Here is a 55,917-nt window from a genome sequence, read left to right on the forward strand (position 1 = left end):
CGTGACCATCAGCCGAACCGTGCGGCCAAACAAGTCGCCCTCACCGTCCTCACGGAACGCGACCACAGCCTCGTCGGAGAGCGTGGGCGGCTGGGTGCCCATGATGGCGTCTTCCTTCGTGGCGAAGTAATTGAAGAAGGTGCGCTTGGAGATGCCGGCTGCTTCGGCGATGGCCTCGACAGTGGTCTTGGTCAGGCCGTCTTCAAGGGCCATTCCGGACGCCTTGTCATGGATCAGCGCCCAAGTTTCCAGGCGGTTCCGCTCACGCAGCGGCACTGGGATGGTTTTTTGCATGACTACAGTTTATGCGCCACTGCAAAGATTGCACAAGTGCAAAGTTTGCAGTGGCGCATGTTTTGGCTCACACCCCTGCTCGGTCGGCGCGACTGGTGAAACTCGCAGGGGTGAATGTCAGGCCTCCCGGCGCCTGAGTGCCATCCAATGGCAACTACTTTCCCATTTCATGGGAAACTAATATGCGAATCTGTGATTGTGGACACTAACGTAGCCTTCATGCTTGATAAAGAACCCACCGCGCAAGTCGTGCCCCAGGGAACGCCGTCGGCTGCTGAACACTCACGGGTGCTTGAGATTCTGTTGCAGTTCGCCCAAGCCCAAACACTGACCGCCGCACAGGTCTCGTCCCGGACCGGGATACCGGCCAGTGCCGTGTACCGGCATCTGTCCGCGCTCGTTCACGCAGGGCTTGTTGCTCCGGCGAATCACCGAGGGCAATTTTCGGCCGGCCCGGCCTCGCTGCGCCTGGCAGCAAATTTTCGCCATGAGTCAATCATTTCCAGCCACATCAGCGCCAAGGTGCGGCAGCTTTCTGAAGAAACCCAGGAGTTGGCTGCGTATCTTGTGGTCAGCGGCGGCCAGGCCCTGTGCGTGGAAGCTGTCGAAGGCCCCCAAATGCTTCGGTGCAGCTATTCCGCCGGGCGGTCGCAACCGTTGCACCTCGGTGCAAGTGCAGTGGCCCTGCTTGCCCACTTGACAGACACCGAACAACGAGAGGCAATTTCCGCACTCGGGCTGGATGCCGCCGCCACGGCGACACTCCGCCGCGAGCTGGACATCACGGCGTCACGCGGCTTTGCCCTGAGCCAGGGCGCTGTCGACCCAGGGGTATGGGGAGTCAGCGTGCCGATCTTCGATCAAACAAAGCGATTGTCCGGAACCCTGAGCACCATGGCCCCGTCCGTGCGGGCAATCCGCAACGAAAAGCGGCTCATCTCCGCCACCCGGGCAGCAGCACTCATCCTCAACGCGACAGAAACAGGATTTTAATGACCCTGGAATTGACCCCCACACCATGGACCGGCCGTGATGACGGCCCCGGCGTCGAACACCGGCGCTGGCACCATGCTGTCAATGAATCCATGACCGCCGCCGCTGTGGATGCCGCGGATCACCCTGGCGCAGCTGGCGGCGGCATTGCCATCCTTGGTTTCCAAAGTGATGAAGGCGTCCGACGCAACAAGGGCCGGACTGGAGCCGCCGGCGCACCGTCGGCCATCCGCGCCATGTTGGCATCACTGTCAGCGCCGGCGGGACTCACCGCATGCGACCTCGGAGATGTCTGCGTGACGGACAGTGCCTTGGAGAACGGCCAGGAGCGGCTTGGCCACGCTGTTGGTGCAGCAATAGATGCCGGTCACCTCCCGATCGTTCTCGGCGGCGGGCACGAAACCGCGTTTGGCAGCTATCTGGGTTTGGCCGGGTCCGGCACACTCGCAAGTCGACGACTGGGCATCATCAATCTGGACGCCCACTTTGATTTACGGGCGGACACAGTCCCTTCCTCAGGCACCCCGTTCCGGCAGATTGCCGAACTGGAGAAGGCTGCGGGCCACGACTTCACGTACAGCGTCCTTGGCATCAGCGAAGCCAACAACACCCCGGACCTCTTCCACACGGCGTCGCACCTGGGCGTGGAGTACATGCTCGATGAGGACTGTGGCATCAGCAACTTGCCGGCCGTCACGGAGTTTGTGGAACGTTTTTTGGCCACCATCGACACTGTTTACCTCACCATTGACCTCGATGTCCTTCCCGCCCATGTTGCCCCGGGAGTCAGCGCGCCGGCCGCACTGGGCGTGCCGTTTGAGATCATTCTGGCGGTCTGCCGCAGGCTGGCCCGCTCCCCCAAGCTGTCGCACGTGGACATCGTGGAACTCAATCCACGCTTTGACATTGACAACAGGACGGCCCGCGCGGCGGCAAGACTGATCAACACCATCGCAACCGAACATACGGCGCTCCTGCGGGAGACGCCGGCCACCCCGACATCTGCAACCCAATCCGGAATCGAGCTCCCGTGAAAAGACTGTTCACCCGTTACCGTTTTTGGGCGGTCCTGCTTGCCGCCTTGATCGGATTCACCGGCATTGCCGCACAGGCTGCCACAGCCGCGCCTTCAGCCGACCCTGCCGCACCATCCGAGAATGCGACAACTTCGGCTAAACTCAGCGATCTACAGTCCGGAAAGCTGACGCTTCGTGTCGGCACCGACGCCACTTTTCCTCCGTTTGAGTTTACTGACGCCAACGGCAAGAAGATGGGCTTTGACATTGACCTGATCAATGCCCTGGCCAAGGAATCAGGCATAAAGAACGTCGAGTTCGTTCAAATGCCCTTCGGCAACATTGTTCCGGCCTTGCAGGCCAACCAAATCGACATTGGCGCTTCAGCCATCTACATCAGTGCCGAGCGGGCGAAGGTCATCGATTTCTCCGAGGTGTACTACCCCGGAGGGCTGGGCATCTTTGTTGCCGAGGACAGCACGGAGGTCAATTCCCTGGCCGATTTGGCCGGCAAAAAAATAGCAGTCCAGGTAGGGACCAAGTCTGTCGAATGGTTGGCACAGCACCAGCCCAAGGCAGAACTGGTCCAAGTCCAGACAAATGACCAGATGTTTTCCTCGGTGAAATTGGGCCAGGCCGACGCCGTCGTTACCGGCCAGCCGGGCGGCCGGTACTTCATCACCCAACAGGGCGGGCTGAAGCAGGTGGGTGAGCGGCTCACCACCGAAAACTATGGATACGCGTTCCAAAAGTCCGACGCCGCAATCAAGGATTCCTTCAATGCCTCACTGGCCGCGCTGAAGGCCAACGGTGGTTACGACAAGCTGGCGGCTGAATGGTTTGGCGACGAGTCTGCCACTGTCGCCGGCCCGGCCAAGGCACACGCCCTCATCAACATCTCGTCCATCACCAACTCGGCCGGCCCCCTGTGGGACGGTTTCGTCACCACCATGTCCATCATTGGCATGTCCTTGCTGCTGAGCCTGACCTTTGGCATGTTGGGCGGCTTTGCCAAACTCTCGAAGCTCGCACCTATCCGCTGGGCGGGCACGGTTTATGTCTCCGTCATCCGAGGCACTCCCTTCATTGTGCAGTTGTTCCTGATCTACTTTGGCCTGCCCCAGCTGGGCCTGCAATTGCAGCCCATGGTGGCCGGTGTCCTGGCGTTGGGCCTGTACAGCGGGTCCTACGTAACGGAGATTGTGCGCGGTGCGATTCAGTCTGTGGACAAGGGCCAGATGGAAGCGGCTCGTTCCTGCGGCATGAGTGCCGGGTCCGCGCTGCGACACATCATCGTTCCCCAAGCCTTCCTGCGCATGCTTCCGCCGCTGGGCAACGAGTTTGTCTCGTTGACCAAGAACTCCGCTCTCGTCTCGTTTGTCACCATCAGCGAGATGTTCCTCGTGGGGCAGACCATCATTGCGCGCACCTTTGACGCGTTGACCGTGTACCTGTTCATTGGACTGGTTTACTACATCATCACCAACATCATCGGCTTCATCGCCAACACCCTCGAGAAGAAATTGGCGGTTTACATCTAGTGGCACTTCTTTCGACACAGTCCATTACCAAAACCTTCGGCGAACTGGAGGTCCTCAAGGGCATTGACTTCTCCATAGAGCCCGGCGAAGTCGTGGCCGTTATCGGGCCCAGCGGCGGCGGAAAATCAACATTCCTGCGCTGCCTCAACCTGCTGGAGACGCCGACGTCCGGTCACGTTTTGTTCGATGGTGAGGACTTGCTGGCACCCAATGTGGATCTGGACCGCTTGCGTTCACGCATGGGGATGGTGTTCCAGCAGTTCAACCTGTTCCACAACCTGACGGCCCTGCGCAATGTCATGCTGCCGCAGATGAACGTGCTGGGAAAGTCCAAGGCCGATGCGGAGGCCCATGCCATGGAGTTGTTGGAAAAGGTGGGCATGACCTCCCGCGCCCATGCGTATCCCAGCCAGCTTTCCGGTGGGCAGAAACAACGTATTGCCATTGCCCGGGCAGTGGCGATGACCCCCAAGCTCATGCTGTTCGACGAGCCAACGAGCGCCCTGGACCCCGAAGTTGTCAATGACGTCTTGGATGTCATGACGGACCTCGCCCGGCAGGGCATGACCATGATCGTGGTAACTCACGAAATGGGCTTCGCGCGGAAGGTTGCCGACAGGGTGGTGTTCATTGATGGCGGAGTCATTTCCGCCGATCAGCCGCCAGAGGAGTTCTTCGGTGAGGACAACAACAACCCCCGTGTCAGGGATTTCCTCAACAAGGTCCTGTCATAACGGATTCCCGGTGCCCGATCCATTCGGGCATCGGGGGCAGAACCCAACCACGCCCGGGGCACCGGTGAAACGTACGGGGACGGCGGAGCGTCGAATCACACCTTGCGGGGCCGCAGCCAGGTGAACTTTGGGGTCTCCTTGGCCAGGAACGCAGCCACACCGATGGCAGCGTCCGCACTGATGGCCATCTGCCCCTGCCAGTAGGCACTCAATTCGGCCACATCGGCATCGCCGGCTCCCGCGCTCATCGCGTTGACCAGCGCCTTGTGCCCCTGCGCCGAGAACTGCGAGCGCGCGGACAGGTGCAGCGCATAGGCGTGGACAGCTTCCCAGAAACCGTCCAGGGCAAGCACCTTGGTGGCCAGCCCGAGCCGTAGCGCCTCCTGGGCGTCAACAAAGTCGCCGCCAAACAGCAGGTATTTCGCAGTTGCCGGCCCGGCCAGTTCCACCAGCTTCTTGATCCCCGACAATGGATACACGATGCCGATCTTGGCCGGGGTGATGCCGTAGATGGCCCGCTCGGAGGCCAGCCGGATGTCACAGGCCCCGGCGATCTGCCATCCGCCGCCCACGCAGTAGCCGTCGATCGCGGCGATCGTTGGTTTGCGCAGGCGTGCCAGGGCGTTCTCGGCCACCGTAATGTCGCCGCCGTCGCTGTGCCCGGTGGCGGGGTCGTGCAGGATCCTTTGCACGGACGCAATGTCGGCGCCGGCGGAGAAATGCTCCCCGGCCCCCCGAACCACCACAACCTTCACTGAATCGTCGGCGTCCAGCTGCGCCAACAAATCCTCAAATTGCTGCCACATGCCTTGGGTGATGGCGTTGCGCATGGCAGGGTTGTCCATGATGAGCACCGCCACCGGCCCCGACTGTTCAATGCGCAGCATGCCTGCCTTCTCCCCTGCACCCTCGGAACCCGCCGCACTCGTACCCACGGCAGCAACGCCAGCGGTCCCGGCACTCATGCCGGCACCACCCGTTCCCCTGCCGACGGCGCCGCCAGCACAATCCCGGCGTCAACCAGGCCGGCAATCTGCTCCGGGCTCAATGACAACCCCGTCAGCACGGCCAGGGTGTCCTCCCCCAGTTCCGGCGGCGCCTTGCGGATGCGCGGCGCTTCCCGGTTGATCGAAATGGGTCCTCGGACAAGCGGCAGCGGCGTACCGTCGGCGCGGTGCACTGTTTCCACCATGGCAAGGGCCTTGACCTGCTCGTCGGCAAACGCTTGTTCGTAGTTGTAAATGGGTCCTGCCGGGATGGCCGCTGCGCGCAGCACCGGCAACCAGTCGCCGGCGGTGCGGGCCGCCAGCAGCTCTTCCAGTTCGGCCTTGAGCGCGGATTCGTTCGCGTGCCGCAGCTTGCCGGAGCCGTACTCGGGACGTTCAGCCAGTTGCGGGGCTCCGAGCAGCGCGCACAGCTGCTGCCATTGCTTTTCATTGCCCACGGCGATGATGACGGGAATGTCGGCCGTCGCAAACACCCCGTAGGGGGTCAGTGCCGGGTGGGTGTTGCCCAGCGGCACCGGCACTTCTCCGGTGCTCAGGTATTTTTGTCCCTGGAAAGCGCTCAGCGCGAGCCCCGTTTCAAGGAGCGACGTCGAGACCTCCATCCCTGCGCCGGTGCGGGCCCTGCCGACCAGCGCCGCGGCAATCGCGAGGGCGGTGTTGATGCCGGAGACCAGGTCCACGATGGGCACGCCCACCCTGTACATGTTTCCCGCGTCCGGGCCCGTCACCGACATCAGCCCGCTCATGCCCTGCGCCACCTGGTCCAGCCCCGGCGCCTGCGAGAGCGGTCCGGAGGCACCAAATCCGCTCACGGAGGCGATGACCAGTGCCGGCTTGGCTGCGCGCAGCTGTTCCGGGTCAAGTCCCATGGTTGCCAGCACGCCGGGGCGGAAGTTTTCCACCACGACGTCGGCGCTCATGGCCAGCTGCCACAACAAGTCCCGCCCCGCCTGGGTGTAGAAGTCGATGGCAATGGACTCCTTGCCGCGGTTGGCCGAGTCAAAGTAGAGGCTGTGGTCATTTTCAAATGGCGGCCAGGACCGGCTCGAATCCCCGCCCTTGATGCTTTCGGTCTTGATGACAGTGGCCCCCAAGTCCCCCAGCAGCGCCGTCGCATACGGGCCGGCCAGGGCACGGCTGAGATCCAGGATGCGGATGCCCTCCAGCGGAAGGCCCTGCTGCTTATCCATGGGGCATCCCGCGCAGCTTCACGTTGATCTGCTTGGTCTGGGTGAATCCGGCCACCATGCCTTCCAGGGACACCTCGCGCCCCATGCCGCTTTGCTTGTAGCCGCCGTACGACTGCCCCGCCACCTGGCCGCCGCCCTGGTTGACCTGCACCCAGCCGGCTTCGATCTGGTGGGCGGTGTTCAAGGCGTTGTCCAGGTTGTGGCTCCACACGTAGGCGGCCAGCCCGTAGTTGGTGTCGTTGGCCATACGGATCACGTCGGCGGTCTCCTTCCACGGAATCGCCACCAGCACCGGACCGAAGATCTCTTCCTGAGCCAGCCGGAATTCGTTTTGGCCCCCGCTGAACACTGTGGGCAGGTGGTAGAAACCCTCCGTCAGCGCACCCTCTGTGGGGGCGGTGCCGCCAAGGACAGCCTTCATCCCCGGGGTGGCCCGTCCCTCATCCAGGTAGCCGGTGATGGCTGAGTGCTGCTTGGCATTGATGATGGCGCCCATGTCGGTTGCCTCATCCATCGGGTCCCCGACCTTCAGGGCCCCCAGCTTGGCGGTGAGCCGCTCCAGCACGTCGTCGTAAATGTCTTCGTGCAGGAACAGGCGCGAGCCGGCGGTGCAGCTTTGGCCCTGCCGGGTGAAGCGGGAGGCGAGCAGCAGGCCGTCGATGAGTTCGTCGTCGACCCCGTCGGGGAACACGATGGAGGGGTTCTTCCCGCCCAGCTCCAGGGACATGTGGGCCAGTCGTGCCGCGGCCGTCGCAGCCACGCCGCGTCCCACCTCGGTGGAGCCGGTGAAGGAAACCTTGTCCACGCCGGGGTGCTTGGCCAGTGCCTCACCAATGATGGCACCGCGCCCGGTCATGGCGTTGACGACGCCGGGCGGCAGGTGCCGGTTGCACACTTCCGCAAGCAGCAAAATGGTGAGCGGGGCGTCGTCGGCGGCCTTCATGATGACGGTGTTGCCGGCAGCCAGGGCGGCCGGGATCTTGAACGCGGCAATCATCAGCGGCGAATTCCACGGCAGGATCGCCGCAACCACGCCGAGCGGCTCGATGCGCGTGTACTGCAGCTGGTTCTCACCGGCGGGGAGGGTGGTGCCCTTGACCTCACCGGCAACGCCGGCAAAGTACCGGAACATCGAGACCATGGTGGTGGCCTCGGGGCGGGCCTGGGTGCGCAGCGCGTTGCCGGTGTCCAGTGCCGTCAGCCTGGCGAATTCCTCGGTGCGGGCCTCGAGCTCGTCGGCAATCGCCAGCAGGGCCTTTGATCGGCCGCTGAAATGCTGGGCCCGCCAGGCCGGGAACGCCGCCCGGGCTGCCGCCACGGCACGGTCGACGTCGGCCTCGTTGCCGGCCGGGACGCGGGCGATGACGGTTTCGCGGCGGGCGGGGTTCTCGACGTTGCGCCATTCCCCGCCGGCCGAGGCCACTTCTTCGCCGCCGATCCACATGGGCCAGTCGCGGACAGCTTCGGTGGTTAGTACTTCAGTCATGGCAAGTGCCTTTCTTATCCAAGGGTGGTGGTGGAGGTCTTGAGGGACCCATCCACCAGCGAAACGATCCGGCTGCAGTCCTTGCCGCCCTCGCCCTCGTCGATGAGGCGCTGGAACAGCTGCTGGACGTGCTCGCCAATCTCGAGCGGGGTGTCGGTGCTGCGGGCCGCGGCGATGGCCAGGCCGATGTCCTTGTTGGCCAGCTCCGCGGTGAAGGAGGGGGCGAAGTCGTTGTTGGACGCCGCGGTCGGCACGACGCCGGCGACCGGGTACCAGGTGCGCAGCGCCCAGCTGTCCCCTGAAGAGACGGAGGCGATGTCCCAGAAGACCTGCTTGTCCAGGCCAAGGCGCTCGGCCAGCACGGCGCCCTCGGCGGTGGAGGCCAGGTTGATGAACAGCATCAGGTTGTTGCAGATCTTGGCGGCCTGGCCGGTGGTGGCCCCGCCCGTGGGGATGATGTTTCCGGCCATGGGCTCGATGTAGGCGGAGGCGTCCGCCACGGCGCCGCTTTCACCGCCGATCATGAAGGTGAGGGTCCCGGCAGCCGCGCCGCTCATGCCGCCCGAGACCGGGGCGTCAACAAAGCGGAACCCGGCGGCAGCAGCGGCGTCGTGCACGGCCTGCGCGGACTCAATGTCAATCGTGGAGGAATCGATGAGGAGGGTTTCCTTGGCCGCGTTGGCGAGGATGCCGCCGTCCCCGAAATACACGCTGCGGACGTGGTCGCCCTTGGGGAGCATGGTAAAGACGACGTCGGCACCGGAGACGGCGTCGGCGATCGAGGCAGCGGGAGCTGCACCATGGCCGACGGCGGCGGCGAGGGCTTCCGCGCTCAGGTCAAAGCCGCGGACCGTGTGCCCTGCCTTGACCATGTTGGCTGTCATGGGTCCGCCCATGTTGCCCAAACCAATCCATGCCACAACTGCCATGATGAAAGCTCCCTTGCTTACGTTTGTCCATTATGTCCCAGGGCCCCGACATTGACCCGTTATGACCAGCATCACACCCTGCTAGAGTGCAAACAAGACCGAAATTGGCAGAGTGCATGTGCATCCATGCACATTGCCGGCCGTGGTCGCGGCACCGGCGTATATAAGGAGTGGATTCATGCTGGATTTCAAGAGGTTTCCCAGCCCTGACGATTTGCTGGTGCTGCTCACGGTGGCCAGGCTGGGCCGCTTCACAGCTGTCGCGGACGCCTTGGACACCACGCACACCACGGTGTCGCGGCGGATCCTGGCCCTGGACAAGCAGCTGGGCGGGCGCACGTTGGAGCGGACCCCGCAGGGCTGGGAACTGACGGAGCTGGGCCGGGCCGCGGTGTCCGCCGCCGAGGGCATCGAAAAGAGCCTCAGCGCACTGAGCACCGGTGTCCGGGACGGGGCGGACGCCATCTCGGGGGTGGTGCGGGTGAGCACGTCGGACGGCTTCGGCGCCCTCATCGCAACCCCTGCCCTGGTCCGGCTGCAGAGGAAGCAGCCACTGCTCCGCGTGGAACTGCTCAGCGCCACCCGCCGCCTGAGCCAGAACCGCTCGGGAGTGGACATTGAGGTGGTGCCCGGCAGCGTCGAGGCCGGCCGGGCCGAAACCATGCTGCTCGCCGACTACGCGCTGCGGCTCTATGCCGGCTCCGGTTATGCATCCGCCCACGGAATGCCGGCGACGGCAGCTGAATTGCCCAGCCACCGGTTCATCTCCTATGTGGAGTCGTCCCTGCAGGTGGCCGAGCTGGCACAGCAGCGCCGGTCGTTGACAAGTGAGCCGGCGCAGTTCCAGTCAACGAGCGTTTTCGCCCAAATCGAGGCCGTCAGGGCCAACGCCGGGATTGGCATGCTGCCGGCGTTCATGGTGGAGGGTCAGGAGGGGTTCGTCCGGGTCCTGCCCCGGGAGGTGGAGCAGAAGGTGCAGTTCTGGGCTGCTGCAAGGCCGGAGTCGCTGCGGTCCCCCGCGGTGCAGGCCGTGATGACAGCGTTCCTGCAGGAGGCCTCCCGAATGAAGGACCAGCTCCTGCCCGCCTGAACGGCTTGCCGTGACGCCCAGCCCGGACGCGGGGTCGAGGCTGATTCCCCTGGGCGGACGCTCCGAAGCAGAGCCGCCATGGTTGGCCTTCGGTGCAGGCATTCTCAGATCGTGAGGATTACCGGGCCGTCGTCCGTAATGGCTATGGTGTGCTCGCTGTGCGCCGAGCGGGCTCCCGTTGCACTTCGCAGTGTCCAGCCGTCCGGGTCAGTGACGAGGTCTGCGGTGTCCTCCATGACCCAAGGTTCGATCGCCAGCAGCAGGCCGGGGCGGAGTTTGTATCCCCGGCCTGGCCGGCCGGTGTTGGAGATGTGCGGATCCTGATGCATGGTCGACCCGATGCCATGCCCGCCAAAATCGGTGTTTATCAGGTAGCCGGCTGCCCCGAGGACGGTTCCAATTGCGTGCGAGATGTCCCCGATGCGCGCTCCGGGATTGGCGGCGGCGATTCCGGCTTCAAGTGCCCGCTGGGTCGTCTCGATCATCATGGAGTCCGCCTGGCTGGACGATGCTCCGACAGTGAAGCTGACGGCGGAGTCGGTGGCGATCCCATCGAGGGAGGCAGCCAGGTCAAGGGTGAGGAGATCACCATCCTTAAGTGCGTAGTCGTGAGGTTTTCCGTGCAGCACGGCGTCGTTGACCGAGGTGCAGATGAAGTGTCCGAACGGCCCGTCGCCGAACGAGGGGTCGTAGTCGACATAACAAGATTTCGCGCCTGCCTCGGCAAGCATTTCACGTGCCCACTGGTCGATCTCCAGGAGATTGACTCCGATCCCGGCCCGCGCTTTCATGCTCTTCAGGACCGCAGCGATGACCTTGCCGCTGAGCCTGGCTCGTTGCAGTTCGGCCGGCTTGAATATTTCAATCATCCGTCTCCTCTCTCGTGGGCAATAACTATACCGGTATTATTATACCGACACTATAGTTGTATGCATGGTCAGACTTCCACTCACAGCCGCCGAGATTGAGCGCGGGCAGCATTTGGGTGCACTTCTGCGCCGCGCAAGGAAAGATCGTCCCATGCTCGAGGTGGCGATGGCAGCAGACATCTCACCAGAGACTCTTCGGAAGATCGAAACCGGCCGTGTGGCCACTCCCGCGTTCTCCACGATTGCGGCGATTGCGACAGTACTGGGGCTCTCACTCGATGACATTTGGTCCACGATCACCCCGCCGGGGCAAGCGCCCAGCGGCGACCATGCTGCCGAGCAGCGGACTGACCGCTTGGCATCCTGAGCCACATGGGACCTGCGCCCCTGCCGGCCCGAAGGGTCCCCGTCCCAACAAAAGCTCACCCGCCCACACGGGAAGGCCAAAATCCACGGATTGCGGCCATGCCTCTCGCCGTCATGGCCGGGACCGTTGATGTGAAACGCAACAACCGGGCCCGGCGCGCGGGTTTGCGTTCGCGAGTTAGGCCGTCCAGCCGCCGTCCATGAGGTACGAGGCTCCGGTGGCCATGGCCGCCTGGTCTGACGCCAACCACACCACCAGCCCGGCAATCTCGTCCGGTTCGATCAGCCGCTTGATGGCATTTTTGGCCAGCATGATGTCGGCCAGCACCTGGTCTTCGGGGATGCCGTGGGTTGCCGCCTGGTCGGCGAGCTGCCCCTCAACGAGCGGCGTGCGGACGTATCCGGGGTTGACGCAGTTGCTGGTCACCCCGTGCGGACCGCCTTCACGGGCCGTCACTTTCGAAAGGCCCTCCAGGCCGTGCTTGGCCGCGACATACGCCGATTTAAACGCCGAGGCCCGCAGGCCGTGGATGGAGGACATGTTGATGATCCGGCCGTGCCCCTGCGCGTACATGTGCGGCAGCGCGGCACGGATCAGCAGGAACGGCGCCTCCAGCATGACAGTCATGATGTGCCGGAACGCGGGCGGGTCAAAGTCCTCGATGGGACTGATGGACTGGATGCCCGCATTGTTGACGAGGATGTCAACGTCCAGGGTCAGGGATTCCAGCGCCGATGTGTCCAACAGATCCACTTCCCAGGATTCGCCGCCCACCTCGGCAGCGACCGCCGCAGCCCCTGCCCCGTCACGGTCGGCGACGATGACATGGGCGCCCCGGGCTGCCAGCGCCCGCGCACAGGCGGCCCCCAGTCCGCCCGCACCGCCGGTGACAAGTGCACGGCGCCCGGCAAGTGAACCGGCCGGCACGTCGACCGGAGTCCCAATCCCGGCCCCAACTGAATCAGCAGCCATTCCCTAGACCGCCTTTGTTGCAGCCTTGGCCGCAGCGGAACGGCCCAGGGCCAGCGTTCCGGCGGCATCGGCGTCGTCAATGTCCTGCAGCGAGACGCCCTTGGTTTCCTTCAGGAAGTACACGGCGACGGCTGTCACCATGCAGGCGCCAAGCAGGTAGAGGGCCACGGGGACGGAGGAATTGTAGTGTTCCACGAGGCCGGTGGCGATGAAGGGGGCCATGGAGCCCGCCACGATGGAGGTCACCTGGTAGCCCAGCGAGACGCCGGAGTAGCGCATGCGGGTGGGGAACATTTCGGCCATGATGGCGGGCTGGCCGGCGTACATGAGTGCGTGGAAGATCAGTCCGATCGTGACCGAGGCCAGGATCATGAGGTCGTCCTTGGTGTCCATCATGGGGAAGGCGAAGAAACCCCAGGTGGCACCCGTCAACGCGCCAAGCATGTAGGTGGGCTTGCGGCCGATCCGGTCGGAGAGCTTGCCGACCAGCGGCACCACGATGAAGTGGATGCCGTGCGCCACCAGCAACAGCATGAGGATGCGGGAGGTGTCGATGTCGACGATGATCTTCAGATAGGTGATGGAGAACGTGACCACCAGGTAGTAGAGAATATTCTCGGCGAAGCGCAGGCCCATGGCCGTGAACACCCCGCGCGGGTAGCGGCGCAGGACCTCGAACACGCCGTAGCCGGCCTGGGGGTTCTCCGCCATTTCGGCGTGGGCTTCGAGGAAGATCGGGGCGTCGCTGACCTTGGTGCGGATGTAATAGCCGATCAGCACGATCACGGCGGAAAGCCAGAACGCAATGCGCCAGCCCCAGCCCAGGAACGCGGCCTCGCTGAGCACGGAGGCCAGGGTGAGCAGGACGCCCGTGGCGAGCAGATTGCCCAACGGCACGGCCGACTGCGGCCACGACGCCCAGAATCCGCGGGACTTGTTCGGGCTGTGTTCGGCCACGAGCAGCACGGCGCCGCCCCATTCCCCGCCCACCGCGAAGCCCTGAATGAAGCGCAGCCCCACCAGCAACGCCGGAGCCCAATAGCCAACCTGGCCAAAGCTGGGCAGGCAGCCCATCAGGAACGTGGAAACGCCAACGAGGATGATGCTCAGCTGCAGGAGCTTCTTGCGGCCGAACTTGTCACCAAAGTGGCCAAAGACGATGCCGCCGATGGGCCGGGCAACGAAGCCGACTGCGTAGGTCAGGAACCCTGCCATGATCGCGTCGAGCTCGGATCCGGAGTTCGGGAAGAACATTTTGCCAAACACCAGGGTGACGGCTGTGGCGTACAGGAAGAACTCGTACCATTCCACGACCGTTCCCGCCATGGATGCGGCAACAACCTTCCGCAGCCCCGACTCCTTCGCCGATGGTGTCGGCCCAACACTTGCACTCATTTTTGCTCCTCCGCGCCGGGGCGCGCCTGTCGACGTTGACATCTGGGGCCGGCAACGAGCAGTTTGTGAGCTGCAGCACATCCCCGGTTTCCTGAGTATCCCAGTGCCGGGGCCGAACATCAATGACCAATAGCGCAGAGTCGGTGCGCGTTAATGCACAAAAGCCGTGGTTTGGTGCGGGCGGGCTGCCGTGCTGACAATGCACGACGACGGAACCGCACCTGCCAGCCTCCCCCACCAGTGATCCGCGGCCGCATCACAGGGCCGCGCATCGGCTGAATGCTAGCTAGCTGGCCGGGACCGATTTGCCAGAGCAGGGACACAAGACAAAACACCGATCCCACTGACAGCCGCCAACGAAAAAGGCACCCATGGCACCAAGGAGACGTATCCAGCCCAATAGATACGCCCCGCCTGTCGAACAATAATTCTCTAGACAAACCCAACCCAAGACAGGTAGCCGTAAGGGGTTGAGGTCGCTCCAGTTCCCGTACCACTCTCTTGACTGGTGACGACACAATTACTGTTGTAAGTTGTCGCCGACCAATTGAATGAACGCCCCTCGGAACCAAGCTCGATATAGCCACCCTCATCGGGAATAGTTGCATTGACAGAGTACGTCGCTGTACTAGTCTCCGAAGCACTCAGCTCGATGCCGGCGGTCACTGATGCCGAGGCAAAAACCGCCCCCGCCTCAACAGTGGTTGATAAGGACATGGAACCCGAAACCGTTGAGGAAGTTCCAACATCGATCGTAAGGTTTGCCCCTGGAGAGCCGGGCAATCGATACGATCCAGGCGCATATGCTCGATTCACGTTAGTCACCGAAAGGTCGGGAACGCCACCGTCGCATAGGCCATATGGAGAAACAACATCAGATTCAGATTCAGGGGGTTCGGCTGCGCTGGCAGAAGACAGGCCAGTAGCAGTGAGAGCCAACGCCCCAAAGACAATTCCAACATACTTAACAATTTTCATCATAAAAATACCTCCGTCAATTATGTCTATTTATAAAAGATTGTAACCCAGTACTTCGTTGAATTCGGCACCGTCAATTTTACAATGGTCTCCGACGATGGGCTATCGAGCGGAAAATCGGCTGACGGTGTAATATTCAACGAACATGGGGCCCCACTATTCGCTGGCGTGTCTTGGTCGACAATCACCGACCAATCACCACCAGCGCAATTAATCAGAAGTCCAACGCGGGTTTTTCCGTCTGGAAGGGCGGGGATCCTAAGATCGCCACTACCCGTATCAGAACGACTCATCACCACAGTGGCTGACGGATTCTTTTCGGACAAGATATACGATTGTTCTGTAAATATAGATTGATCACTGGGAAAGGTCGCCGTTGCTGTTGAAGCGGTCTCTGGTGATATTATAGTTGGGGACAGCGGTGGATTTTCTTCTTCCCCTTTAGAGCAACCAGCCATGAGCCCAACAATGACAATGATCATTACCCCAAAAGCAATCTTTCTTGTCGACATCATATTTTCACGTTAGACGCTTCGGAGCCACATGTACAGGAAATACCTGCACACACGGTGCATTCGGGATAAATTTCATTCCGTCGTGTCATTTCAATCAAATAGTTTGAATCTTCGTAAAACGGAGGGCTACACTGCCCTCCAGGAGCTTCCGACGTGAATTTGGGTGCGGTCATCGCGAGTATCGGAGTTTGATCACGACAGGTCTGCAAGCCAGCATGGGCGGCTGCGGGCAGTTCGCCGTCGAAACTGGTCCGAAGATGCTCCTGCGACAACGCGAGAGTACACGAAACGTCGCAATGGCCGACCATAACGACGTTTCGTGTGCTCTCGCGGCCCGGTTGGATCATATTCGCCCGAGCCCCGCATCACAGGGCCGTACACCAAGCCCGCACAGTGGACGGCTGCGGGCAGTTCGCCGTCGATTCTGGTCCGTGGGGCTCCTGCGACAACGCGAGAGTACACGAAACGTCGCAATGGCCGACCATAACGACGTTTCCTGTACTCTCGCGGCCGGGTTGGATCGTATTCGCCCGAGCCCGCTCCCCTACGCGTACAGCCCGTTCAGCCACGCACCCCAGGCGGCCCCTGCTGCTTCCGCATCCGCTCCGGGGGCGAACAGGTGGATGGTCATGCCCACCACGGCGCCAAACGCGTTCCGTCCAAAGAAGCGGATCATGGTGTCGTCGGTGCGCAGCCCCACGAAGTTCTCATCCAGGTAGTCCACGACGGCGTCTACTGTCCCAAGCCCCGCAATGGCGACGCTGACGTGTCCGCCGGCGCCGGGGTCGTGGATCCCCAAGGCATGCTTGACCGCTTCGAACGCCTCGGGCGAGGAGGATGCCCCGGGCCCCTGCACGTCGGCAAACGCTGCCTGCCTGCCGGCGAAGAACTTCACGTACTCGCCCAGCGTGTGCTGGTAGAAGGCGGTGTGCTTGGCGGCGCCGTCGTACTGGTTGTCCCAGTCCTCGAAAAACACGCCGCTGTGCACATACCGCAGCCACGACTTGCCGTCCGGGAGCTCGGAAATGTCGTAGTCGAGTTGGTTGAAGAAGCCGCCCTCCCCGTCCATCCGGTTCGAGAAGCGGTGCGGCGGCTCCCACGCTGTCACGGTGCTGCCGAACGGGCCCGCGCCGCCCAGCTTCGCCTCGATTTCCATGGGCCACATCCAGCCCGAGGTGCCTGCCGTGGCGGCGTCGAACACCTGCGCCGGCGTGCCTTCGATTTCGGATTCGTGCACGATCTTGAATTCCTTGGCCATCATTGCTCCTTCGTGGGGCCGGATGTTCCGGCGATTTGGGTAATTTCCTGTAATTCCGGGACCGGTTTGACGCTGGGATGAAGGGCGACGACGAGCCTGTGCTTGCGTCCGCCGGTCCCGTTTTCGCTGTGGTACTTTTTCACCAGCTTCGCCGTCGTGGCTGCAAGTTCGGCAACGAACGCGGCCCTGTCGGCTGCGCTGGCAAATGTCACCTCGCCGTCCAGGGCAAAGGTGGCCAGCCGCTGCTGGGCGCGGTCGGCACCGCTGATCAGCGTCCCGACGTCCCTGACCAGGCGGGCTGCGAGCCCCAGCATCCAGCGGGCCGAGAGCCTGTTGGGTGCAAGGGACGGGTCGGGGGCCACACCGGGAAGCGCTGCCGGCGAAATGACGTAGGACCGCGCGGTGGCGCCCATGACCCGCTCAATGACATTTCCCCGCCGCCGCTCCCCGACCAGTTCCACGAGTCCGAAGCTTTCCAGCATCCGCAGGTGGTAGTTCACTTTTTGCCGCGGCAGCCCGATCCGCGCCGCCACGTTTGCGGCCGACGCGGGTGTCCGCAGCTCCGCCAGCAGCCTGGCCCGGATCGGATCAAGCGCCGCCTCGGCTGCCGAGGCATCTTCAATCACTGCAACGTCCAACATGTTCCAAGTTTCCCACCGACAAATTAATTTGTCCAGAACCACCCGGCGACCCACCCAGCGCGGAGTGGCCGAACCACCGCCGCAGCCCCGCGCACTTGCCAGCATCTATCGTTTAGCGATACATTCGGACTGCTATTCAATCGAAGGAGTTTCCGTGGGAACACTGGCTGTCACCGCCTTGCGGATCGCGCTGGCACTCGTGCTCGCCGGTTCGCTGTTCGTCCAGGTTGTCATGGTGCCGCTGCTGTCAACTGACATTGAAGGGTCCGATGCCGTCCTGTCCGCGGTCCGCATCCCGCTCATGGCGATTGTGCTGCTGGGAATCGTGGCCGGCCAGCTCGCCCTTGTCTGTGTGTGGCGGCTGCTGTCCATGGTGCGCCGCGGCACCGTCTTTTCCCGGGGCGCATTCCGGTACGTGGACATCATCATGGGCGCCGTAGCTGCCGCAGCCCTTTTGATGTTTGGTTTGGGTGCGGTGCTGGCCCCCGGCGAAGCCGTGGCTCCCGGCGTGGTGCTGCTCATTGGCGGGGCGGGGCTGATGATCGCCTGCGTCGCCTTGATCGTCCTGGTCCTGCGGCTGCTGCTGGCCCAGGCAGTGGCCCGCGACACCGAGGCCAGCAAGCTGCAGGCAGAAATCGACGAGGTCATCTGATGCCCATCATCGTCGACATCGACGTCATGCTGGCCAGGCGCAAGATGGCTGTGGGCACGCTCGCGGAACGCATTGGGATCACGCCCGCCAACCTCGCCGTGCTGAAGAACGGCCGCGCCAAGGCGGTGCGCTTCACCACCCTTGAGGCATTGTGCGAGGCGTTGGAATGCCAGCCCGGAGACCTGCTGCGCTGGGAGCCCGAGGCCGTGCCCGGACCGACAAACCCGTCCGACGGCGGTTCCGGCCGCCGCGACACCGCCGGCTGACTGCCGGTCCCCTGGCCCGAGGTGCCCACCCGTCGCGGGTAGACTCCCTGATCATGACCGCCGAGCCAAACACACCAATCAGTCCAGGCACCGCCACCGGAACCAGCCACGCCATCTTCCTCGATGTTGACGGCACCTACGCCGACTTCGGCATTGTTCCCGAGGCGCACGTTCGGGCCGTCCGCGCCGCGCGGGCGGCGGGCCACAAGGTGCTCCTGTGCACGGGGCGGCCCGTGTCCATGCTGCCGGAACACATTCTCGACGCCGGTTTTGACGGCCTCGTGGCGAGCGCGGGCGCCTATGTCGAGGTGGCGGGCGAGGTCCTCGTCGACACCCGCTTCCCCGCGGAACTCGCGGCCAGGACTGTCGCCGCCCTTGACGCCCACGACTCTGTCTACGTCCTGGAAGCGCAGGAATCACTGCATGTGGCCCCGGCGGCCGAGCAACGCTTGCGGACCATTGTCGAGGGACACTTCCAGAAGTCGGCGCCCGGCAAGCCCAGGGGCTCCTCGGCCATCCTTGACTCGCTGATCCCGTGGTCGCAGGACTCCCCGCTGTTCGCCAAGGTCACGGTGTTTGAATCGTTGATTCCCATGGACCGGATGGTGGCGGAAATTGGGGCGGAGATCGCCGTCGTCGCAAACTCCATCGCCGACGAGGGCAGCCATGCCGGAGAGCTGTTCCTGCGCGGCATCAGCAAGGCCGACGGCGTTGCTGCCGCGATCTCCCGGCTTGGCATTGACCGCGCACACTCCATCGCGTTCGGCGATGGCCAAAACGACCTGGAAATGATTGCCTATGCGGGCCTTGGTGTGGTCATTGAGGGCTCCAGTCCGGCGCTTCTGGCCATCGCGGACCGCACAGCCCCACCGCCAAGCCGCGACGGCATCGCGACCGCGTTCGCCGACCTTGGGCTGATCTGAGCTGGTGCGGGGCGGCGCTCACGGCAGGGTCAAACATGCCCGCCGGTGGATGCCCACGATCCGAGCGGCCGCTCCGCCACGTCCTGTTCGGCGTCCTCGGTCAGGCAAATGACAAACCCGCGGGCCTGGTAGTTCGCCAGGGCCGCGGGCCCGTCGAGGCTGCAGGTGTGCACCCAGACGCGGGCCACGTTTGAGACGGCCCCACCCTGCGGCAGGGAGCTGGGCTGGAGCACGGAACCACCCTGCGGCAGCGCCTGGCGGGAAGGCAGCGACCAGGCCGCCTCGACTCCGTGTTCCAACAGCAGTCCGCCGAGGCCGCGGCCGATCGCCTGCTCCGCCAAACCAAAATACCGCACCTCCACATGGGTCCCATCCGCGGCAGGGAGGGGTTGGAGCTGAACGAAGCCCCACGGCACACCCTCGCCGTACAGCACCCAGAACTCGGTGCCCGGCACGGCAAGTTCCCGGTCCCATTGTTCCCGCGTCCACTCGAGGCGGTCGGTCCAGTTCCAGGCCCCGCCCACCAGGCCGTAGAGGAATCGGGCGTATTCGGGCGCCATCCCGACGGCGCGTTCCAGCCGTGCCCAGGCAGGGACGGCACGCGGGGCAGCCTCAGCAGGATTGCGCATCTCCAGCGTTGTGGTCGTGACCTTCACGAAAATTTCAAGCCTCCCGCGGGTCAGCCGAACCGTCGACCGGACCGGTTGAGCGCCGCACCACGAGGGCAGGTGCCAGGGCGGCCCGGCTCGTGACGGGCTCACCGGCCAGATGCCCGATCAACAGTTCTGCCGCGAGTTTGCCGTAGGCGGCGACATCGTGCGACAAAGCCGTGACGCTGGCAAGCTGGCACTGCAGCGAGTCATCCCACGCCAGCACGGAAACCTGCTCCGGGACGGCGTCGTCGTAAATAATCGCGGTGGGGCGTTCGTCAGTGGGAGCAGTGGGAGAAGCGGGAGCAGCGGGAGAAGCGGGAGCAGCGGGAGCAGCGGCGAACAGCTCTGCCGTCAGGGTCCTGCCGCTGTCGTGCCCGTACCCGCCGTTGCGCTGCAGGCCTGCAACACCCGCACCGCTCCCAACACCCGCCGCGGCCAGCATCGCCGCATACACTTCGGTGCGCTGGGCCGTGTGCAGCAGCTCCGCCGGTCCCGCGATCCGGGCAATGCGCCGGTGGCCCAAACCCATCAGGTAACGCATGGCGTCCGTCATCGCCAGGGCGTCGTCGGTAAAGGCCGTGGGATGGGCGAGGCTGATTTGCGGGCCGCCGGGACTGCTGTGGCTGTTCTGGCTGTGCCGGCGCTGGCGTCATCCATTGACAGCCGCCAGCCAGATCGCAGCCAATTGTGCGTGGCCCAGGGGCGTGGGGTGGACACCGTCGCCGGCCAGTGCGGCATTGCCGCCGAGGCTGGCGGCACGGGCAGTGAGCTGATCGTGCGCGGGCACCAAGACAGCCTCAAATTCGGTGGCCAGGCGGGCCACCGCCTGCTGCTTTCCGGCCAGGTCCTCGCCCCACCCGTGCTGGTCCTCCGTGACGGGCAGCAGGAAGGGCTGGACCAGCACGATGTGCTTGAAGTGTGGTTTCGCCTGGGTCAGCAGTTCCCGGTAGCCAGCCTCGAAGGCGTCGGCGGAGGTGGGGTCATCGTTGTCGAAGCGGCGCCAGGTGTCGTTGATGCCCACGAGAATGGACAGCACGTCGGCATCGCCGCCCACCACATCGGCGCCCCAGCGCTGCAGCAAATCAACCACGCGGTCACCGCTGATACCAACGTTGGCGACGGTGGCGCCTTGTTGGGCCAGCTCGGCGGCCAGCATTCCCACATAACCGACGCCAAGCCCCCGCGGATCCTCGCGGCGCCCGCAATCCGTCACGCTGTCCCCGGCAAAAAGAATGCTTGTTCCCTGCAGCTTGTCCACTCCGGCTCCTCCACGCTAAAACTTTGTTTAGCAACCAATGTAAGTTACCTTGGGGCGCCGCAGGGGCAATCACGGCACTATTACGCCCTGGTCCGTTGCTTGCCGCCGCCGGCGTTCCGCTAGGCCTGGCGGGTCCCGACGGGAGCCACCTGGGCAACGTCGGTCCACACCTCTGTCATGTCGGAGATGAGTCCGTCGCACACGGCAATAAAGGTTGCCACCTCGAAGTGCTGCAGCAGACCCGGCAGCTCCTCCCAGCGGTGCGCATCCAAGACACCGGCCAGGGACGCCTTCATCTTTTCTGCGCTCATGCCCTCAAACTACAGCGCCCACAATTTCCCAGCCAGGCAGCCCAAACTACCGGTCAGCATGGCCACCAGTGGCGTAGGGTGGAAAATCCAGAAGGAAATCCAGGCTTGGGGGCTGTCACAACAACGCATGGCGAACAACGACACCAGCACACTTTTCCATACCCTTGGCCGCTTGGCCCCGCAGCTTCGGCCCATCAGGTGGTCCCTGATCTGGGGCCTGCTGTCCGCCGTCGCGGCCAGCGTCGTGGCCCTGGCCGTCCCGCAGGTGTACCGCACCCTGGTCAACACTGCCCTGCAACCGGGAACCGGCGCGCAGGCACTCTGGGTGGGGGCCGGCGTCGTGCTTGTGCTGGGCATCCTCGAAGCCGGGCTGATCTCCCTGCGCCGGCAGTTTGTGATTGTCCCGGTCACCACTGTGGAAACCCGCATGCGGACCTCTTTCTACCGGCACCTGCAAAATCTTGCCATCGAATTCCACGACCGTTGGGGCTCCGGGCAGCTGCTGAGCCGGGCCATGAGCGACTTGAATTTCATGCGCCGCTGGATGGCCTTTGGCGCGATCATGCTGGTGGTCACGGCGCTGACAGTCGGGATCGGCGTGGCCCTGATGTTCGCCATGAGCTGGGAACTGGGCTTGATCTTCCTGGCCGCCGCCGTCCCCATCGTCATCTTCGGTTACCGCTTTCGGCTCTCCTATGGGCGGGTCAGCCGCAAGAGCCAGGACCAGGCCGGCGACCTCGCCACCACCGTGGAGGAATCCGTCCACGGCATCCGCGTGCTCAAGGCGTTCGGCCGCGGCCAGGAGGCGCTGGATTCCTTTGCCGGCCAGGCGCAGGAACTCCAGGCCACCGAAATCCACAAGGCCAAGTCCCTCGCCGTGTTCTCGCTCGTCGTCTCCCTGCTGCCCGAACTTGCCCTGGGCGCGGGCCTGGTGGTCGGCATCCTCTTGGTCTCCGAGGGAAGGCTCGACGTCGGAGCCCTCGTTGCGTTCTTCGCCACGGCTGCTGTCGTGGCCGGCCCGGTGGAATCGATGGGCCCGCTGCTGGCCATGACGTTCGCCGCCAAAACCGCCCTGGACAGGCATTTTGAGGTCATGGACGCCGTGAACACGATCACCGATCCTGATGCCCCGGCCGTGCTGGCGGATGTGCGCGGGGAGCTTGAATTCCGCGACGTCCACTTCCGGTTCCCTGACACCCCGGACGGCACCCCGGACCTGCTCAACGGCGTCAACCTTTCGCTGCGGGCAGGCGAGACCATGGCGCTGGTGGGGGTGACGGGCAGCGGCAAAAGCGCCCTGCTGAACCTGGTCCCGCGCTTGTTTGACGTCACGGCCGGTGCCGTCCTGCTCGACGGCACGGACATCCGCCGGCTGCCCTTGGCCGTCTTGCGCCGGCACGTCGCCGTCGCGTTTGAGGACACCACCTTGTTCTCGCATTCGGTGCGCGGAAATGTGCTGCTCGGTGCTGCGCACCATCCCGGGCTGTCCCCGGACGAAGTATTGGAACGGGCCCTGGACGTGGCCCAGGCAGGTTTCGCCCACACCCTTGCCAACGGCGTGGACACGCTGATTGGGGAGGAAGGGTTGAGCCTGTCCGGCGGCCAGCGCCAACGCATCGCCCTGGCCCGTGCCATCGCCGCGCGCCCGGCCGTGCTGGTCCTCGATGACCCGCTTTCCGCCCTGGACGTCAACACCGAGGAGCGCGTGACCGGGCGGCTGCGGTCCGAATTGGCGGGCACCACCACGTTGATTGTGGCCCACCGGCCCTCCACCGTGGCCATGGCCGACCGGGTGGCGCTGCTGCAGGAGGGCCGCATCACGGCCGTTGGCACCCATGCCGAACTACTCGCCGGCAACAGCCACTACAGGTACGTGCTGGCCAGCCTCACCGAGGAACCCCGCGACCTGGACACGGGCGCGGACGAGGACCTCCCGGACGACCTCGGCGCCGAACGTTTGGACACCGTGTCGCTGAACACCGGCTCGCTGAACACTTCGAGGAAGGGGGCGGGCGCATGAGCCGCAGGGACAGGCGCAAGGAGGTTCCGGCGTCGACCATTCCGGGGAAGAACATTCCGCAGGGAACGGCCGGGCCGGCGCCGCAGGGCACCGCCAACGAGGACCGAGTGGACCTCAGCCGCGAGGCCAGCCGTGCCGTGCGGCAGCGGTCTGTCCGGCTGCTCGGGACGCTGCTGCGCCCGGTGCGGATGCGTTTTGCCATCACGGTGGCGCTCGTGGTGCTGTCGCAGGCGGCGAAGGTGGCAGGTCCGCTGCTCATTGCGTTCGGGATCGACACGGCGCTGCCCGCGCTGACGGCGCAACCCGGAGCCTCTGCCGTGCCGCTGGTCGTCACCGGCGGCGGCTACGCACTGGCCGCGGTGGTGGGCTCGTGGCTGACGGCGGCGTACCTGACCGCGACGGCGCGGCTGAGCCAGGCCATGCTGCTGGACCTGCGGCTGCAGGTGTTCCGGCACACGCAACGGCTCAGCATGGAATTCCATGAGGGCTACACGTCCGGTCGGATCATTTCACGGCAGACCTCGGACCTGGAGGCGCTGCGCGAACTGCTGGATTCGGGTATTTCCTCGCTCGCTTCCGGGCTGGTTTTCATGGTGTTGACGGCGGTGTCCATCTTCTCGCTCGACTGGATCACGGGCTTGCTGGTGATGGCGTCGGCCGTGCCGATGTTCCTGTTGTCGCGCTGGTACCAAAAGCGTTCGCAGGTGGCGTACCGCGCCTCCCGGGTGGTCTCCGCCGGGCTGATTGTGCACTTTATCGAGACCATGACGGGCATTCGTGCGGTCAAGGCGTTCAGGCGGGAGAACGAGAACGCGGCCAGGTACGAGGAGCTGGCCGAGAACTACCGCCGCGTGACCGTCCGCTCGATCAACCTCAACGGCATCTTCCAGCCCGGCCTGGTGCTCATTGGCAACGTGGCTGTGGCCGTGGTGCTGCTGGCCGGCGGTTTCCGCGTGCTCGGCGGTGCCCTGGAGGTCGGTGCCCTGCTGGCCCTGCTGCTGGCAACCAAGCGTTTCTTCCAGCCGGTGGGCCAGATGGCCATGTTCTACAACTCGTTCCAGTCGGCCCAGGCCGCGCTGGAGAAGGTGTCCGGGCTGTTGGAGGAGGTGCCCACGGTGCGGCCGCCGCGGCATCCGGTCCCGCTGTCCGCGGCCAGCGGTGACATCCGCTTCACCGGCGCGGAGTTCCGTTACGGCAGCGGCCCGGTGGTCCTGCCGCACCTGGATTTGCACATTCCGGCCGGGCAGACGGTGGCGGTGGTGGGTGCCACGGGTGCCGGCAAGTCCACGCTGGCCAAGCTCATGGCCCGCTTTTACGATCTCAGTGCCGGTTCGTTGACGCTCGACGGCGTGGAGTTGCGTGAGCTCTCGACCGCAGACCTGCGCCGGGCCGTGGTGATGGTGACGCAGGAGGCGTTCCTGTTCAGCGGCACAGTGGCCGAGAACATTGCGCTGGGCAGGCCGGGGGCGACCCGGGCCGAAATTGAGGCGGCCGCCCGCGACGTGGGCGCCGACGAGTTCATCCGCTCCCTGCCGGATGGCTATGACACGGATGTAAACAAGCGCGGCGGGCGGGTCTCCGCCGGCCAGCGGCAGTTGATCTCCTTTGCCCGGGCGTTCCTGGCAAACCCGGCGGTGTTGATCCTGGACGAGGCCACCTCCTCCCTGGACATCCCCTCCGAACGACTGGTGCAAACAGGCTTGACCAGGCTGCTCCGCGCGGATGGGCCGGGCGCCGGGGGCGGTTCGGGCACCGGCCGGACGGCGGTCATCATCGCCCACCGGCTGTCCACCGTCGCCATCGCCGACAGGGTCCTGGTGGTCCACGATGGCCGCATAGTGGAAGACGGGTCCCCTGCCGAGCTCATCGCCGCCGGCGGCCGTTTTGCCGGCCTGCACGGAGCCTGGCAGGACTCACTCGTATAAGCCATTGGACAAGTTCCTGGCCCAAGATCTCCGTTGCTGGCCTGCGGCGGCGTGGCCGGGGCCGAATTTGAGTGTTCGTGGCTCCCAGGGGGCCGTAGTGGTCATTCAGTCCTGTTGCGGTGATTCGCCCCCGGTGCACCACGGGCGAATCACCACTACAGCCCCCGCAGCATTCATCCGGCCAGACCGGGGCCGACAACAACGCGTTCAACCACTGGCTGCGCTGTCAGACTCTGCAGCTCAGGGCGCGTCAAAGGTGAACAGCCTGCGCACCACCAGACCGTCGGCGAGCGCGTCCAGTCCTTCGTTGAGTTCGGAGAGCGGGCGGGTGTCGGTGTGCAGCAGCTCAATGGGCAGTCGCCCGTCCCGCCACATTTGCACATAGTCGGGGATGTCGCGGGAGGGGTCGGCGTCGCCCATGTAGGAGCCGATGATCCGCTTGCCGGTGCCCGCGAATTGCAGCGCCTGCACATTGAGCATCTGGTCAGGGTGGGGCAGCCCCACCGAGACGAGGGCGCCGCCGCGGTCCAGCAGCCCAAGGCATGCCTCCATGACCTTTGCGCTGCCGACGGCCTCGATGGCCACATCGACACCGAATCCGGTGTGCGGGGCGACCAGCTCTGCCGCTTCGGCCGGGGACCCGGCGAAGTGGGCGCCGCAGCGCAGTGCCAACGCCTGCTTCTCCGGCAGCGGGTCGATCGCGATGACAGAGGTGTACGGAATTTGCACCGCGGCCATGACGGCGGCCAGGCCCACGGCTCCCATGCCAAAGACAATCACCGACTGCCCCGTGGTGACCTTGGCAGAGTGGATGACGGCGCCGATGCCGGTGAGGGCGGCGCAACCAAACATGGCAGCGACATCCAGCGGGACGTCGTCGTCAATCACCACGACGGACTCCCGGGCCACGACCGCGTACTCCGAGAACGCGGACACGCCCAGGTGGTGGTTGATCCGCTCCCCCGACGCCGAGCGCAGGACCGCGTCGCCGTGCAGGAGGTCGCCGCTGCCGTTGGCCTCGGCGGCGCGATGGCACAGTGCGGGCCGCCCGCTCGCGCAGGCTTTGCAACTGCCGCAACTGGGGACGAACACCAAGACCACGCGGTCGCCGGTCTGCACGCCGTCCACCCCGGGCCCGACGCCGGCCACGGTTCCACTGGCCTCGTGCCCCAGGGCCATGGGCAGCGGACGGATGCGGGAGCCGTTGATGACCGAGAGGTCGGAGTGGCACAGGCTGGCGCGTTCGATCTTGACCAGCACCTCGCCCGCCCGCGGCACCGGGACGGGCAGCCGCTCCAGAACCAGCGGCGCGCTAAGCGCGTACGGCCGTTCGGCGTTGGCGGTGCGGAGGATGGCGCTGGTCATCATTGCGGTATCAGTCATCCGTTGATCCTTCGTAACTTTCGATGCGGCGGGAGGCCAGTTTGGGAATGATCCGGCCCGCCCCGATGGTTTTGAAGTGATCATACTCGCGGTGCGCTGCCATAAGAGGTTAACAAGGCACGACGGGCAGCGCGAGGCCCGGCGGGTTCAGCCGCGGCCGATGAACGGCATGCCGGCCGCCGTGATCACGAGGGAGCCGATGTTGGCCGAGGCGGGCAGTTCCGCCATCATCAGCACTGTGCGGGCGGCGTCGGCCACGGGGAATGTTGGTTCAATTATGCGACGCCCGTCGGCCTGCAACGCCCCGGTGGCGACGTCGAGGGTGGCCATGATGTCCGTAGCCGTGTTGCCGATGTCGATCTGGCCGCAGCTGATGCCGAAGGTGCGCCCGTCGAGGTCGATGGACTTTGTCAGCCCCGTGATCGCGTGCTTGCTGACGGTGTAGGCGACTGAAGCGGGCCGCGGCGAGTGTGCCGAAATGGAGCCGTTGTTGATGATCCGGCCGCCGCCGGGGCGTTGGGTTTTCATGACCCGCACGGCCGCCGCCGCGCACAGCATCGCACCCGTGACGTTGACCGCCAGCACCGCGTCCCAGTCGGCCGGGGCGATCTCGTCGACAGCGGCGGCCGGACCAAAAATACCTGCATTGTTGAACAAGACATCCACGCGGCCAAAGCGCTGCACGGCGGCATTGAAGAGAAGGTCGACGTCGTCAGGCCGGGTCACGTCGGTCGGCACGGCCAGCGCTTGGGGCGCCCCGGCGGCGGTTTCGAGCAGTTCCCCCTCCCGGCGCCCGGCCAGGACCACGCCATATCCGGCGCGCAGGAATTCCTGGGCCACGGCGCGGCCGATTCCCGAACCGGCACCGGTGACCACGGCTATCCTGCCCGGTGTTCCCGCCGGGTCTGTGGGGGTGTCTTGATCCATTGTGCTCTCCTCGTTTCGGGGCATTCGGTGCTGTTCCGAGACTACACAGGCAAGGCCAGCGAGGCGCCGGTTCCTACAACCGCTGTTCGACCAAAATGGTGTCTCGCCAGGTTCCCGCGTGGGGGCCGTGGTGCATGTGGGCGATGCGTTCGCGGTGGCCGATACGCCGGAAGCCTGCTTTCTCGTGGAGAGCCAAACTGGGAAGGTTCTCAGGGAAAATGGCTGACTGGATGCTCCAGTAGCCCAGATCCCGCGCCCGTTCGGCAAGGCGTTGCAGCAGCAGGAGCCCGACCCCACGGCCGGCGGCTCCGGGATCCACATATACGGAGTGCTCGATGACGCCCCTGTAAGCCTCACGGGTTGAGGTGGGTGTTGCTGCAGCCCATCCCTGAACAGAACCGTCGACACTGGTGGCAACGAGGCTGAGCCCCGGAATTCTGCTGGCGAAGAAGTCCGACATGGACGGAGTGGAATCAGCAAAAGTCGCGTTGCCACCGTTGATCCCGGCGGCAAAGATCCGCTCAACTGGCACCCAATCGGTGCGCGCCATCTCCCTGATTTCGGTGCTCACAGACCCAGAGTTCACGGGCCCGGTACTCACAGGCCCAGGATGCGCGCGGACGCGGCTTCCAAGGCGCCGGGCACCAACGAGTAGTACGCCCAGGTGCCCCGCTTCTCCCGCTCCAGCAAGCCCGCATCAACCAAAATTTTGAGGTGGTGGGAGACTGTGGGCTGGCCCAGATCCAAGGGTTCGGTAAGGTCGCACACGCACGCCTCGCCACCCTCACCGGCCTTGACAATCGATAGCAGCCGCAGCCGGTTGGGATCAGAAAGTGCTTTAAGGATGCGTGCTGATTCCTGGGCGTCGGCAGCGTTGAGTACGGGCTGGCCGCCAGGTTCACAGCAGAGCTGAGCGGCATCTGCCCCTGCCGTCAATACAGTGTTCATGCATCCATTATGCCCACACATTGACAATTGTCGATATAGCGGTAAATACTTTCTGTATCGACAATCGTCAATCTTATGCTGGACCGGCTAGGAGCCTTGTGAGCACCACGACCACCAACCCTTCCATTCCTGGGGAAGCTGCCGTTGTCGGCAAGCTCTCCACATTGGACCGCTTTCTGGCCGTGTGGATCATCGCCGCCATGGCCGCAGGCCTGTTGCTGGGGCGTTTCGTCCCCGGCCTGAACACGGCCCTGGACTCGGTGAAGATTGGTTCGGTGTCCCTGCCCATCGCCGTCGGCCTGCTCGTCATGATGTACCCGGTATTGGCGAAGGTTCGCTACAACGAAACCGGCAAGGTGCTGGCCGACCGCAAGCTGCTCATCACCTCGTTGACCATCAATTGGGTGGCGGCACCGGCGTTCATGTTCGCCCTGGCCTGGATCTTTGTCCCTGACCTGCCCGAGTACCGCACCGGCTTGATCATTGTTGGCCTGGCCCGCTGCATTGCCATGGTCATGATCTGGAACGACCTGGCCTGCGGCGACCGCGAGGCCGCTACAGTGCTGGTGCTGATCAATTCCGTGTTTCAGGTTTTCGCCTTCGGCGTCCTGGGCTGGTTCTACCTGCAGGTGCTGCCCGGCTGGCTTGGACTTCCGACGACGTCGGCTGACTTCTCCTTCTGGGCCATCACCGCCTCGGTGCTGATCTTCCTCGGCATCCCCCTGCTTGCGGGGTTCCTCACCCGAACGATTGGCGAGAAGGCCAAGGGCCGCGAATGGTATGAGGGCAAGTTCCTACCAAAACTGGGGCCGTGCGCGCTCTACGGCCTGCTGTTCACTATCGTGTTGCTGTTCGCACTTCAAGGCGAATCCATCACCTCCAAGCCGCTGGACGTGGCCCGGATCGCGCTGCCCTTGTTGGTGTACTTCGTCGTCGTCTTCGGTGCCGGCATGGTGATCGGACGGGCCCTGAACCTGGGCTACGCCAAGACCACAACCCTTGCCTTCACCGCCGCCGGCAACAACTTTGAGCTTGCCATCGCCGTGGCAATTGGCACCTTCGGCGTCACCAGCGGCCAAGCCCTGGCCGGCGTCGTCGGACCTCTCATTGAAGTGCCCGTCCTGATTGCCCTGGTCTATGTCGCCCTGTGGGCACGCAAGCGATTCTTCGCCAATGAGCCGCTGCCGGTTTGACCAATATCCCGTAGTTTTCCCTGAGGAGCCCGAACTCATGAGCACCACCGAAACAGCCAGGAAGCCCTCCGTCCTCTTCGTCTGCGTGCACAATGCGGGGCGTTCCCAGATGGCTGCCGCCTACCTGACCGCCCTCTCTGAGGGGGCCATCGAGGTCCGCTCCGCCGGGTCCCAACCCGCAGCATCGGTCAACCCGGCCGCGGTGGCGGCCATGGCGGAAGAGGGCATTGACATGTCCGCCGAGATCCCCAAGATCCTCACCACCAATGCGGTGAAGGAGTCCGACGTCGTGATCACCATGGGTTGCGGGGACAGCTGCCCGATCTTCCCGGGCAAGCGCTATGAGGACTGGGAACTTGAAGACCCGGCCGGCCAGGGCGTGGACTCCGTCCGGCCCATCCGCGACGACATCAAGGCCCGCATCCAGGCGCTCATCGCCGAACTCCTCACCACCAGCTAGAACAGGATCCCGTCCTGACTGAAAAGCTCATCATCGGCTCCGGCCGGTGCGGTCGACCCGGCAGGGTACCTAACCCCTGCTGAACCAAATGTGAACACCTCAAGGAGAACCACTGACATGACGAATCAACGAAGCGAGATGCCAGTTGCCATCATCGGCGCCGGCCCGATCGGCCTTGCCACGGCCGCGAACCTCATCGAACGTGGACTCACACCCCTGATCTTTGAAAAGGGTGCGGAAGTGGGTGCGGCCATCCGCCAGTGGGGGCACATCCGGCTGTTCTCCTCGTGGGAGCACAACATCGATCCGGCCTCCCGGCGCCTGCTCGAACCCACCGGCTGGGCCGAACCCCGGCTGACAAGATTGCCCTACGGCGCCGAGCTCGTGGATGAGTATCTGGCGCCTTTGGCCACCGCCCCCGCCATTCAGGCGGCGCTGCGCCTTTCCTCCACCGTGACGGCCGTGAGCCGGGTGGGCATGGACCGGACCCACTCGCGGGACCGCTACACGCAGCCGTTCCTGGTCCGCGTCGAATCCGCAGACGGGACCGTCACCGATCACCACGTGCGCGCCGTCGTCGACACCTCCGGCACCTGGGCCCAGCCCAACCCCCTCGGCCAGGCAGGCCTGCCCGCCCCCGGCGAGATTGAAGCCATCGCCGCTGGACTGATTGCCGAACCCTTGGCCGATGTCACCGGTGCGGACCGTGACCGCTTTGCCGGCAAGCACGTTCTGGTCATCGGCGCCGGCCACTCGGCAGCCAACACTCTTTTGTCGCTGGGCCAGCTCTCCAAGAACGAGCCCGGCACCCGGATCACCTGGGCCGTTCGTGGCGCCGACGCTTCCCGCCTCTACGGCGGCGGGGACCTCGACGGCCTGCCGGCCCGCGGCCAGCTCGGCACCCGCCTGCGCGGCCTGGTCGAAGACGGACACATCGAACTGCACACCTCCTTCACCACCACCTCCTTCGGTATTGGCGATGGATTGGCCGTCACCGGCTCCACCCCCGACGGGGACGTGACGCTGAACGTGGACTTGTTGATCCCTGCCACGGGATTCCGCCCCGATCTGGGGATCCTGCGTGAGATCCGCTTGGAACTGGACCCCATTGTCGAGGCGCCCCGGGATTTGGGGCCGATGATCGATCCCGAATTCCATTCCTGCGGGACGGTCCCGGCCCACGGAGCTGCGGTCCTGGCCCACCCGGACAAGGACTTCTACATTGCCGGGATGAAGTCCTACGGGCGTGCCCCCACCTTCTTGCTCGCCACCGGCTACGAACAGGTTCGCTCCATCGTCGCCGCCTTGGACGGCGACGAAACCGCCGCCAATCAGGTGCACCTCGCACTGCCTGAAACCGGTGTCTGCTCCACCGACCTTGGTGGCAGCTGCGACCTGCCAGCGGTGAACGGCACGGAACAGGACGAGGCGGCAGATTCCTGCTGCGGCACACCTGCCGAAGACACAGCAGCTGCGGAGGAAGCGCCAGCCTCTTGCTGCTCCGCACCGGAACCAGTTCTCATCGGAATCCCCACCGGACTGGCCCACGGCCGTTCCGCCGCCAGCACCGACTAAGAGAAGGAATCCCCACGATGACCAGAAAACCAGGCGTCCTCTTCGTATGCGTGAAGAACGGCGGAAAATCCCAGATGGCCGGCGGACTCATGCGCCACCTCGCAGGCGACGCCGTCTCCGTCTACACCGCCGGCACGAAACCGGGAACCTCCCTGAATGGCCAGTCAGTGGAGTCCCTGGCGGAACTGGGAATCGACATCAGCGGTGAACACACCAAACCCATCAGCACGGAAATGCTCTCCTCCGTCGAACTGATCATCACCCTCGGCAGCGAGGCAGTCGTGGACCCAATTCCCGGGATTGAAGTCCGCAACTGGCACACCGACGAGCCCTCCACCCGAGGCATCGAAGGCATGGAACGGATGCGCATTGTACGCGATGATATCCGCACCCGCGTTCAAGCCCTGGCAACAGAACTGACCACCAAAAAACCCTAAATGGTTCCACGACCTGGGAGGCGGCGACGTGGACACGGGTACGCCGGTCAGCCTTCACGGGCATGGCGGCGCGAACGGCTCACCAACAACCAGATGGTCGGCAGCTGCATGAAGACCCGGAGTACCGGGCGTTAACCGACCAGCGGCGTCACCGGGTAGTCCATTACCACCGCGCCCGCGGAAGCGTAGTTGGGGATATCTGCCTGAACGGCTTGGCCTTCCGGTGAGGTCAGCGCGGCGACCATGTCGGCGTGGCTGGAAAACTCGCCTTCGAAGACCGCAAAGTACGGGGACTCATTGCCGGTGACGGCAAACGAATACCGCGAGGCTTTCAAGCCTGGGAGCTTCGCAGCCAAGGGCAAATGCGTGTTGATGTAGTAGTCCTCGAATGCCGCACGGTCCGTCGGTTCAGGGTACAGAACGAGAAGTTTGTGCATGGGGTGCTTCCTTTCAGATTACTTCTTCGGTGGTTGAGAGCGAGCTTAGCGCAGGGTCATGCATCATGGGCCCAAGACCGGACCGACATCACGGAACGTCGCGTCCAGGCGAACGAGCCAGGACGGACCCACGTCGCACGCGGTCCTTTTCGACGACGTCATTTCTGCTGCGCAACGGCCCGCAGCATTGCTTCGACGGGGGCGGTGCCGTCTTCCGTTGCGAGGGTTGCCGCGAGCCCGCGTGCGTGCGCGGAGTAGGACGGTGTCGCAATGGCCTGTGTGACCGCCGCGGCCAGCCGTTCGGCGCTGAGTTCCTTGTAAGGGACCGGTTTCGGGCCGGCGCCGAGGGCCGTGATCCGCGCGGCCCAGAAGGGTTGGTCCGTATATATCGGCACGCTGACCGTCGGCACACCTGCACGCAGCCCCGCCGCGGCGGTCCCCGCTCCGGTATGGTGGACGACCGCAGCCATCTGCGGGAACAGCCATTCGTGCGGCACGGCTCCGATGCTGAGAGCTTCGGGCCCGGAGACACCCTTGACGCCTTGAAGCACCGCGCGCACCCCGGCGCGGCGTGCGACGTCGAGCATGAAGTCGGCGTCCAGGGCCGCGCTGCTGCCGAAGCCCATGAAGACCGGCGGCGGGCCGTCGGCGAGAAATTCGACCAGTTCCGCGGGCGGCTGCCAGCCAGGCTCGCTTTTCGGCCACCAGTATCCGGTCATGATGAGTCCCGAGCGCCAGTCCGCCGGACGCGGAAATACTATGGGGCTGATGCCGTGAAGAACGGGACTGTTGGCTTTCCTTCGGGCGCGGTCGGACGCGGACCGGGCCCTTTTAGGCAGACCAAGTACCTGGCGGACGCGGGCGCTCGGAGCGTCGTAGGGCGCCTTCCCCGCGGATATCAGGGACCCGAGCAGCTTGTTGCCGACCGACCCCAGGCTGCGGGCGGATCCCAGGACCACTGGCGGATACGCAGTGCTGGGTTCGGTCGGCTGCAGGTGGGCGCCGAAGACGGGGATGCCAAGGGCCTCGGCCACGTCGTACGCGTACGGGGCGATCGCATTGGCCAGGATCACGTCGGCACCGGTTTCAGCCGCGGTCAGTGTGCCTGTGGCGGCCAGGTCCATGTAGTCACCGAGCTCGCTTATGTACCGGCGCAGATCCTCAGCTGTCGCCTTCTTCCCTGGCGCGGCGGGGCTGACCAAATGGCTCATGTCGCCGGGCAGCTCACGGTATTCGCACCCGGCCGCGGTGACAAGCGATGAGTAGGCGGCATTCGCCGCGATCGCGACGTCCAGGCCCAAGGCTTGTAGCCGGCTGCCGAGCCCGGCCATCGGGGCGACATCTCCCCGCGTCCCTGGCGTAATCATGAGTACTCGCATGCCATTCCTCATTTCCGTTAATTGCGATCACTGTTCGCAATCTAGAATATAGTGAAATGGATACAGAACATAACCTAGGCGTTCGGACGAAAGGCGGAACAGGCGTGCCGCCCCATGACCCCGTTGACCTCTGGCGGCGGCCGGAGCGTTCCGGCGTCGGCCCGAAACCGGAACACTCGCGGGCGGGAATTGCCGCGGTGGCGATCGAGATCGCCGACCGGGACGGCCTGGCGGCGGTATCCATCCGCGGTGTGGCAGCCGGCATCGGTTCCGGGGCGGCCTCCCTGTACAGGTACCTGAAATCCCACGACGAACTCATCGAACTCATTGTTGACACTGTCAGTGGTGAATACGACCTCTCCCCCTCCCATGAACCACCTCCGATCCAACTGCTGAACCTGGCACGGCAGGGCCGGGCCATCATGCATCGGCACCCGTGGCTTGCGCCGCTGCTGCTGACCCGGCCTGCAATGGGGCCCAACGCCCTTGGATATCTGGAGCGTGCCCTCTCAGCACTGGAGACGGTGAACTTGCCCGGGCCCGCCAAGCTGCAGACCGTGGCCATGATGACAGCCATCGCCTCCGCCTTCGTGCAAAATGAGCTCGCATCAGCCGGCGACTCCGGGGCGGACCCCACCGGGGCAATGGCGCGCCCGCTGTATCTCGCCGACGTAGTCAGGTCCGGGAATTACCCGCTGCTGGCAGGTGCACTTGCCGGGCGGCACGACCCCCAGAGTCCGGAAGAGCTGTTCACCAGCACGATCAGCAATTACCTGGCAGGCGCGGGCATTCCTGTCGCCACCGGTTCCGCCTGAGGCCACCCGCACCGCCAAACTGAAGCACGACGCCGGAACTTGGGTTTCGGCGTCGTGCTTCAGCAGGTGACCCGCGCATTGGCTTTGACCATGTCAAGGTCAGCTGGTGATGCCCAACGGCCCCCACACTCTGGAGGACTGCCCCTGAGAGGGTTAGGATTCAGTTCCGTTCTACTTTCACCCGAATGCGAGGGACGTCATGGCAGAAGAGCATCTCCGGCAGGACAAACGTGCCATGGCGATGCCGGCAGACTGGATTCGGTGAGCGCGGAACCTGCCCTGAACCGGTCCGGAAGGAGAACCAGATGAACCAAAAGGAAACATCCACTCGTGCGCCGTCGGGGAATGGGCGGCAACCGGAAGGCTGGCGCGAGAAGTTCATTGTGGAGGAGCGGTTTGTTCCAGCTCAAACCATACGGGAGCTGTACCGCACGTCGCTGGTGCTGTCGGTGGTGGGGCTGGGACTGTTCCTCGTGCTTCTTTTCGGTGTCCTGACGCAGTCGGGCATCCAACATTTTGATCAGCCGGTCTCAACATGGTTCGTGTCCCTGCGCGCCGAGCCGCTGACCCACGTCATGATCGCCATGGCCGTTGTCTTTGGCCCGGCAGCACTGCCCATCATCGTCTTGGTGGTCATCGTGGGTTGGACGCTTCTGGCCAGGCACGCCTGGCGTCCGATTCTGCTGGCAGGGGGCATGGTCACCGGATTGCTGCTGGCCCAAATCCTGGCCCCGCTCGTCAAACATCCGCGACCGCCCGCCGACCTTATGCTCTTTGGTGCCGACAGCAGCTATTCCTTCCCCTCGGGCCATGTCCTCGGAACCGCCGATTTCCTGCTGATCCTGGCCTTCCTGCTTGCGAGCCGGCGCCGGCACAAACCCCTGACGGCGCTTTTGTTCACGATCGCCGCCGTCGTGATTCTGGCACAAGTGGCCAGCAGGCTTTATCTGGGCTATCACTGGCTCAGTGACACGACGGCGTCCGTGGCATTGTCCCTTTTCATTTTGGGATCCGTCATGGCCATCGACACGGCACGGACTGTTCGCGTCCCGGGCGAGCGCGTCCACGGAAAACAATCAAAACGCCAGGTGGACGGAACATGAAGGCCGGCCGGGAAGCCAGGCGGGCCGCCAGCCGCGCCGGAAACAGCCGCACCCTGACCATTGTCGCCCGGATAGGTTTCGCGGCCAGCGGCCTCATGCACCTGCTCATGGGGTACCTCGCCATCAACGTTGCCCGCCATCAGGGCGGCGAGTCAGACCAGTCAGGCGCTTTCGCCCAGATGATGAAGTTGCCGGGCGGAATGATCCTTTTGTGGATCACAGTGGCAGGTCTCGCCGCGTTGGCATTGTGGCTGCTCCTGCAGGCCGGGCTTGGCATTGGTTCTTCGTCAAAAAAGCGGTGGGCCCGCAGCGTCGTTTCGCTTGGCAAAGGTGTCACTTACGCCGCCCTCGCCTCCACCGCACTGTCCCTGGCCCTGCGGCATCCAACGGACTCGTCCACCACCACCCGTCAGGCCAGCGGGACCATCCTCTCCCTTCCCGGCGGGCAGGCGCTGCTCATCGCCGTGGGCATCGTTACTGCCGGCATTGGCGGCTACTTTGTTTACAAGGGCGTACGTAGGAAGTTCCACGAGGACATCGCTGTGCCTACCGGCCGCTTTGGCACGGCAGTGGACGTGCTCGGCGTGACCGGGTACGTCGCCAAGGGCGTCGCCATCGTGACCCTAGGCGTCCTTTTCGTTGTCGCCGCAGTCAAGGTGGATCCCAAGGATGCCTCCGGCCTGGACGGAGCCCTGAAAACCCTCGCCGCCCTGCCGTTCGGGGAAGCCATCTTGATCCTGATCGGTGCGGGGCTCATTGCGTACGGCATCTACAGCTTTGCCCGAGCCTGGCTGGCCCGGCTTTGAGCAACAGCTTTGAGCAACAGGGCGGAACATATCCCCGTTTCCTGTGCCATCTCGAGGACCTGGCCAATTGACAGAAAATGATGCCCGGGGGCCGCTTCCTGGTTCATCCCGGCAACGTGGCAATGGTTCACATGAATCCAGCTCCCGGCTTCAAACTGCTGACCCACACAGTTGCCACCAAACGCGGTCAGGCCCGCGTCGGTGGCAGTCGTGGCCAGCTGCCCAACGATGTCGGGCCTGGTCCGGTTGGAACGGATGCACCCGGCACGCCCCCGCCTGATCTTCGAAGATGCGTCAAAACCCGCACCGGGGCCAGCCGTTCGGGGCCGGCAGCTCGCGTCAATGTCAGGTGTTGTGGAACAGTGAAGCCATGGTTACGTTATCGCGCAAACCCCCGGCCCCGGCCCTGCTCGCATCGGTCATGCGCGTGGCCGACGTCGTCCACACCGTCCGCACCCGGCTGGCCACCTTCACCGGGGCTGTCCCCACAATCGTTGCCTTCCCCGGCTATGGCAGCACCGGCTGGGTGCGCGTGCTGGCCCGGGTGGTCCTGACGAGCACGTCCGACGGCGACACCAACGGAACTGTCCGCGGCTGGCAGGCATTCACCACTGTGCCGGTGCGGAACAGCCGGCTGGAGGTGCAAATCGGCGACGCCATCCATCCGGTTCGTGCCGACTCGGGCGGTCTCGTGGACGTGGTCTTGGAATCGTCCCTGCCCCCGGGTTGGCACACGGTGGTCCTGCGGAGCCCGGACACTGCTCCGGCCGAGGCCCGCATCCAGGTCATCGAACCGGACGCGACCTTCGGCATCGTCTCCGACATTGACGACACCGTCATGGTCACGGCCCTGCCCCGGCCCCTGTTGGCGTTGTGGAACACCCTTGTCCTCAGCGAACGCGCACGGACGCCCACCCCGGGCATGGCTGTCCTCCTGGACCGGGTCGTTGCCCGGCACCCGGGAGCGCCGATCATGTACCTGTCCACCGGTGCGTGGAATGTGGCACCGGCCCTGACACGTTTCCTGGCCCGAAACTTGTACCCCGACGGCGTGCTGCTGCTCACCGACTGGGGACCAACCAGGCAGCACTGGTTCCGCAGCGGGCCGGACCACAAGCACAAGAACCTGGCGCGGCTCGCACAGGAATTTCCCGCCATGCGCTGGCTGCTGGTGGGCGACGACGGTCAGCACGACCCGGAAATTTACGCCGAGTTTGCACGCACCCACGCGCCGCAGACGGCGGCCATTGCCATCCGCCAGCTGTCCGCGGGTGAGGCCCTGCTGGCCGGCGGCCGCACGCTCGAGGATTCGCCCATGTCCGAGCACGGGGCTGTTACGTGGGTTTCCGCACCGGACGGTGCCGGTCTGGCGCAGCAGCTGAAGGTCCACGGCATTCTCTGAATCGGCGTGCCGGCGCGTGCCGCAGGGCCCTCCCCCTTGCTGTTCGGGTTAGTATTCAGTTCCGGTCTTTATTCACGAAACCACGAGGGACGTCATGGCAGAAGAGCATCTCCGGCAGAACCAACGTGCCGCCATAGTCATCAATCCGGTGAAGGCCCCGGACGAACAATTCAAGGCGAACTTCTTCCAGCTGTGCACCGAGGCCGGGTGGGCCGAACCGTTGTGGCTGGAAACCACGGAAGAGGACCCCGGCGCCGGCCAGACCCGGCAGGCCCTGGAGGCCGGGGTCGACGTCGTCCTGGCAGCAGGCGGGGACGGCACCGTCCGCTGTGTCGCAGAAATACTCGCCGGCGCTGATACTGCGATGGGTTTGGTGCCTTTGGGAACCGGCAACCTGCTGGCCCGCAATCTCGGCATTGACGTGACGGATCCGCTGAAGGCGGCCAGGGACTCCCTACGCGGATCCGAGTCCAAGATCGACGTCGTGAAGGCCGTGGTTGACCATGGCACGGAGGAACAGCTGTTTCTGGTCGCCGCCGGACTTGGCTACGACGCCGCCATCATGGGCGACACCATTGACGAGCTCAAGGACCGGGTGGGGTGGCTGGCCTACGTCGAAGCCGGCATCCGGCACCTGCCGGGCAAGCCGGTCACGGCCACAGTGACCATCGACGGGCAGAGCCCGGTCCGCCGCAAGGTCCGCAGCGTGATGGTGGGCAATTGCGGAAAACTGATGGGCGGAGTGCAGATCTTCCCCGCCGCGTTGGTCACCGACGGCATCCTGGACCTGCTGATTTTGGCACCGCGGGGCCGGTTTGGGTGGCTGGATGTCATCACAGGGGTCTTCAAGAGGGGCCGGAACAAGAACAAGTCCGTGCAGAGCCACTCGGGCAGGACTGCGGAAATCGCCTTGGACCAGCCCCAGGAATTCCAGCTCGACGGCGACCATGTGGGCAAGGCGACCCACCTGTTGGTCAGCGTCGAACCATTGGCACTGACCATCAGGATGACGGGCTCACCGGAGTAGCAGTACCGCTGCGACGGGCCGGCCGGCAGCAGCCCACTCAATCAGCAGCTGTCACAGACTCAACTGGCACAAGTTCGTACCAGCGCACCCCGTGCGACGGTACAACAACAGCGAACCGACCCTCGGCGTCGAGCTCGAGATTCCGCGTGGGGCCCTGCCCCCAGAGGTCACGGGCGGCCCAGCCTTCCCGTGCGGCGGTGGACCCAACGACCGAGCTCAGCGCCACGGACAACTCACATTCGGACTCGCCGGTCCAAAACACCGCGACAAAATGACCCGTGTCGGCGCTGGCAGCCCAAACAATAACCTCGCCATCGCCCTGGTTTTTTGGCTCCCGAATAATCTCTCGGTTGTCCGCTGTCGTGGCGAGCACTCTCGACAGGGCCGGATTTGCCAGGCGCGCCATGGTTGCCTCGTCGGTCGAGGGCAGGTCGCCGCCCATCATCAGCGGCGAGCGGCCCATGACCCACAACGCCAGCAACGTCTGCTGTTCCGCAGGAGTCAGGCGGGAATCCCGTGGCTCACCGCGCTCGGCACGGAGTCCGACCCGGCCAAGCGGAAGCATGTCGGCATCCGCCCATCCACCGGAACGTTGAAGCGGCGCCCAGCGAGCGAGACGGGCGAACTGCGCATGGACGTCATCCCACCGGTCCCAGAGGTCATCGGAGATTCGCCACATGTTGGCATTCCCGCGAAGATGCTCGATGTGCGTCGTGGGCAGATTCGTTCCGGGGGAAAGCGACAGCACCATCTCCCGCCCGCTGCGGGCAATGGCGGTTGCAAACGCGGCGATTTCGTCGTCATGGTAGGGCGCCTGCATGTCATCCACCTTGAGGAAATCCACACCCCAGCGGGCGAACTGTGCTACTTGGCCGTCGTAATACGCTTGGGCCCCTGGATGCGCATGGTTGAGCCCGAAGTTGTCAGGATTCCAGTTGCAGGTGTCATCCTGGTTGGCGATCTGCGACGCAGTCCATTCAGTCCCCTCGACGGGCAGGTTCTGCTCAACGGCCTTACGCGGAATGCCGCGCATGACATGGATTCCAAAGCGCAGCCCCATGGCGTGCATGGCGTTGGCAAGGACAGTGAACCCGGTACTGCCCTCAGCTGAGGGAAATCGGTTCCGTGCCGGCAGCTGGCGGCCGTACACATCGAGCACAACAGGGGCATCCTCGTTGTATCCGTGAGCTCTAGCCGTCGGGTCGTACCACGCGATATCGACGACGACGGTGTCCCAGCCTGAGGACAGTAAACGGTCCCGGACAAGCCGGGCATTTTCGAGGACTTCCTCCTCGGTCACCGTCGTGCCGTAGCAGTCCCAGCTGTTCCACCCCATGGGCGGAGTTGGCGCCAGCCGGGAGACTTCGCGGCCTGTCGAAGGCATTCATTTACTCGTTTCTCGTTGGCGGAACCGAAGGCAGGCCGCCAACGTCAGTCGCGGGCTGGTTCACCTGCACCGTGTTTGCGGGTGTCATGTCAGCGCCCTGCCGGCCCTGTGGCGTGGCGATTCGAACACCCTTGCGTGGCCTTGACCGTCGAGGGTTCCAAGGAATTATGCCTTGGCCTCAAAGCGTTCGTGGGCGGTGTTGAGCAGGTCAACGTAACTCGTGAGCCCTTGGCTTTCAAGTTCGGTGACGTACGCATCCCATTCGCTGAGGTCGCGCTCGCCGAGGACGAATTTCAAGGTGTTGGTATCCACACTGTCCTTCAAGGGAGTGGCGATCAGGGAGGACTGCTCGAGTTCTGCCTCGTCCAACGGTGCCGGTGCATCCGGTTCGCGGAAAGTCCTGGTCGTCAGAACTGATTCAATGTACGCCACGGCATCCTTCGGGCTGTAGGACTCTTTCAACTTCCGGCTTTCGGTTCCTTCACAGGCGAACGTGGAATAACCCAGGTCCTTCTGGATATCGACGGCACCCTTGCTCGTGAGGTTCCATGCATCAAGTGAGAATCCGTCCTTGAGCTTGATGGCGCCCGTTGCATCCTTGCTGTACTGCTTTCCTTCAACGCCCCAGCGCAGCAGGTCCCGGGCCTCAGGATTGTAGAAGTACCAGTCAACAAACTGCAACAGCGCCTGGAAGTTGGGTTCGTCCTTGGCCTTTGAACTGAGCATGAAGCCATGCCAGAAGTTGCGGGGCCCAATGATGTTGCCAGCGGGGCCGCCAGGCGGGGCAATGAGAATTACTTCGTGCGCGCCCTCTCCCAAGGTCTTGTCCAGCGCCGTCGAGTATTCAATGACAGTGTTGGAGTTCCCGGAAGCGGCGAAGATCTTATTGTTTGCGAATTTCTCCGAGACAGTGGCGTTTCCGCCGCCGGCATCGGCCGCCGTCAAGGATTCCGGATCCAGCAGACCGTCCTTGACCAAGCCATGGAAGAACGTGACCAGCTCCTTGTACTCTTTCGACGTGGCGGCGTACTTGAGCTTCTTGGTTTCCCCGTCCAGGATTGTGCCGGTTCCGAAACCCCAGCCGGCCTGCGTACCGAAGGAACGAGCGGCGTAATTCAGCAGCGACTGCCCTTCAAAGCCGTCGGCCAGTGGATGGGAATCGGGATATTTGGCCTTAATCTTGACCAACCCATCCCGCACTTCATCCCAAGTATTGGGTATTCCCGCCCCCACTTCATCGAACACGTCCTTGCGGATCATGAGCGAGAAGACGGGTACCGACACCTCTTGAAGGCCTGGCAACATGTAGTACTTGCCGTCAGCCTGGCGCAAATTCTCCATCATGTCCCCAAGGTCCCATTCCTTCACGTATTTCTTGAAGTTGGGCATGTAATCCACGTAGTCGCTCATCGGCAGGACCGCGCCGGAGGATACGAACGGCTTCTCATCACCTGTATAGATGAGCGGAATGATGGAGGGCGCATCGCCTGCGCTGATGAGCAGGCTGCGCTTCTCCACTGCGTCGCTGAAGGGAATGTGGGTCAATTCAAGGTTGACATTGGTTCGGGCCTTGATTTCCTTGAACACCGCCCAAGAATCCTTTACCGGAAGTTCCGGCCAATCCGTCCAAAGAATGGAGAGATCCAACGGCTCCGTGGCCTTGAACTGCATGTCCGCCTCGAACCCCTCCATGGCACCGACGCTCTGCGTCGAGATATCCACGGGGGCATTCGTTTTCTTGCTGCAACCAACCAGGGCCACCAGTCCGGCTGCGGCGATGCCCGTGACAAATGCGCGTCTACTAATGGGTGGGTTCTTAAACGTGAAGGGTGCCATTTTCTCTTCCTTGAGTTTGAGCCAAACCTGCGCCAGTTTCGATAGTTTCGTAGTATTTCCGATACTTTTGAACAGTAATCCAGGTCACAATCGAAGTCAATGGCCCGCGTGTTCCACGCGTACGTACCGAGCCTGCGCTGTGCATTCCAACGGCTCCACATGGGTGCCAGGCGAGGTGGCGTCCGGGTGCTGCGCGAGCCGAACCGAGCATGGAACCGCGTCAGGGCGGCAATAAACGTGCAACCACAATTGCCGCGTGCTGATGGAATGGTCCTTTCGAACAGTTCTTCCGGTTCCGTCACGATTCCGTCCGGCGAGGTCACAAAGCAAGTGCCATGCGTGCGGCACCATGTCGGGCGTGGTCCGCCGACCCCGGAAACACATGATCGATCCGCCGATGACTCCCGGCGTCGGCGCGCGGATGCTGCCGGGCAGATCAGCTGGGAGGTGCCGTTCGGCTCGAAAGCCAAAGGTGTCAGGCAATCGTGGCTGGAATCAGTACCATGTTGTATACCGAAACTTTCGAAGATTGTGGAAGGAAGTCGTTATGGCCAAGAGACGCGTCACGATTGCCGCGATTGCCGAGGAACTGGGAGTGTCAGTTCCGACAGTGTCCCGTGTGCTCAATGGCAAGGAAGACGTCGCCGAGCGTACCCGCGTTCGGGTTGAGGAAGCACTGACACGCCACAACTACCGCAAGCCCGTCGCCGTGAATTCCACATCCAGGTCGTCGGACCTGCTTGATCTGGTCTTTCACGAAGCAGGCAGCGGCTGGGCCCACGAGATTATCCAGGGCGTGGAGTACGCGGCGGGGCCGGAACACATCGGCGTCGTGCTCTCACAGCTGGGTGGTTCGCACCGGCCGTCCAAGGAATGGCTGGACAGCATCATGGCCCGCCGCTCCATCGGCGTCGTCCTCGTCCTGTCCGGACTCGATGAGTCCCAGCGCCATCAGCTCGATGCCCGGTCGATCCCGTATGTTGTCATCGATGCCCATGGCGACCCGGGGTTGGGGGTGCCCACAGTTGGCTCCAACAACTGGAACGGCGGCCTGGTCGCCACCCGGCATCTCATCGGCCTCGGCCACCAGCGAATTGCTGTCATTTCCGGACCCTCCGATGTCATGTGCAGCAGGGCCCGCGTTGACGGGTACAGGAGCGCCCATGACGAGGCGGGGCTCGATTGCGACCCGGCACTGATCCGCTGGGGAGACTTCGAGAAAGTCGCCGGCTACGAACACGCCCTCGAGCTTCTGCAGGGACCCAACCGGCCCACAGCCATCTTCGCCGGATCCGACTACCAGGCCATGGGGGTGATGCGGGCAGCCCGCGAACTTGGCTTGCACATTCCCCGCGATCTCTCGATCGTCGGATATGACGATCTTCCCGTGACAGCGTGGCTCACTCCCCCGCTCACCACTGTGAATCAGCCGCTGGCGAAGATGGCGGCCTTGGCCACGCAGATGTTGATTTCGATAGCCCGGGGAGAGACGCTGGCATCGTCGCGGGTGGAATTGGGGATCGAGCTGGTGATTCGGGAGTCAACCGCACCGCCGCCATCCTAGCGCTGCGGCGGCGCGCACTGCCCCGGAACTGGCACTAGGCAGGAAGCGGCAGCTGAACCCGTGCCGGCCCCGCGGGAAGGTCCACCGTCAGCTGGGATTCACCCGAAAGCACGTCAAAGCTGCCGGCAAAGGCGTCGAACCGGGCACGCCCTTCGCTGTCCGTCACCAGGTCGACCGAATCCAGCCACCATTCCCCGCGAATGAGATCCCGCAGCGCTGCATACGACGGTTTCCGGGTGCCGTCTGCGCGCAGAAAACCCACGGGAGCACCCAGCCACGCACCCCCGTCGCCGAAGCCCCAATAAGTAATTGATTCGACGGCAGGATGCGCCACCAGGGTCGAATAGTGGCGAACAATTTCCTCGGCCTGGCGCACCTCACCTTCAGCTGTAGTGGGCCAGTCCGCAACGACGTAGTCGTTGAGGTCCTCGATCTCCGCTGGCATCAGGTCACCGGACAGGATCGTCGTTTCCGTCCAGTGCAGCGGCAGCCCGAACCGTGCGAAACGGTTGCAAACATCGTTGAGCCGGTCTTCCCCACGGAACCCTTTATGCATGTGCGATTGCAGGCCAATGGCATCGATCTTGATGCCCTCGGCCAGCACTTCCTCAATGAGCTGCTCATACCGGGGCCCTAAATCGAAGTCGTTCAAGACGAGCTGCGCCTCGGGATTCTGGCCTCGCGCTTCCTCCACTGCGAGCGCCACCATCGCGACCCGCCCCTTCTCGGCGGACATGCGCGTGATGGCATTCTTGATGCCGTCCGGCTCATTGACGAAGTCCGGCATGATGACGACCTCGTTGATCGCGTCCCAGGAATCAACGACGCCGGCGAAGTCGCCCACTTCACGGCGAATGCGTCCCCGCAGCAGCTCCTCAGCCTCGGACAACGGCAGCTCATCCACCCACGCGGCTTTGACTGTGTGCCACACCAGCGGGTGCCCCTTGAGCCGCACTCCGCGGTTGGCCAACCAGTGGGCTGCCTGCATGACGCGCTCACGATCGGTTTCACCTCGGGTGGGTTCATAACGCCCCCAATAAAATGCCAGCGTTGCGGTATCGAAGAGTCGGGTCCAGAGTTCGCGGGTTTCGCTTGCCTCCTCGCCCATGTCTGGCGCGGTGCAGCCAAACCCAAAAGCATGCCGGCGCTGCTGGACGGTGATCGGTCTCCCGGCGAGTGGATTGCCTTGTGGATCAGTGACGGTGATGGTCGCGTTGACTTTGCGGTGGGCATAACGGTCTGCGGCGGGCATGGTTGGTTTCCTTCGGTGGTCGGCAGTCGTGGCGATCAGGAACTTGTGATTCAGCGTGGATAAAAGGCGCTCAAAGCTTCGTACTCGGCCTTCTGCAGCGGCAAAACGCAGCCGTGTTTGGTGTTTTCCGGGAGCCTGAAATTGGGCACCCGGTGCCAGTCACCGGCCTCGATGTCGGTGGTTGAGTAGGCTTCGTAGCCTTGGGGCTGGCGCGAGTATTGGTCCACCCACAGGTACCAGCGGCTTTCCTGGTTGTCGCGAAAAGCCAATGGCCCTTCAACGGCGGGAGCAATCTCTTGGCCAATGTCGTGGGCGACTGTGACGAAGTCATGGGCAAAGAATGCGGAGCCCCGTTGATGGAATACGTGCAGGCTCCCTGGCGCGGCGTCGTCGTGCTTGGCGAAACGGTGCACGGAGGTGCCTGTCACGAGCACGCTCATGTCGATAAGGCCGCCGGGCTGCTGCAGATAAGTCTCCGCCGGCGTGAATTCAACAAAGTCCCGGGTTCGCGTCACCAGGATCCGGCTGGGCCCCGTCGCTGGCTGCATCGCCGGGTCCTGAAGCTGCGGCCCGCTTTCGTCCAGGCCCGAGGAAAAGAAGACCAGATAGTCCTTGGATACGGGGTCGTAAACGGCCTTCGGAGCCCACGCCATCCCGGCTCCCTCCGGGGCGACTGTCACATAGCGGGGCTCGGACCAGCTGAGCAAGTCGGTGGAATCCCAAATCACCAGATCCCGGCTCCCCCGGTGCCTGAATTCCCACCAGTCCGGGCCTGTCGGACGCCAGACGCGCAGATCGGTCGCGACAATGTGAAACACCCCGTTTGGTCCCCGGACGATGTTGGGATCGCGCACCCCGCCGGTACCACCGTGTGAGGCAAGAACAGGCTCACCGTGATTCAAGCGGCGCCAGGCAAGGGGGGTGTCGCCCTCGCTCAACGACAGGAAGATCTTTTCCCTGTGATTGCCGGGATCCTCGACGAAATGCACCAGCAGGTAGCCGAAGAGTTCGCTCATGGTCGTTCGCCCAGGTCTGAAAACGTCGATGAACCGCCGTCCCCTGTCGCCAGGGCCCCGTACGCAACGCCCACGAATCCGCCGTCGTGCTTGGCGCAAAGGTGGGAGATGCCCACAACCCCGGACCGCACCGGCACCCCGCCAGCCGGCTCCCAAACGGCGACCGCGCTGGTGCCGTGCAGTTCAAACGCCAGAACGCCTGGCACCGTTCCCGCCGGGAACCCCGGCTCAGCAGGAGGGGTCCGCAAGGTGGTGCGGATCGATTTTGTCGGAGCGTGCCCATTGAATGACTCAATTTGCACGGCCCCGCCACCCACGGTGAGTGTCACGAAAGCCGTGGCGGAGTAACGCAGGGCCAGGCCGGCACGAACCCCTTCGCCGGCGTCGATCAGCCGAACCTGCACCCGCGTCGTGAGCCCGGCCAGCCGCTTGGCAACAAAGGCCGGCGCGGGTCCGGTGAGGCCCTCGCCAGCCTCGATCCGAAACTCGCCGGAGTTGCCGGAGCCGCCGGCGTTGCCGGTCAGCGTGCAGAACTCCGAAGGATGCCGCCGCACGGCAATGACGCCCCCGGAGTTGTCGGCTGCCTGCTTCGCCGCCAGTTCAGAACTCCCAAGAGCGTCGGGGCCCGCAACAGCGTCGGGGCCCGAGGACTGCCGGCCAGTGAGGCCTGTGGGGTTGCGTGGCAATTGCCCCTCGCCCGGGGCAAAGACCGGCCACCCGTCTTCCCACGACACGGGGACCAGGAATGTCTCACGGCCCAGGAGGTCACATTGCTCCCACGCCCGGGTGGCCAAACAGACGGCCCACCAGCTGCCATCCGGCGCCTCAACAAGGTCGGCATGGCCGACGTTTGACACGGGTGCCGAGCGGCCCAGATTTCGGTGCGTCAACACTGGATTTGCTGGATTTCCGGTGAAGGGGCCGAGCGGGGATTCGGCCCGGGCCACGATAATCGCGTGGTGAAAACTTGTGCCGCCTTCAGCCGCCAGCAAGTAGACAAACCCTTCGTGGTGGAAGAGATGGGGTCCTTCCGACCAGATCGCCCCGCGCAAGGCCCCAGACCAGATGATGGTCTCCCCGCCCTCCGGCTTGAGCGTCTGGCTGTTCAGCCGCCGCACCCAGACTTCCGTTTGCTGCGCCCATTCCGGTTTGGGGGCCAGCCGGGTGCCGTGCGCCCACAAAGTGCCATCGGGCTCAATCATGATCGAGGGGTCAATGCCGTCCATGTCCCACCAGACAGGATCGGACCATGGACCAGCCGGATCGGTCGCCGTGACAACAAAGTTACCCGATCCGTGTTCGCCGCCGCCGACCACCGTGCACACCACCAAAAAGCGGTTCCCGTCGTGCCGGATCGTTGGCGCAAACAATCCCCCGGAATCACCCACCAGCGAGATGTCAATCTGCCCTGGCCGGTCCAGCACATGACCGATCAGTTCCCAGTTGATCAAGTCCCTGGAGCGGTGTATCGGCAGTCCCGGCAGATACTCAAAGGTGGAATTAACGAGGTAAAACCAGGTTCCGTCCTCCCCGTCGACGCGGCACACTGATGGGTCCGGATAGAAGCCCGGCAGTATTGGGTTGACGCCACCCCACAGTTCGGCGGTCCGGGGCTCAGTCATGTTGGGTGAACCTCCGGGTTACGTCGCCAATCAGGGGTTGTGCAATCAGCCAGAGAACGCCCATGAAGGCCCAGGCGAGCAGCAGAAGTGCCAGTTCAGAGCCGAGCTGGACGGTTGTCACGGCCACCACCAACAACGACAGGAAGCCCAGGCTCACCCGCCACATGCTGAAGAGTTCCACAGCGGCAATGCGCATCGCATCGCGGGTCCTGAACGAGAACAGCGAAGCGACGACGAGCACATGCCCGGACCAGACCCCCAGCAGGACCAGGATAATGGAGCCCACAGGCCGCAGTGCGGAGGCAAAAGGAACCGCATCGGCGAAGGCAATGTTGACGATCAGCACCGTGGCCACCGCAACGACCACGGCCCACCATTTCATCGTGTCCCGAAAGTTCAGTGTGTAGCCGCGCCACAGTGCCCTGGCCGGGGAAAGATCCGGTGCCGAGGCCCACACGCGCAGGCCATAAACCGCCGCTGAGAGGGCAGGCCCCACAGGGAGCATGGCAACAACGAAGAAGGCAATGTTGGCCGAGTTTGCACCCAATAATGTCCATACCAGCAGGGTTGGCGCGCACATGAGTGCCAGAAATGCCGCCAGCACCAGGCACCGGTAGACAGTGGCAGTGATTCGCGACAGAATGCCTTGGCCGCTGTCGGCCGCCAGCGAATGTGATGACATCACTGCACCCCTTCCGCAAGAATGGGGTGAATGCTGAGCTGGCTCGCCGCCACCAACTCCCGGTCCGCACCGACGACGGTCTCGCGCCCCACCAGCGTTCGCCGGATCACCGCGTGTACGTCGCTGCTGGAGCGGGCAATGCGCAGCTCCACGGCGCCCGGCTCCACAATCTGTTGCAGATTGATCCCGGCGAAGCAGGTCAGGTCCGAGTGCAGCGAGAACTGCACACTCGCGCTCTCCCCCGGATCAAGTTCAAGGCGCCGGTAGGCCACCAGCCGGATGTCCGGCCGGGTCACCTGTGCCACCGGGTCGTGCAAGTAAAGCTGGACGACGTCGGCCATCCTCCTTGCGCTGTTGTTGGTGATTTCCACACTCAGCGTCGTATGCTCACCAATCGTCCATTCCTCGGCGCCGCCGCCAGCCTGTCCCCAGGTCAGTTCGCCATAGGAAAGTCCGTGCCCGAAGGCAAAAAGTGCTGTGGGATCCAGGTTTGACACGTCGTTGAGCATCCCCAGTGGCGGGGCAAGGTATGTGCCCGGCTGCACGTTCGGTTCCCGCGGGATGCTCACCGGAAGGTGCCCGCTGGGGTTGACGGTGCCCGTGAGAATATCGGCGATGGCTTGGCCTCCGCGTTGACCGGGGAAGAAAGTCTGCACGATGGCCGCACACCTGTGCGCGACGTCGCCCAATGCGTACGGGCGGCCGGAGAGCAGCAGCAGGACCACAGGTGTTCCTGTTTCCAACACTGCCTCCAGCAGGGCCTGCTGTTCGCCCGGCAGGCGCAGGTCCGCCGCGTCACAGCCTTCTCCCGACGTTCCCCGGCCAAACAGTCCCGCCCGGTCGCCAAGGACCACCACGGCCACCTCGGCTGCGGCCGCCGCCTGTGTTGCAGCAGCAAAACCGCTCCTTCCCGGTGCCTTAACGTCGCAACCCTGTACGTGGGAGATCCGGCCTGCATGTTGTTCGCGCAGTTCGGCCAGCACCGTTCCAATCTCCAGCCCGAGTCCGCGCTCCGGGTGTTTGACGCCAACGTGGGCTGGAAATGAGTAGCACCCGAGCATGCCATGGGGGTCATCGGCCAGTGGACCAATCACTGCCAGTTGCGCAGTGGGGCGCAGCGGCAGCACTCCATCGTTGGCGGCCAGGACCACGGCTTCGCGCGCGAGCTCAAGCGCCAACGCCTGGGACTCGGGAGTGTCCAGGTCCACCGTCGTTGGTACTGTTGGCAGGTAATCAGCATCCAGCAATCCCACTTCAATCTTCTGGACAAGGACCCGCCGCAGCGCCCGGTTGACGAGTTCTTCCGAAATCGCTCCGGCACGGACCGCATCGTTCAGGGGTTGGCCGTATGTTGCGACGGACGGGAGTTCAACGTCAACCCCGGCTGCCAGTGCCCGGCCTGCTGCTTCGCCGTCAGTTCCGGCAACCCGCTGCAGTGTTCGCAGAAACGCGATGGCAAAGTAATCTGCCACGACCACGCCTTGAAACCCCCACTTCTCACGCAATGTTTCCGTGAGAAGCTTCGGGTCTGCAGCAGCGGGGACGCCATCAACCTCGGCATAGGAGTTCATGACGGAGCGGGCCCCGCCATGGCGGAGCGCCATTTCAAACGGCGGGTAGTAAACGTCCGCCATTTCCCGGGGACCTGCCGCCACAGGCGCATGGTTGCGGGCAGCCCGTGACCCGGAATACCCGGCGAAGTGCTTGAGCGTGGCAACAATGCCTGAACTTTCCAGGCCCTGAACGTAAGCAGTTCCAATGGTGGCAACCAGGTACGGGTCCTCCCCGATGGTCTCCTCCACCCGGCCCCAGCGATAGTCACGAACCACGTCCAACACGGGCGCCAGGCCCTGATGAACACCGACGCAACGCAACGACTCGCCAATCTGTGCCGCCACCCTGGCCACCAAGGCGGGATTGAAGCTTGCACCCCACGACAGCGGGACCGGATAAGCGGTGGCTCCCCACGCGGCAAAGCCCGCCAGGCACTCTTCGTGAACTTGGGCCGGGATGCCGAAACGGTTGGCTGCCATGATCTGGCGCTGGGCCTTGGCCAATGATTGCGCCCCAGACAACGGATCAACGGGGACGGTGCCGAAGGGGCGGGTGAGCTGTCCGAGTCCGTCGACGATGACGTCGGCAAACTCCGGAGCATCCTGGCTCATGTCACTTTGGTAGGGGGCAACGTCCCCGCCACCGTCATCGGCACCAACCCACAGACCAACCAATTGGCTCGTTTTCTCTTGAAGCGTCATTTCGGCGATCAACGCATCCGCCCGAGCTGCCGGCGAAAGGGAAGTGTTCTGCCACGGTTTCGCTTGGCGGAATTCCGCCTGGGCGACTGGACTGTCAATTGTCATTCTTTGCAAACCTTTGATTTGGGGAAGATCCTGGGCAGACAGCCGAGGAAGGCGCACCGGGCAATTGTCGGGAGGCACGTTTAGCCCTTGACGGAACCAAGCATGATGCCCGAGACAAAGTGGCGCTGGACGAACGGGTAAACACACAGGATCGGGATGACAGTGAGGATCATTGTGACCGATTGGATGTTGGCAGAGAGTGCAGCTGCGGTGCTTCCCGATGCGGCAGCACCTTCTGTCGCAGCGCTTGAGGCACCGGCCAGCAGATTGCGAAGAAACAAGGTAACCGGGAAGAGTTCGCTCCTGTCGAGGTAGAGGAACGCGGCGAACCAGTCGTTCCAGAATGCAACAGAGTAGAACAGCACCATCGTGGCGATGACTGCTTTCGACAGGGGCAGCACGATGCGCCCGAAGATCCCGAACCAGCTCAGCCCGTCGATTTGGGCAGCCTCTTCCAAGTCCCTCGGCAAGTTCTCAAAGAATGATTTCATCACCAGCAGGTTGAACACGGAGATCGCACCCGGTATCACCAGTGCCCACATGGTGTTCTTCATGCCCAGCGAGGAGATCAAGACATAGTTCGGGACGATCCCACCGTTGAAGAACATGGTGAAAACGGCAAGCCCAATCAGAATCTTGCGACCACGAAGGTGCTCCTTGGCCAGAACATAGGCAAAGCTCGTGGTGAGCACCATGGCGATGACAGTTCCCACCACGGTGTAGACGACAGTGTTGCCGTAGTTGCGCCAGAACATGCCGTTGTTGGCCACTGCTATGTAGGTGTCGATATTGAAATCAACCGGCCAGAAACTGACCAACCCCGCCTTGATCGCACCTGGCGAGCTGAAGGACTGCGCCAGCACTGTCACGAAGGGATACAGCATGATCAAACACAGCACTATCAACAGCGATGAGTTCACCCACGTGAATATTTTGTAGCCTCTGGAGTCCCGGGCCCCCCTCGTCCGGCTTGGCTTGCTTGGCTTGCGTGCTTTCACACCTTTGGCCAGGTCTGTTTGGATCACCATAGACTCGCTCCTACTACTCGCCGTGAAATGAAGTTCGCGGACAAAACCATTGCCAACCCAATCAACGCCTGAAACAGTCCGATTGCGGCGGCATAACTAAGATTGTTCGACACCAAGCCCACACGGTACAGATATGTCGATATGACATCCGCGGTGGAGTAGGTCAACGGGTTGTACAGCAGGAGGACCTTCTCAAACCCGACATTGAGGAACGTGCCGATGTTCAGAATCAGAAGGGTCATCATGGTCGGCCGGATGCCGGGCAGGGTGACGTGCCAGATCTGCTGCCAGCGCTTGGCGCCGTCAATCTCGGCCGCCTCGTAGAGCGATGCATCGACAGTAGTCAGGGCCGCCAGGTAGAGGATCGTTCCCCAACCCACCGTCTGCCAGACTTCAGAGCCAACGTAGATTACGCGGAACCACTCTGCCCGTTGCAGGAACGGAATCGCATCCCCGCCCAGCGCCGTGATGATTTGGTTCGCCGTGCCCTGCAGGGAAAGCAGCTGCATGACCATGCCGACGATGATCACAATCGAGAGGAAGTGCGGCAGGTACGAGATTGACTGCACGATGCGCTTGAAGGCCTTCTTGCGCACTTCGTTGAGCAGGAGCGCAAGCAGAATGGGAAGCGGGAAACAAATGACGAGCGTCAGTCCGCCAAGGATCACCGTGTTGGAGAAAACGTGCCAGAAGACGGGGTCCTGGATGAACATCGAGACGTAGCGCATGCCAACCCACTCGTCGCCAAAGATGTTTCCTCCGGGGCGAAAGCGACGGAACGCAATAACGTTTCCAAGCATCGGTGCGTACCGGAAGATGGCAAGAAAGATCAGCGGCACGATCGCGAGCGCGTACAGCTGCCAATCCCGTTGGATGGCTTTGCGCAGCGGCCGTCGTCCCAAGTTCTTTTTCGTGCGTTGTTTTCGGGCTGGCGGCTCGGTGCCGACCGGGTCCGATGTCCCGCGGCCGGAGCGTCCCCCCGGGGGATGTGTTGCAGCCGGTTTCGGCTGCCCTGTTTTTATTGTGGTCATTTCATTGCTCCATCAGCTCGACCGTTGAGCGGTTCGGGCGCCCTGCGGCGCCTCGAATCGGCGAAGATTGCAACGGACTACGCTTTGGCTGCGAAACGCTCGCGGGCGGAATTCATCAGGTCGACGTAGGCCGCAAGCCCCTGGCCTTCAAGTTCCTTGACGAATGCGTCCCATTCACTGATGTCCCGCTGTCCGAGGATGAATTTCAAGGTGTTCGTGTCGACGGTGTCCTTCAAGGGAGTGCTCGTCAGGGATGCCTGCTCGAGCTCGGCCTCTTCCAACGGCGCCGGCGGGGTGGGTGCAAGCGGGGTTCTGCTGGAGAGCACGGCATCAATGTACTCCACATCCTCAGGCGTGCTGTAGGACTCCTTCAGCTTTCGGCTTTCAGTCGATTCTGAGGGGAAGGTGGCGAATCCAAGGTCGATTTCCAGGTCCGTTTTGCCGTCCGGGTTCAGGTTGCGGGCGTCAAGGGAGAACTCCTTGTTCAACGTGATGGTCCCGGCCGCATCCTTGGTGTAATGCTTGCCTTCAACACCCCACCGCAACAGTTCACGCGCCTGGGGGTTGTAGTAGTACCAGTCCAGGAACTGCAGGAGCGCCTGGAAGTTGGGCTCGTCTTTTGCCTTGGCACTGATCATGAATCCGTGCCAGAAGTTGCGGGGTTCCACGGTGTCACCGGCGGTGCCACCGGGCGGTGGGATGAGACCAACCTGGTAGGCGCCCGCCCCCACTGTCTTGTCCAGCGCCGTCGAATACTCAATCGCGGTGTTGGTGGAGCCTGATGCGGCGAAGATCTGGTTGTTCGCGAACTTTTCAGACACTGTCGCATTTCCGCCACCACTGTCGGCGGCAGTCATGGATTCGATGTCGACCAGACCGTCTTCCACCAGCCCGCGGAAAAACAGGACCATGTTTTTGTATTCGCTGGTCGTTGCAGCGTACTTGAACTTTTTTACGCTTTCGTCCCAGGTCAGGCCGTTCCCGAAACCCCACCCGGCCTGTGTTCCGAAGGCACGCGCCGCGTAGTTCAGCAATGACTGTCCCTCGAAGCCGTCGGCCAGCGGATGGGAATCCGGATATTTTGCCTTGATTTTCAGCAACGCGGCGCGCATTTCATCCCAGGTGTTGGGGATTCCGCCGGCGACCTCCTGAAAAACGTCTTTGCGGAGCACCACGGAGAAAACGGGGACAGAGACTTCCTGGAGGCCCGGCATCATGTAGTACTTGCCGTCAGACTGGCGCAGGTTCTCGACCATGGTTCCCAGGTCCCATTCCTTCACATACTTCTTGAAGTTGGGCATGAGGTCCGAGTAATCGCTTAGGGGCAGGACAGCGCCGGAGGACACGAATGCCTCCTCTTCACCTGTGTAAATCAGGGGAATGATGGACGGCGCGTCACCGGCGCTGATGAGCAGGCTGCGCTTCTCGCTGGCGTCGCTGAAGGGAATGTGCGTCAGGCCAAGAGTGACGTTGGTGCGCTCCTTGATGACCTTGAAGATCTCCCACGAGTCCTTCACCGGAGTATCGGGCCAATCGGTCCAGAGCAGGCCGAAGTCCAATGGTTCGGTGGCCTTGAACTGCATGTCCGCAGCAAAGTTCTCCATTGCGCCTACGTTCTGGCTGCTGATGTCAACGTCGGCTTTTGGTTTGCTGCAACCTACCAGCGCAAGCAGTCCTGTCGCAGCAATGCCCGTGACGAATGCGCGCCGGCTGACAGGCGGGTTTTTGAACGTGAAGGGTGTCATTTTTCTCTTCCTCGAGTTTTGACGTGAAGCAATCCTGAATAGGTTCCGATAGTTTCGGAATAGTTCCGATACTTTTGTACAGTAATTCAGGTCACACTCCGTGTCAATGGATTCTCAAAGACTGCGACGGGACTCCGTTGTAATTTCTGCGGCAAAAGATCCGAAGACCCGGACCCCGCATGGACAAGGAGCCCACTCCCCCGCTGCCGTGCTGCCCGGCGCCGTCTCGCGGTCGATGCCACACACTGTGGATGCCCCCGCCAATTCCACAGTTTGGACGGTGCCGCCGGACGGGAATAGTCTGGCACCGGACCCGGATTGTCAAAGGTGCGGCCCACCCCATCCGGGCACCGGCCCGGCGCGGCCCACCCGCCGCCCGACCTGCCCGCCACGAAAGAAGCAATGCGCCCAGCCCGATCAGTTACCATCACCCAGCGGCCCTGGCCGCTCATCGCCGTCCTGGCGGTCACCGGTGCTTCCGCATCGTTCATGTTCACACTGGTCGTGCCGATCCAGGCCCAACTGCCGGAGCTGTTGAACGCCCCCCGGGAAGCAACGGCCTGGGTCGTGACCATCACGCTGCTGACCTCGGCGGTGGTCACACCCATTTCCGGCAGGCTGGGCGATCTCTTTGGCAAGCGCAAGGTGATCGTGCTGCTGCTGGCCGCCTTGATCATCGGCAACATCCTGGCGGCCGCGTCCACCGGCCTGACCATGCTGCTGGTGGGGCGGGCGCTGCAGGGGCTCCTGACAGGCGTCATACCGCTGGGCATCGCTGTGCTGCGGGACCATTTGCCGCCGCAGCGCGTTGGCGGGGCGGTGGCACTGATCAGCGGCTCCTTCGGGTTCGGGGCGGCGCTGGGCCTGCCCATCAGCTCCTTCATCGCCGAAACCATGGATTGGCACGCCCTCTTCTGGACCGCCGCGGTGCTCGGGCTGGCCCTGCTCGTACTGGTGGTCTGGATCGTGCCGGAAGATACGGTATTCGCCGCCGGCAGTTTTGACTACGTCGGTGCCGCCGGCATGTCGGTCGGCCTCTCCGGCATCCTCGTGGCCGTCGCCCAGGGGAACGCGTGGGGCTGGACCTCGCCGGCCACACTGGCCCTGGGCGGCGGCGGCATTTTGGTCCTGCTGGCGTGGGGCGCCTTTGAACTGCGGCTCAAGGATCCCGTGGTTGACCTGCGCGTGGCAGCACGCCCTGCCATCCTCATGACCAATC

General features: G+C 63.7%; 53 protein-coding genes (2 of these 53 only partly in view). 23 read left to right on the forward strand and 30 right to left on the reverse strand.

Features of this window, described 5'->3' with window-relative positions; all coding sequences use genetic code 11:
* Positions 1-294 carry the start of a TetR/AcrR family transcriptional regulator gene (locus tag AC1L6K_RS18965; protein ID WP_480950383.1) on the reverse strand. It extends 339 nt beyond the left edge of the window, so the window shows 294 of its 633 coding nt (coding positions 1-294); it begins with the start codon at positions 292-294; its stop codon lies off the left edge, out of view.
* A gap of 219 nt (positions 295-513) precedes the next feature.
* On the opposite strand from AC1L6K_RS18965, the gene AC1L6K_RS18970 reads away from it, so the two are divergent.
* Genes AC1L6K_RS18970 through AC1L6K_RS18985 form a run of 4 tightly spaced genes read left to right on the forward strand, consistent with a single transcriptional unit; the run spans position 514 to position 4,578 of the window.
* A complete protein-coding gene (locus tag AC1L6K_RS18970) occupies positions 514-1,287 on the forward strand; it encodes an IclR family transcriptional regulator (protein ID WP_480950384.1) in 774 nt (257 codons plus the stop codon).
* Positions 1,287-2,321: a formimidoylglutamase gene (hutG, locus tag AC1L6K_RS18975; protein WP_480950385.1), complete on the forward strand. Its 1,035-nt coding sequence runs from the start codon at positions 1,287-1,289 to the stop codon at positions 2,319-2,321. Before AC1L6K_RS18970 ends, hutG begins: the two co-directional genes overlap by 1 nt.
* On the forward strand, positions 2,318-3,844 hold the full coding sequence (locus tag AC1L6K_RS18980) for an ABC transporter substrate-binding protein/permease (protein WP_480950386.1): 1,527 nt from the start codon (positions 2,318-2,320) through the stop codon (positions 3,842-3,844). Before hutG ends, AC1L6K_RS18980 begins: the two co-directional genes overlap by 4 nt.
* Positions 3,844-4,578, forward strand: coding sequence for an amino acid ABC transporter ATP-binding protein (locus tag AC1L6K_RS18985; protein ID WP_480950387.1), 735 nt, complete (start codon positions 3,844-3,846; stop codon positions 4,576-4,578). The genes AC1L6K_RS18980 and AC1L6K_RS18985 overlap by 1 nt, the downstream gene beginning before the upstream one ends.
* Positions 4,579-4,673: 95 nt before the next feature.
* Here the strand turns inward: AC1L6K_RS18985 and AC1L6K_RS18990 are convergent, their stop codons facing one another.
* From AC1L6K_RS18990 to mmsB, 4 genes are read right to left on the reverse strand one after another with little or no spacing between them, the layout of a single operon-like run.
* Positions 4,674-5,543, reverse strand: coding sequence for an enoyl-CoA hydratase/isomerase family protein (locus tag AC1L6K_RS18990; protein ID WP_480950388.1), 870 nt, complete (start codon positions 5,541-5,543; stop codon positions 4,674-4,676).
* A complete protein-coding gene (locus AC1L6K_RS18995) occupies positions 5,540-6,775 on the reverse strand; it encodes a CaiB/BaiF CoA transferase family protein (RefSeq protein ID WP_480950389.1) in 1,236 nt (411 codons plus the stop codon). Before AC1L6K_RS18995 ends, AC1L6K_RS18990 begins: the two co-directional genes overlap by 4 nt.
* Positions 6,768-8,261 (reverse strand): aldehyde dehydrogenase family protein, encoded by a 1,494-nt coding sequence (locus AC1L6K_RS19000; RefSeq protein WP_480950390.1) that lies wholly within the window; start codon positions 8,259-8,261, stop codon positions 6,768-6,770. Before AC1L6K_RS19000 ends, AC1L6K_RS18995 begins: the two co-directional genes overlap by 8 nt.
* Before the next feature lie 14 nt (positions 8,262-8,275).
* Positions 8,276-9,190 (reverse strand): 3-hydroxyisobutyrate dehydrogenase, encoded by a 915-nt coding sequence (mmsB, locus tag AC1L6K_RS19005; protein ID WP_480950391.1) that lies wholly within the window; start codon positions 9,188-9,190, stop codon positions 8,276-8,278.
* Between the two features lie 178 nt (positions 9,191-9,368).
* On the opposite strand from mmsB, the gene AC1L6K_RS19010 reads away from it, so the two are divergent.
* Positions 9,369-10,280: a LysR family transcriptional regulator gene (locus AC1L6K_RS19010; RefSeq protein WP_480950392.1), complete on the forward strand. Its 912-nt coding sequence runs from the start codon at positions 9,369-9,371 to the stop codon at positions 10,278-10,280.
* A 104-nt stretch (positions 10,281-10,384) separates the two neighbouring features.
* Here AC1L6K_RS19010 and map read toward each other — a convergent pair whose 3' ends face one another.
* The gene (gene map, locus AC1L6K_RS19015; RefSeq protein ID WP_480950393.1) at positions 10,385-11,149 is read right to left on the reverse strand and encodes a type I methionyl aminopeptidase; all 765 of its coding nucleotides are present in this window, start codon (positions 11,147-11,149) and stop codon (positions 10,385-10,387) included.
* 64 nt (positions 11,150-11,213) lie between these two features.
* On the opposite strand from map, the gene AC1L6K_RS19020 reads away from it, so the two are divergent.
* Entirely contained in the window at positions 11,214-11,516 is a 303-nt protein-coding gene (locus tag AC1L6K_RS19020; protein ID WP_480950394.1) for a helix-turn-helix transcriptional regulator, read from the forward strand.
* A gap of 177 nt (positions 11,517-11,693) precedes the next feature.
* On the opposite strand, the gene AC1L6K_RS19025 is transcribed toward AC1L6K_RS19020, so the two are convergent.
* Positions 11,694-12,488 carry a 3-hydroxybutyrate dehydrogenase gene (locus AC1L6K_RS19025; protein ID WP_480950395.1) on the reverse strand — a complete coding sequence of 265 codons (795 nt, stop codon included), beginning with the start codon at positions 12,486-12,488 and terminating at the stop codon, positions 11,694-11,696.
* A gap of 3 nt (positions 12,489-12,491) precedes the next feature.
* A complete protein-coding gene (locus AC1L6K_RS19030; RefSeq protein WP_480950396.1) occupies positions 12,492-13,883 on the reverse strand; it encodes an MFS transporter in 1,392 nt (463 codons plus the stop codon).
* Positions 13,884-14,490: 607 nt separating this feature from the next.
* On the opposite strand from AC1L6K_RS19030, the gene AC1L6K_RS19035 reads away from it, so the two are divergent.
* Positions 14,491-14,907: a hypothetical protein gene (locus AC1L6K_RS19035; RefSeq protein WP_480950397.1), complete on the forward strand. Its 417-nt coding sequence runs from the start codon at positions 14,491-14,493 to the stop codon at positions 14,905-14,907.
* Positions 14,908-15,920: 1,013 nt separating this feature from the next.
* Here AC1L6K_RS19035 and AC1L6K_RS19040 read toward each other — a convergent pair.
* Together AC1L6K_RS19040 and AC1L6K_RS19045 are read right to left on the reverse strand one after the other, a co-directional pair.
* On the reverse strand, positions 15,921-16,637 hold the full coding sequence (locus AC1L6K_RS19040; protein WP_480950398.1) for an SRPBCC family protein: 717 nt from the start codon (positions 16,635-16,637) through the stop codon (positions 15,921-15,923).
* On the reverse strand, positions 16,634-17,275 hold the full coding sequence (locus AC1L6K_RS19045; RefSeq protein WP_480950399.1) for an ArsR/SmtB family transcription factor: 642 nt from the start codon (positions 17,273-17,275) through the stop codon (positions 16,634-16,636). The genes AC1L6K_RS19040 and AC1L6K_RS19045 overlap by 4 nt, the downstream gene beginning before the upstream one ends.
* Before the next feature lie 154 nt (positions 17,276-17,429).
* Between AC1L6K_RS19045 and AC1L6K_RS19050 the strand changes: the two genes are divergently transcribed.
* From AC1L6K_RS19050 to AC1L6K_RS19060, 3 genes are read left to right on the forward strand one after another with little or no spacing between them, the layout of a single operon-like run.
* Positions 17,430-17,927 (forward strand): DUF2975 domain-containing protein, encoded by a 498-nt coding sequence (locus AC1L6K_RS19050; RefSeq protein ID WP_480950400.1) that lies wholly within the window; start codon positions 17,430-17,432, stop codon positions 17,925-17,927.
* Positions 17,927-18,193, forward strand: coding sequence for a helix-turn-helix domain-containing protein (locus AC1L6K_RS19055; protein WP_480950401.1), 267 nt, complete (start codon positions 17,927-17,929; stop codon positions 18,191-18,193). The genes AC1L6K_RS19050 and AC1L6K_RS19055 overlap by 1 nt, the downstream gene beginning before the upstream one ends.
* Positions 18,194-18,246: 53 nt before the next feature.
* A complete protein-coding gene (locus AC1L6K_RS19060; RefSeq protein ID WP_480950402.1) occupies positions 18,247-19,116 on the forward strand; it encodes an HAD-IIB family hydrolase in 870 nt (289 codons plus the stop codon).
* Between the two features lie 29 nt (positions 19,117-19,145).
* On the opposite strand, the gene AC1L6K_RS19065 is transcribed toward AC1L6K_RS19060, so the two are convergent.
* The 4 genes from AC1L6K_RS19065 to AC1L6K_RS19080 form a co-directional block, all read right to left on the reverse strand.
* Positions 19,146-19,772 carry a GNAT family N-acetyltransferase gene (locus tag AC1L6K_RS19065; protein WP_480950403.1) on the reverse strand — a complete coding sequence of 209 codons (627 nt, stop codon included), beginning with the start codon at positions 19,770-19,772 and terminating at the stop codon, positions 19,146-19,148.
* 7 nt (positions 19,773-19,779) lie between these two features.
* Positions 19,780-20,310, reverse strand: coding sequence for a substrate-binding domain-containing protein (locus tag AC1L6K_RS19070; RefSeq protein WP_480950404.1), 531 nt, complete (start codon positions 20,308-20,310; stop codon positions 19,780-19,782).
* A 108-nt stretch (positions 20,311-20,418) separates the two neighbouring features.
* Entirely contained in the window at positions 20,419-21,027 is a 609-nt protein-coding gene (locus AC1L6K_RS19075; RefSeq protein WP_480950405.1) for an SGNH/GDSL hydrolase family protein, read from the reverse strand.
* 119 nt (positions 21,028-21,146) lie between these two features.
* Positions 21,147-21,338 (reverse strand): hypothetical protein, encoded by a 192-nt coding sequence (locus AC1L6K_RS19080; RefSeq protein WP_480950406.1) that lies wholly within the window; start codon positions 21,336-21,338, stop codon positions 21,147-21,149.
* A 127-nt stretch (positions 21,339-21,465) separates the two neighbouring features.
* Here AC1L6K_RS19080 and AC1L6K_RS19085 point away from each other — a divergent pair, with 127 nt between their 5' ends.
* Together AC1L6K_RS19085 and AC1L6K_RS19090 are read left to right on the forward strand one after the other, a co-directional pair.
* Positions 21,466-23,358 (forward strand): ABC transporter ATP-binding protein, encoded by a 1,893-nt coding sequence (locus tag AC1L6K_RS19085; protein WP_480950407.1) that lies wholly within the window; start codon positions 21,466-21,468, stop codon positions 23,356-23,358.
* Positions 23,355-25,283, forward strand: coding sequence for an ABC transporter ATP-binding protein (locus tag AC1L6K_RS19090; RefSeq protein ID WP_480950408.1), 1,929 nt, complete (start codon positions 23,355-23,357; stop codon positions 25,281-25,283). The genes AC1L6K_RS19085 and AC1L6K_RS19090 overlap by 4 nt, the downstream gene beginning before the upstream one ends.
* Positions 25,284-25,523: 240 nt before the next feature.
* On the opposite strand, the gene AC1L6K_RS19095 is transcribed toward AC1L6K_RS19090, so the two are convergent.
* The 4 genes from AC1L6K_RS19095 to AC1L6K_RS19110 form a co-directional block, all read right to left on the reverse strand.
* Positions 25,524-26,648, reverse strand: a complete 1,125-nt coding sequence (locus tag AC1L6K_RS19095) for an alcohol dehydrogenase catalytic domain-containing protein (RefSeq protein ID WP_480952825.1) — start codon at positions 26,646-26,648, stop codon at positions 25,524-25,526.
* Between the two features lie 165 nt (positions 26,649-26,813).
* Positions 26,814-27,593 carry an SDR family oxidoreductase gene (locus tag AC1L6K_RS19100; RefSeq protein ID WP_480950409.1) on the reverse strand — a complete coding sequence of 260 codons (780 nt, stop codon included), beginning with the start codon at positions 27,591-27,593 and terminating at the stop codon, positions 26,814-26,816.
* A 73-nt stretch (positions 27,594-27,666) separates the two neighbouring features.
* Positions 27,667-28,164 carry an N-acetyltransferase family protein gene (locus AC1L6K_RS19105; RefSeq protein WP_480950410.1) on the reverse strand — a complete coding sequence of 166 codons (498 nt, stop codon included), beginning with the start codon at positions 28,162-28,164 and terminating at the stop codon, positions 27,667-27,669.
* Between the two features lie 26 nt (positions 28,165-28,190).
* The gene (locus tag AC1L6K_RS19110) at positions 28,191-28,541 is read right to left on the reverse strand and encodes an ArsR/SmtB family transcription factor (RefSeq protein WP_480950411.1); all 351 of its coding nucleotides are present in this window, start codon (positions 28,539-28,541) and stop codon (positions 28,191-28,193) included.
* A gap of 98 nt (positions 28,542-28,639) precedes the next feature.
* On the opposite strand from AC1L6K_RS19110, the gene arsB reads away from it, so the two are divergent.
* From arsB to AC1L6K_RS19130, 4 genes are all read left to right on the forward strand, one after another.
* On the forward strand, positions 28,640-29,734 hold the full coding sequence (gene arsB, locus AC1L6K_RS19115) for an ACR3 family arsenite efflux transporter (RefSeq protein ID WP_480950412.1): 1,095 nt from the start codon (positions 28,640-28,642) through the stop codon (positions 29,732-29,734).
* A gap of 37 nt (positions 29,735-29,771) precedes the next feature.
* Positions 29,772-30,194, forward strand: coding sequence for an arsenate reductase ArsC (locus AC1L6K_RS19120; RefSeq protein WP_480950413.1), 423 nt, complete (start codon positions 29,772-29,774; stop codon positions 30,192-30,194).
* A 117-nt stretch (positions 30,195-30,311) separates the two neighbouring features.
* The gene (locus AC1L6K_RS19125) at positions 30,312-31,769 is read left to right on the forward strand and encodes an NAD(P)-binding domain-containing protein (protein ID WP_480950414.1); all 1,458 of its coding nucleotides are present in this window, start codon (positions 30,312-30,314) and stop codon (positions 31,767-31,769) included.
* Positions 31,770-31,786: 17 nt separating this feature from the next.
* The gene (locus tag AC1L6K_RS19130; protein WP_480950415.1) at positions 31,787-32,206 is read left to right on the forward strand and encodes an arsenate-mycothiol transferase ArsC; all 420 of its coding nucleotides are present in this window, start codon (positions 31,787-31,789) and stop codon (positions 32,204-32,206) included.
* Between the two features lie 131 nt (positions 32,207-32,337).
* Here the strand turns inward: AC1L6K_RS19130 and AC1L6K_RS19135 are convergent, their stop codons facing one another.
* On the reverse strand, positions 32,338-32,643 hold the full coding sequence (locus AC1L6K_RS19135) for an EthD family reductase (RefSeq protein WP_480950416.1): 306 nt from the start codon (positions 32,641-32,643) through the stop codon (positions 32,338-32,340).
* 158 nt (positions 32,644-32,801) lie between these two features.
* Positions 32,802-34,022: a glycosyltransferase gene (locus AC1L6K_RS19140; protein ID WP_480950417.1), complete on the reverse strand. Its 1,221-nt coding sequence runs from the start codon at positions 34,020-34,022 to the stop codon at positions 32,802-32,804.
* 104 nt (positions 34,023-34,126) lie between these two features.
* Between AC1L6K_RS19140 and AC1L6K_RS19145 the strand changes: the two genes are divergently transcribed.
* From AC1L6K_RS19145 to AC1L6K_RS19165, 5 genes are all read left to right on the forward strand, one after another.
* The gene (locus AC1L6K_RS19145) at positions 34,127-34,837 is read left to right on the forward strand and encodes a TetR/AcrR family transcriptional regulator (protein ID WP_480950418.1); all 711 of its coding nucleotides are present in this window, start codon (positions 34,127-34,129) and stop codon (positions 34,835-34,837) included.
* Between the two features lie 305 nt (positions 34,838-35,142).
* Positions 35,143-35,940: a phosphatase PAP2 family protein gene (locus tag AC1L6K_RS19150; protein WP_480950419.1), complete on the forward strand. Its 798-nt coding sequence runs from the start codon at positions 35,143-35,145 to the stop codon at positions 35,938-35,940.
* Positions 35,937-36,746: a DUF1206 domain-containing protein gene (locus AC1L6K_RS19155; protein WP_480950420.1), complete on the forward strand. Its 810-nt coding sequence runs from the start codon at positions 35,937-35,939 to the stop codon at positions 36,744-36,746. Before AC1L6K_RS19150 ends, AC1L6K_RS19155 begins: the two co-directional genes overlap by 4 nt.
* Positions 36,747-37,116: 370 nt before the next feature.
* Positions 37,117-38,148 (forward strand): App1 family protein, encoded by a 1,032-nt coding sequence (locus AC1L6K_RS19160; RefSeq protein ID WP_480950421.1) that lies wholly within the window; start codon positions 37,117-37,119, stop codon positions 38,146-38,148.
* 94 nt (positions 38,149-38,242) lie between these two features.
* Positions 38,243-39,175 (forward strand): diacylglycerol/lipid kinase family protein, encoded by a 933-nt coding sequence (locus AC1L6K_RS19165; RefSeq protein ID WP_480950422.1) that lies wholly within the window; start codon positions 38,243-38,245, stop codon positions 39,173-39,175.
* A 37-nt stretch (positions 39,176-39,212) separates the two neighbouring features.
* Here AC1L6K_RS19165 and AC1L6K_RS19170 read toward each other — a convergent pair whose 3' ends face one another.
* Together AC1L6K_RS19170 and AC1L6K_RS19175 are read right to left on the reverse strand one after the other, a co-directional pair.
* Entirely contained in the window at positions 39,213-40,559 is a 1,347-nt protein-coding gene (locus tag AC1L6K_RS19170; protein ID WP_480950423.1) for an alpha-galactosidase, read from the reverse strand.
* A gap of 168 nt (positions 40,560-40,727) precedes the next feature.
* A complete protein-coding gene (locus tag AC1L6K_RS19175; protein ID WP_480950424.1) occupies positions 40,728-42,398 on the reverse strand; it encodes an ABC transporter substrate-binding protein in 1,671 nt (556 codons plus the stop codon).
* Between the two features lie 547 nt (positions 42,399-42,945).
* Here AC1L6K_RS19175 and AC1L6K_RS19180 point away from each other — a divergent pair.
* On the forward strand, positions 42,946-43,962 hold the full coding sequence (locus AC1L6K_RS19180; protein ID WP_480950425.1) for a LacI family DNA-binding transcriptional regulator: 1,017 nt from the start codon (positions 42,946-42,948) through the stop codon (positions 43,960-43,962).
* Between the two features lie 34 nt (positions 43,963-43,996).
* Here AC1L6K_RS19180 and AC1L6K_RS19185 read toward each other — a convergent pair whose 3' ends face one another.
* From AC1L6K_RS19185 to AC1L6K_RS19220, 8 genes are all read right to left on the reverse strand, one after another.
* Positions 43,997-45,214, reverse strand: coding sequence for an endo-1,4-beta-xylanase (locus AC1L6K_RS19185; protein ID WP_480950426.1), 1,218 nt, complete (start codon positions 45,212-45,214; stop codon positions 43,997-43,999).
* A 50-nt stretch (positions 45,215-45,264) separates the two neighbouring features.
* On the reverse strand, positions 45,265-46,230 hold the full coding sequence (locus tag AC1L6K_RS19190) for a glycoside hydrolase family 43 protein (protein WP_480950427.1): 966 nt from the start codon (positions 46,228-46,230) through the stop codon (positions 45,265-45,267).
* Positions 46,227-47,852, reverse strand: coding sequence for a glycoside hydrolase family 43 protein (locus tag AC1L6K_RS19195; RefSeq protein WP_480950428.1), 1,626 nt, complete (start codon positions 47,850-47,852; stop codon positions 46,227-46,229). Before AC1L6K_RS19195 ends, AC1L6K_RS19190 begins: the two co-directional genes overlap by 4 nt.
* Positions 47,845-48,534 (reverse strand): hypothetical protein, encoded by a 690-nt coding sequence (locus tag AC1L6K_RS19200; RefSeq protein WP_480950429.1) that lies wholly within the window; start codon positions 48,532-48,534, stop codon positions 47,845-47,847. Before AC1L6K_RS19200 ends, AC1L6K_RS19195 begins: the two co-directional genes overlap by 8 nt.
* Positions 48,534-50,894, reverse strand: coding sequence for a beta-xylosidase/alpha-l-arabinosidase (locus AC1L6K_RS19205; protein WP_480950430.1), 2,361 nt, complete (start codon positions 50,892-50,894; stop codon positions 48,534-48,536). Before AC1L6K_RS19205 ends, AC1L6K_RS19200 begins: the two co-directional genes overlap by 1 nt.
* Before the next feature lie 80 nt (positions 50,895-50,974).
* Positions 50,975-51,922 (reverse strand): carbohydrate ABC transporter permease, encoded by a 948-nt coding sequence (locus tag AC1L6K_RS19210; RefSeq protein WP_480950431.1) that lies wholly within the window; start codon positions 51,920-51,922, stop codon positions 50,975-50,977.
* Complete coding sequence (locus tag AC1L6K_RS19215; protein WP_480950432.1) at positions 51,916-52,953, reverse strand: ABC transporter permease; 1,038 nt, start codon at positions 52,951-52,953, stop codon at positions 51,916-51,918. The genes AC1L6K_RS19210 and AC1L6K_RS19215 overlap by 7 nt, the downstream gene beginning before the upstream one ends.
* A 77-nt stretch (positions 52,954-53,030) precedes the next feature.
* Entirely contained in the window at positions 53,031-54,698 is a 1,668-nt protein-coding gene (locus AC1L6K_RS19220) for an ABC transporter substrate-binding protein (RefSeq protein WP_480950433.1), read from the reverse strand.
* A 402-nt stretch (positions 54,699-55,100) separates the two neighbouring features.
* Between AC1L6K_RS19220 and AC1L6K_RS19225 the strand changes: the two genes are divergently transcribed.
* A protein-coding gene (locus AC1L6K_RS19225) for an MFS transporter (RefSeq protein WP_480950434.1) crosses the window boundary here: on the forward strand, positions 55,101-55,917 show its 5' portion. The gene runs 641 nt beyond the window's last position; only the first 817 of its 1,458 coding nucleotides appear in the window; its start codon is at positions 55,101-55,103; the stop codon falls past the right edge of the window.

This window comes from Specibacter sp. BI4 (genome assembly GCF_056680095.1).

Excerpts from the sequence above, each read along its gene's own strand:
- AC1L6K_RS18970 (WP_480950384.1), top strand. The coding sequence starts at position 514 with ATGCTTGATAAAGAACCCACCGCGCAAGTCGTGCCCCAGGGAACGCCG.
- hutG (WP_480950385.1), top strand. The coding sequence starts at position 1,287 with ATGACCCTGGAATTGACCCCCACACCATGGACCGGCCGTGATGACGGC.
- AC1L6K_RS18990 (WP_480950388.1), bottom strand. The coding sequence starts at position 5,543 with ATGAGTGCCGGGACCGCTGGCGTTGCTGCCGTGGGTACGAGTGCGGCG.
- AC1L6K_RS18995 (WP_480950389.1), bottom strand. The coding sequence starts at position 6,775 with ATGGATAAGCAGCAGGGCCTTCCGCTGGAGGGCATCCGCATCCTGGAT.
- AC1L6K_RS19000 (WP_480950390.1), bottom strand. The coding sequence starts at position 8,261 with ATGACTGAAGTACTAACCACCGAAGCTGTCCGCGACTGGCCCATGTGG.
- mmsB (WP_480950391.1), bottom strand. The coding sequence starts at position 9,190 with ATGGCAGTTGTGGCATGGATTGGTTTGGGCAACATGGGCGGACCCATG.
- AC1L6K_RS19010 (WP_480950392.1), top strand. The coding sequence starts at position 9,369 with ATGCTGGATTTCAAGAGGTTTCCCAGCCCTGACGATTTGCTGGTGCTG.
- map (WP_480950393.1), bottom strand. The coding sequence starts at position 11,149 with ATGATTGAAATATTCAAGCCGGCCGAACTGCAACGAGCCAGGCTCAGC.
- AC1L6K_RS19020 (WP_480950394.1), top strand. The coding sequence starts at position 11,214 with ATGGTCAGACTTCCACTCACAGCCGCCGAGATTGAGCGCGGGCAGCAT.
- AC1L6K_RS19025 (WP_480950395.1), bottom strand. The coding sequence starts at position 12,488 with ATGGCTGCTGATTCAGTTGGGGCCGGGATTGGGACTCCGGTCGACGTG.
- AC1L6K_RS19030 (WP_480950396.1), bottom strand. The coding sequence starts at position 13,883 with ATGAGTGCAAGTGTTGGGCCGACACCATCGGCGAAGGAGTCGGGGCTG.
- AC1L6K_RS19040 (WP_480950398.1), bottom strand. The coding sequence starts at position 16,637 with ATGATGGCCAAGGAATTCAAGATCGTGCACGAATCCGAAATCGAAGGC.
- AC1L6K_RS19045 (WP_480950399.1), bottom strand. The coding sequence starts at position 17,275 with ATGTTGGACGTTGCAGTGATTGAAGATGCCTCGGCAGCCGAGGCGGCG.
- AC1L6K_RS19055 (WP_480950401.1), top strand. The coding sequence starts at position 17,927 with ATGCCCATCATCGTCGACATCGACGTCATGCTGGCCAGGCGCAAGATG.
- AC1L6K_RS19060 (WP_480950402.1), top strand. The coding sequence starts at position 18,247 with ATGACCGCCGAGCCAAACACACCAATCAGTCCAGGCACCGCCACCGGA.
- AC1L6K_RS19070 (WP_480950404.1), bottom strand. The coding sequence starts at position 20,310 with ATGCGTTACCTGATGGGTTTGGGCCACCGGCGCATTGCCCGGATCGCG.
- AC1L6K_RS19080 (WP_480950406.1), bottom strand. The coding sequence starts at position 21,338 with ATGAGCGCAGAAAAGATGAAGGCGTCCCTGGCCGGTGTCTTGGATGCG.
- AC1L6K_RS19085 (WP_480950407.1), top strand. The coding sequence starts at position 21,466 with ATGGCGAACAACGACACCAGCACACTTTTCCATACCCTTGGCCGCTTG.
- AC1L6K_RS19090 (WP_480950408.1), top strand. The coding sequence starts at position 23,355 with ATGAGCCGCAGGGACAGGCGCAAGGAGGTTCCGGCGTCGACCATTCCG.
- AC1L6K_RS19095 (WP_480952825.1), bottom strand. The coding sequence starts at position 26,648 with ATGACCAGCGCCATCCTCCGCACCGCCAACGCCGAACGGCCGTACGCG.
- AC1L6K_RS19100 (WP_480950409.1), bottom strand. The coding sequence starts at position 27,593 with ATGGATCAAGACACCCCCACAGACCCGGCGGGAACACCGGGCAGGATA.
- AC1L6K_RS19110 (WP_480950411.1), bottom strand. The coding sequence starts at position 28,541 with ATGAACACTGTATTGACGGCAGGGGCAGATGCCGCTCAGCTCTGCTGT.
- AC1L6K_RS19120 (WP_480950413.1), top strand. The coding sequence starts at position 29,772 with ATGAGCACCACCGAAACAGCCAGGAAGCCCTCCGTCCTCTTCGTCTGC.
- AC1L6K_RS19125 (WP_480950414.1), top strand. The coding sequence starts at position 30,312 with ATGACGAATCAACGAAGCGAGATGCCAGTTGCCATCATCGGCGCCGGC.
- AC1L6K_RS19130 (WP_480950415.1), top strand. The coding sequence starts at position 31,787 with ATGACCAGAAAACCAGGCGTCCTCTTCGTATGCGTGAAGAACGGCGGA.
- AC1L6K_RS19135 (WP_480950416.1), bottom strand. The coding sequence starts at position 32,643 with ATGCACAAACTTCTCGTTCTGTACCCTGAACCGACGGACCGTGCGGCA.
- AC1L6K_RS19140 (WP_480950417.1), bottom strand. The coding sequence starts at position 34,022 with ATGCGAGTACTCATGATTACGCCAGGGACGCGGGGAGATGTCGCCCCG.
- AC1L6K_RS19150 (WP_480950419.1), top strand. The coding sequence starts at position 35,143 with ATGAACCAAAAGGAAACATCCACTCGTGCGCCGTCGGGGAATGGGCGG.
- AC1L6K_RS19155 (WP_480950420.1), top strand. The coding sequence starts at position 35,937 with ATGAAGGCCGGCCGGGAAGCCAGGCGGGCCGCCAGCCGCGCCGGAAAC.
- AC1L6K_RS19160 (WP_480950421.1), top strand. The coding sequence starts at position 37,117 with ATGGTTACGTTATCGCGCAAACCCCCGGCCCCGGCCCTGCTCGCATCG.
- AC1L6K_RS19165 (WP_480950422.1), top strand. The coding sequence starts at position 38,243 with ATGGCAGAAGAGCATCTCCGGCAGAACCAACGTGCCGCCATAGTCATC.
- AC1L6K_RS19170 (WP_480950423.1), bottom strand. The coding sequence starts at position 40,559 with ATGCCTTCGACAGGCCGCGAAGTCTCCCGGCTGGCGCCAACTCCGCCC.
- AC1L6K_RS19175 (WP_480950424.1), bottom strand. The coding sequence starts at position 42,398 with ATGGCACCCTTCACGTTTAAGAACCCACCCATTAGTAGACGCGCATTT.
- AC1L6K_RS19180 (WP_480950425.1), top strand. The coding sequence starts at position 42,946 with ATGGCCAAGAGACGCGTCACGATTGCCGCGATTGCCGAGGAACTGGGA.
- AC1L6K_RS19185 (WP_480950426.1), bottom strand. The coding sequence starts at position 45,214 with ATGCCCGCCGCAGACCGTTATGCCCACCGCAAAGTCAACGCGACCATC.
- AC1L6K_RS19190 (WP_480950427.1), bottom strand. The coding sequence starts at position 46,230 with ATGAGCGAACTCTTCGGCTACCTGCTGGTGCATTTCGTCGAGGATCCC.
- AC1L6K_RS19195 (WP_480950428.1), bottom strand. The coding sequence starts at position 47,852 with ATGACTGAGCCCCGGACCGCCGAACTGTGGGGTGGCGTCAACCCAATA.
- AC1L6K_RS19200 (WP_480950429.1), bottom strand. The coding sequence starts at position 48,534 with ATGTCATCACATTCGCTGGCGGCCGACAGCGGCCAAGGCATTCTGTCG.
- AC1L6K_RS19205 (WP_480950430.1), bottom strand. The coding sequence starts at position 50,894 with ATGACAATTGACAGTCCAGTCGCCCAGGCGGAATTCCGCCAAGCGAAA.
- AC1L6K_RS19210 (WP_480950431.1), bottom strand. The coding sequence starts at position 51,922 with ATGGTGATCCAAACAGACCTGGCCAAAGGTGTGAAAGCACGCAAGCCA.
- AC1L6K_RS19215 (WP_480950432.1), bottom strand. The coding sequence starts at position 52,953 with ATGACCACAATAAAAACAGGGCAGCCGAAACCGGCTGCAACACATCCC.
- AC1L6K_RS19220 (WP_480950433.1), bottom strand. The coding sequence starts at position 54,698 with ATGACACCCTTCACGTTCAAAAACCCGCCTGTCAGCCGGCGCGCATTC.